We start from the raw sequence: 55,852 nt of genomic DNA on the forward strand, positions 1-55,852 counted from the left end.
AGCGCCACCGCGGTCGAGCCGCTCCACACGCCGACCGTGCCCGCGGCGAAGGCGGCGAAGAGCATCTTGCCTTCGAGCCCGATGTCGATCACCCCGGCCCGCTCGGACAACAGGCCCGCGAGCGCACACAGGATCAGCGGCGCCGCAACCCGCAGCGTGGAGGCGATCACCGCCCAGACCAGTGACTCATCCATGGGCCGCTCCCTGCTTCATCCGGCCAAACAACAGCCGCGCCACCCGCGGCGCGATCACATACGCCATCGCGCCCGAGAACAGCACGATGAAGCCCTGCAGCGTCACCACCATGTCGCGGCTGAAGCCCGAGACCTCGAACGCCACCTCGGCGCCGCCCTGGAACAGCGCGCCGAACAGCAGGCTCGCCAGCAGGATGCCGGCCGGGTGGTTGCGGCCCATCAGCGCGACGGCAATGCCGGTGAAGCCCGCACCGCCGACGAAGTCGAGCTGCAGCCGCCCGGCGACGCCGGCGATCTCGTTCATGCCGACCAGCCCAGCCAGCGCGCCCGACAGGCCCATCGCGATCAGCACCTGGTGCTTGGGCTCGATGCCGGCATACGCGGCGGCCCCTTCGCTGGAGCCGACCGCCCGCAGCCGGTACCCGGCCCGGCTGCGCCACAGGAACAGGTACACCGCCCCGGCCGCCAGTAGCGCCAGCACGACGCTCAGGTTCAGCGGCGACGACGGCCACGCGATGCCCATCGCGGCCAGCATGTCATGCACCGCGGGCAGCTTGGCCGCGGCTGCGAACGAGGCACTTTCCACCGCCATCGACCCCGGCGGCTTGAGCGTGTTCACCAGCAGGTAGACCAGCAGGCTACTGGCGAGGAAGTTGAACATGATGGTGGTGATGACGACGTGGCTGCCCCGGTAGGCCTGCAGATACGCCGGCACCGCCGCCCACACCATCCCGCACAGCGCCCCGCCGAGCAGCATCAGCGGCAGCAGCACCACCGCCGGCAGGTGCGGCCCGAGCCACAGCGCCACCAGCCCGGTGCCAAGGCCGCCGAGGATGGCCTGCCCCTCGCCGCCGATGTTGAACAGCCCGCCGTGGAAGGCGACCGCCACCGCCAGCCCGGTGAAGGTGAAGGTCGTCGCGTAGTAGAGCGTGTAGCTCAGCCCGCGTGGCGTGCCGAACGCGCCGTGGATCAGCACCGACAGCACCTCCCACGGGCTTTGCCCGACCAGCGCTACCACCACGCCCGCCGCGACCAGCGCCACCAGCAGGTTGATGGTCGGCATCAGCGCCACATCCACCCAGCGTGGCAGCGGGGCCGGTGCACCTTGACTTGCGCTCATGCGGCGGCTCCTTCGATCATCAGCATGCCCAGTCGGGCCTCCGTGCAGTCGGCGATCGGCAACTCGCCGGTGATGCGCCCCTGGTTCATCACGACCACCCGGTCGGCCAGCGCCAGGATCTCGTCCAGCTCGCTCGACACCACCAGCACCGCGCAGCCCGCATCCCGCATCGCCCGCAGCCGGCCGTGGATGAACTCGATCGCGCCGATGTCCACGCCGCGGGTCGGCTGGCCGACGAGCAGGATCTTCGGGGCTTGTCCGAGTTCACGGGCCAGCACCAGCTTCTGCTGGTTGCCGCCCGAGAACTTGCCGCTGACCAGTTGCGGGTCACGCGGGCGCACGTCGAATTTCTCCATCATCTGCGCGGTGGCCAGCTTCATCGCGGCGCGGCGCATCCAGCCGCCCTGGCTGTAGGCCGGCAGGCCCTCGTAGCCGAGCACGGCGGATTCCCACGCCTCGAAGCCCATCACCATCGCGCGGGCGTAGCGGTCCTCGGGCACATGCGCGATGCCGAGCGTGCGGGCGGTGCGCGGGTCGAGCCAGCGCGACGGCTCGAAACGTGCCGTGCCCACCGCCATCGTGCCGCTGTCCGGTCGGCCCAGGCCGGACAGCATGTCGAGCACCTCGCTCTGCCCGTTGCCCGACACGCCGGCCACGCCGACGATCTCGCCTGCGTGCAGGTCGAGCGAAAACTCCCGCAGCCGCACCACGCCCAGCTTGTCGCGCAGGCCCAGCCCGCGCGCCTGCACCAGCACCGCGCCGCGCTGCACGGCCGTGTCCGCCTGCCGCCCCATCGCCACCTTGCGCCCGACCATCGCCTCGGCCAGCGACTCGACGCTCGCGTCGGCGATCTCGCAGTCGTGCACCACCTGCCCGGCGCGCATCACGGTGACGCGGTCGCACAGCCGCATCACCTCCTTGAGCTTGTGCGTGATCAGGATGATCGTCGTGCCCGCGGCGCGCAGCCGGCCGAGCACCTCGAACAGTTGCAGCGTCTCCTGCGGCGTCAGCACCGCCGTCGGCTCGTCCAGGATCAGCACGCGCGCGCCCCGGTACAGCGCCTTCAGGATCTCCAGCCGCTGCTGGTCGCCCACCGGCAGGTCGCCGACCAGGGTGTCGAGGTCCACGCGCAGTCCGGTGCTCTCCATCAGCGTGCGCAGCCGCTCGCGCACCTGGCCTTCCGCCTTGTGCAGCAGCGCGTGCGGCTCGGCGCCGAGCATGACGTTGTCCAGCGCGCTGAGCGTGTCCACGAGCATGAAGTGCTGGTGGACCATGCCGATGCCGCGGGCGATGGCGTCCTGGGCGTTGCGGATGGTGGCGGGCTGGCCGAAGACCTCGATCGCGCCGGCGTCGGCGGTGTAGAAGCCGTAGAGGATCGACATCAGCGTGCTCTTGCCGGCGCCGTTCTCGCCGACGAGGCCGTGGACCGAGCCGGTCTGCACCGTGAGGTGCACGTTCTGGTTGGCGGCGACGGCGCCGAAGCGCTTGCCGATGCCGGTCATGCGCACGGCGATGGCGTGGGCGGGGGCAGGAACGGGGGTCATGCGGGCACGGCTCCGGTCGATTCGCGCAGGATCAGTTCGGGGGTCACCACCAGCTCGTGCAACGGACCGGGGTGGCGGGCGGCGCTGCGGCGGATGCGCTCGATCAGCACGGTGGCGGCGCGTTCGCCGATGTGGCGGATGTCCTGGCCGACGGTGGTCAGGCCGGGGTGGACGTAGCCGCCCAGCTCGATGCCGTCGAAGCCGATCACCGAGAGCCGCTGCGGCACGGCGACGCCGCGTTCGGCCGCCGCGCGCAGCGCACCGATGCCGAGCAGGTCGTTGCCGGCGCAGATGGCGGTGACCTCGGGGTGGTCGTCGAGCAGGCCGAGGGTGGCGGCGTGGCCCTGCGCCGGGTGGTAGGGGCCTTCGACCAGCCAGCCGGGCGCCGGGGTGATGCCGGCGGCGGCCAGCGCGTCGCGCCAGCCGGCCACGCGGGCGCGGCTCACCTCGAAGGCCAGCGGCCCGGCCAGGCAGGCGATGTGGCGGTGGCCGAGGCCGAGCAGGTGCTCGGTCGCCAGCCGGGCGCCGCCGGTGTTGTCCAGGCGGACCAGATCGGCGTGCAGCCCGGCCACGGCGCGGTCCACCACGACGGTCGGCACCGGCGTCTGCCGCAGCGCACCGGACACCGTGGACGCCTCGGCCGCCGAGTTCGCCAGCAGCAGGCCGTCCACGCGCCGCGCCAGCAGGCTCTGCACATAGCCGAGCTGCCGCGCGGGCTCGTCGTCACAGTTGCACAGGAACACCGAGTAGCCCTGGCCACGCGCCGCGTCCTCGACGCCACGCATCAGCTCGGCGAAGAAGGGATTGGTGATGTTGGGCACCAGCACGCCCAGCACATGCGTCTCGCTGGTCTTGAGCGAGCGTGCCAGCGCGCTGGGCACGTAGCCCAGTTCGGCCACCGCCCGCTCGACCCGCTGGCGAGAGGGCTCGCTGACCCGCCGGGTGCCGTTGAGCACGTGCGAGACAGTCGTGAACGACACGCCCGCCCGTGCGGCGACATCCTTGATGGTGCGGGTCACGGACAGCCGATCCGGTGGCGCGGTCGCTCACTTGCAGGCGTTGGCCGCCATGTAGTCGACCACCTTGAGCTTGCCGCTGACGATGTCAGCCTTGGCCGCGTCGACCTTGGCCTTCATCGCGGCGGTGACCAGCTTGGCGTTGTGCTCGTCCATCGCGTAGTCCACGCCACCTTCGGCCAGCCCGAGCGCCGTGATGCCCGGCTTGTGGTCCTTGGCGACGTTGTAGACGGCCACGTCCACGCGCTTGAGCATCGAGGTCAGCATCGTGCCGGGCTGCAGGTGGTTCTGGTTGCTGTCGACACCGATGGCCAGCTTGCCGGCGTCCTTGGCGGCCTGGTAGACGCCGATGCCGGTGCCGCCCGCTGCGGCGAACACGACGTCCGCACCCTTGGCGAACTGCGCCTTGGTCAGTTCGCCGCCGCGTGCCGGGTCGTTCCAGGCCGCGCCGGTCGTGCCGGTCATGTTGGCGAAGGTCTCGACCTTCGGATTGGCGAACTTCGCGCCCTGCTCGTAGCCGCACTGGAACTTGCGGATCAGCGGGATGTCCATGCCGCCGACGAAGCCGACCTTGCCGGTCTTGCTCGCCTGCGCGGCCAGCATGCCGACGAGGAAGCTGCCTTCATGCTCCTTGAAGACGACCGACTGCACGTTGGGCGCGTCCACCACCATGTCGATGATGGCGAACTTGAGCTTCGGGAACTCCTTGGCGACCTTCTCGATGCTCGACGCCTGGCCGAAGCCGATGCCGATGATGGGGCTGGCGCCGCGCTCGGCCATGCGGCGGATGGCCTGCTCGCGCTGGGTCTCGTTGGCGATCTCGAATTCGAGGTAGGACTTGCCGGTCTCCTTCTTCCAGCGCTCGATGCCGCGGTAGGCCGCTTCGTTGAACGACTTGTCGAACTTGCCGCCCATGTCGAAGATGACGGCCGGGTCGGCGTGGGCGGACAGGGCGGCGGTCATGGCGATGGACAGCGTGGCGAGGCGCAGGAGGGTCGTCGAGGTCTTCATCGGGGGTCTCGCTGAAGTGGTGCCGCAAGCGGCGTGGTGCAGGATGGGGGAGGGGACCATGTTGACGCCGATTGTCAGGATGGGGTGAAATGCCATGTCCGGACGGGGCGCAAACGTTTGCTTCTCATTCGATCGGCACCATCCTAACGTTCGTCGAATCCGGCGGGCGATTCATGTTTTCCCTAGCCGGGGCGGTTCATGTCAGCCAGCCACAAGCAGAACCCATGCCCGCCAGATGGCGCAGCATCTGAGCCAGCCCTCGATGCCGCGGCCTGGGTGCAGCGTCCCAAGGTGCTGCTCCACGAACACCTGGACGGCGGCCTGCGCCCGCAGACGCTGCTCGACCTCTGCCGCGCCCGGGGGCTGAAACCGCCCGCCGACACTGCCGAGGCACTGGGCGACTGGTTCGCCACCAACGCCCATGCGGGCAGTCTGGAGCGCTATCTGGCCGGCTTCGCGCTGACCGTGGGCGCGATGGCAAGTGCGGCGGCCTGCGAGCGCGTGGCCTTCGAGGCCGCCGAAGACGCGCTGGCCGATGGCTGCGTGCTGGCCGAGTTCCGCATGGCGCCGAGCCTGTTCGCGCCGCTGGGCCTGCGCCCGGAAGCGGCGCTGGAGGCCTTGCTGGCCGGACTGGCGCGCAGTGCGCTGCCCTGCGGGCTTATCGTCTGCGCGATGCGCATGGACGACCCGGAGCGCACGGCGGCCGTGGCCCGCATGGCCGCATGCTACGCGGACCGCGGTGTCGTCGGCTTTGACCTGGCGGGCGCCGAGCGCGGCTTCCCGGCGACCCGGCACCGCGAAGCCCTGCACCTGGCCAGCGATGCCGGCCTCGGCCTGACCTGCCACGCCGGCGAGGCCGATGACGGACACCGGGTCATCGAGACCATCCGCCTCGGTGTCACCCGCATCGGCCATGGTGTGCGGGTGATGGACAACCCGGTCTGGGTCGAGCAGGCCCGCGCGGCCGGGGTGCATTTCGAGGTCTGTCCCAGCAGCAATGTGCACACTGGCGCGGCGCGCAGCCTCGCCACGCACCCTTTTGGCGCGATGACCACGGCCGGGCTGCAGCTGTCCTGCTCGACCGACAACCGGCTCATTTCGCGGGTGACGCTCAGCGGCGAGCTGGCGGCGCTGCAGAAGCACCTGGGCTTGTCGACCGCCACGCTGATGGCGCAGCAGGCCGACGCGGTGCGGGCTTCCTTTCTGGACCCCGACAGCAAGGCCGTCGCGCTGGCACGGATCGCGGCCGCATGACGCCGACCCCGCGCCCCGTCGTCTGCCTGGGCGGCGCCAATGTGGACCGCAAGCTGCGCGTGGCAGCGCCCGTGCGGCCGGGCAGCTCCAACCCGGTGTCGGCACGGGAAACCTTTGGCGGCGTGGCCCGCAATGTCGCGGAAAACCTCGCCCGCTGTGGTGTCCCCGTGCAGTTGCTGACCGCCGTGGGACAGGACGCCGCTGGCCGCACGCTGCTGGACGATGCAGTCCGCTGTGGCATCGACACCAGCGCAGTCGAGGCCCTCGCGGGTGTCCTCACGGGCAGCTACACCGCGGTGCTGAACCCCGACGGCAGTCTGCATCTGGCCCTGGCCCACATGGACCTGTGCGAGCAACTGACGCCGGAGTGGCTCCATGCGCGTTCCGGGCAGTGCCGAGCGGCGGGGCTGGTGGTCGCTGATCTGAACCTGCCTGCCGCGACGCTGGCGGCGCTGGTGACGGCGGCTACCGACGTGCAGGCGCCGCCGCTGGTGCTGGTGGCCGTGTCCGAGGCGAAGATGGAGCGGCTGCCGGCACGCTTGCACGGGGTGGCCCTGCTGGTGCTCAACCAGGGCGAACTGGCCGCCTGGGCGGGCACCGACCGGCTGGCCGATGGTGTGGCGCGCCTGCAGGCGGCGGGTGTGCGCGATGTGGTGGTCACGCTGGGCGCGGCCGGGCTGTGCCACACGACGGCCGCAGGCGGGCTGGCGTTCCTGGCCGCGCCGGCCGTGCCGCCCGAGGCGGTGGTCGATGTGACCGGGGCCGGTGATGCGCTGGCCGCCGGCCTGTGCCACGGGCTCTGGACCGGTGCGGTGGCCGCACACGGCTGGTCGCCCAGCTGCGCACAGGCCCTGGCGCGTGCGGCGCTGACCGTGCAGAGTGCCGAGACGGTCGTGCCCGACGCCGGGTTCGGCCGGATTTCCTCTCCATTCCCCTGAAACAGTCCCAAGGAGCCCCGATGTCCGATCCCCTGATGCGCTTGTCCGACGAGGTGCAGGCTGCCCGCGACGCTGGCGGCCCGATCGTCGCCCTCGAATCGACCATCATCGCCCACGGCATGCCCTGGCCGCAGAACGTCGAGACCGCCCGCGAGGTCGAGGCGATCATCCGCGCCCGCGGTGCGACGCCCGCGACCATCGCCGTGATGGGCGGACAGCTCTGCATCGGGCTGTCCGACGCGCAGCTCGACCAGCTCGGCCGCGACCCGGATGTGCTGAAGCTCAGCCGGCGTGACCTGCCGTATGCGGTGGCGATGGGCCGCGTGGGCGCCACGACCGTGGCGGCGACGATGATCTGCGCGGCGCGGGCGGGCATCGAGGTGTTTGTCACCGGCGGCATCGGCGGTGTGCACCGCGGCGCGGCCGAGAGCTTCGACATCTCGGCCGATCTGCAGGAGCTGGCGCGCACGCCGGTGGCGGTGGTCTGCGCCGGGGCGAAGTCGGTGCTGGACCTGCCGCTGACGCTGGAGTATCTGGAGACCCACGGCGTGCCGGTGGTCGGGGTGGGGCAGGAACGCTTTGCGGCGTTCTACAGCCGGGACAGCGGGCTGGACTGCGATTTCCGCCTCGATGCGCCGGCCGATCAGGCGCGGTTCGTGCGCACGAAATGGGCGCTGGGGCTGGGCGGGGGCGTGGTGTTCAGCAACCCGGTGCCTGCCGCCGACGAGATTGCCCCGGCCGAGATCGAGGCGATCACGCGCCAGGCCTTGGACGAGGCGGCGGCACGCGGGGTCGGCGGCAAGCGGGTCACGCCCTTCCTGCTCGGCCGCATCAAGGAGCTGACCGAGGGCCGCAGCCTGGCCACCAACATCGCGCTGGTGAAGCACAACGCCCGGGTGGGCGCCGATCTGGCGCTGGCGTTGCACGCGCTCGGGCCGCGGCCATGCTGAACGCGGCGCAGCAGGCGCAGTTCCAGGCGCAGGGCTATCTGGTGCTGCCGGACTTCAAGGCGCCGGCCGAGACCGCTGCGGTGCGGGCACGCGCCCTGGCGATCGTCGACGCCTTCGATGCCGAGGCCCACCGCACCATCTTCACCACGCAGGACCAGGCGCGTACCACCGACCGGGTCTTTCTCGACTCGGCCGATGGCATCGCCTGTTTCTTCGAGGAGGACGCCTTCGACGCGGCCGGTCACCTGCGCCAGGCCAAGGCGCTGTCGATCAACAAGATTGGCCACGCGCTGCACGACCGCGACCCGGTGTTCGACCAGTTCTCGCGCGGGCCGGCGTTGGCTGCGGTGGCTGCCGGGCTCGGACTGGTCGAGCCGCAGATCCGGCAGTCGATGTACATCTTCAAGCAGCCCGGCATCGGCGGCGAGGTGCGCTGGCACCAGGATGCCACCTTCTTCGTCACCGAGCCGGTGACGGTGACGACGTTCTGGTTTGCGCTGGAGGACGCCACGGTGGACAACGGCTGTCTGTGGGTGCAGCCAGGCGGACACCGCACGCCGCTGCGCGAGCGCTTCATCCGTGAAGGGGACGCGACGCGCATGGAGACGCTCGACACCACGCCGTGGCCGACGCAGGCCGAGGCGGTGCCGCTGCCGTGCACGGCCGGCACGCTGGTGTGTTTCCACGGACTGCTGCCGCACTACAGCGCGCCCAACCGCTCGGCGGTGTCGCGCCATGCGTACACGCTGCACGCCACCGACGCCCGCAGCATCTACGCGCCGACGAACTGGCTGCAGCGTCAGGATGCGACGCGGCCGGTGCGGGGTTTCTGAACGGGGGAGAAAAAAGAAGGGAGGCGGGACGCGACTCCGGGGGCTCGCTCTCAAAAGCCCGGAACGCCCGCCTCCCTGGGACTGCAGACTGGAACCAGGTCTCAGCCCTCAGTCCCGAAGGCTTCTCTGAGGAGGAGTCACACGAGAAGATTCAATGATGAACCGTGGCGGCGAGATTGTCATCTCCGGCATCGCTGCACGGTGCATGTCGGCATTCGACGGTGGATGTTGCCGTCAGTTGGCGGAGGTTTCGACCGCCACCTGATTTGTGGCTTCCGCGCCAGCAAAGGCGCTGAAGGCCAGGACGAGCGCTGCGGCAGTGAGCCATTCGGACCAGCGAAATTTCATGGCAGTCTCCGGTGAGGCGAGTGGTTCGGATCGGGGCAGGGCGAGTCTCCAGCGTAATCGGAGTCGCGACAGGCTTTTCCATCTTGTTGCAAGTCCGGCCAGCACTGCGCGCACTCGGTCACGGTCTTCCGTTCGGTCCAGCGCCTGGCCTGCAGCCGCACTCAGCGTCCTTGTGCGACGCGGGGCAATTCGTCCACCGCAGTGGCCGCCGCTCCTGCGCTCAGGGTGAAGGCGATGGCGGCGGCGGCGAGCCAGTCGATCCAGCGAGGTTTCATGGCAGTGCTCGGCAACGTGGGAGTGGTTTCGGTTGCAGAGATCTTCGCAAGATCGGCGCTTTGCATATCCCCTGAACAGGGGGTCTATGGAGTCGCTATTGCGTGGCCGTGCAGTGCGTGGCCGTGTAGCCGCGGGGAATGGCGCCCAGCAGCCTGCGTGTGTAGTCCTCGCGCGGCGCGGCGAGCAGGGTCTGTGCATCGGCGCGTTCGACCACGCTGCCGTCCTTCATCACCAGCACTTCGTCGGCCATGAAGCGCACGACAGCCAGATCGTGGCTGATGAAGACATACGCCAGCCCGAGCGTGTCCTGCAGGTCTTTCAGCAGGTTCAGCACCTGCGCCTGCACCGACACGTCCAGCGCCGACACCGCCTCGTCGAGCACCAGCACCTCAGGCGACAGCGTCAGTGCCCGCGCGATGGCGATGCGCTGGCGCTGACCGCCGGAGAACTCGTGCGGGTACTTGCCAAACGCCGTGGCGTCCAGCCCGACCCGCTCCAGCAGCGCCAGCGCCCGGGCTTCACGGTCGCGGTCGTCGGTGCCGATGGCGTGGAGTTGCATCGGCTCCAGCAGCGTCTGGCCGATGGTGAACCGTGGGTTGAGCGAGGCGTAGGGGTTCTGGAAGACGATCTGGATGCGCCGCCGCAGCGCCTGCCGCGCGGCGCCCCGCAGGGCGAAGAGGTCCTGGCCATCGAACAGCACCTGGCCGGCGGTGGCCTCGTGCAGTCGCAGCAGTGTCAGGCCCATCGTCGTCTTGCCCGAGCCGGACTCGCCGACGACGCCCAGCGTATGGCCCCGCCGCAGCGTGAAACTCACATCCCGCACCGCCTTGAATTCGCGCTGGCGGAACAGCCCTTCGCGGACGGGGAAGGACTTGCACAGCCCGCGCGCCTCGATCAGCACCGGCGCGCTGGCGTCGCGTGGCACGGCCGGTGACGCGGGGGCTGCGACGGTCTGTCCGGCCTCGCCGGCGATGTGTTCGTCGATCACCACCAGCCGCCGCGCGGTGTTGTCCAGCCGCGGACGGCAGGCGAGAAGTGCGCGCGTGTAGGCATCCTGCGGTGCGGTGAAGATCGCGGCGACCGGCCCGCGCTCGCGGATCTGGCCGTGGCGCATCACCACCACCTCGTCGGCGATCTCGCCCACGACACCGAGGTCATGGCTGATGAACAGCATGCTCATGCGCCGCTCGGCCTTGAGGCGGGCGAGCAGCTCCAGGATCTGGCGCTGCACCGTCACATCCAGCGCCGTGGTCGGCTCGTCGGCGATCAGCAGCCGCGGCTCGCAGGCCAGCGCCATCGCGATCATCACGCGCTGCTGCTGCCCGCCCGACAGCTCGTGCGGATAGGCCGACAGGCGCCGCTTCGGCTCGGGCAGACCGACTTCGGCGAGCAATTCCTCTGCCCTGGCGAGTGCCGCGCGGCGGCTGAGGCCCAGGTGCAGCCGCAGTGGCTCGGCGATCTGCGCGCCGACGGTGAAGACCGGGTTGAGCGAGCCCATCGGGTCCTGGAAGACGCAGGCGATGGCGCGGCCCCGCAGCGCGCGCAACTCGGCTGGCGTGGACTGCAGCAGATCCCGGCCGTCGAAGACGATGCGCCCCGAGCGCTCGGCGTTGTCGGGCAGCAGGTTGACGATCGACATCGCCGTGACGCTCTTGCCCGAGCCGGATTCACCGACCAGCGCGACCGTGGTGTTCTCGGGGATGTCGAAGGTGATGCCGCCCGCTTCGTCGCCGACGGCGCGGCCCCAGCGGCGCTGCCCGTGTTCGCGGCCCAGGCGGAAACGGACGGTCAGGTCTTCGATGCGCAGCAGGGTGGTCATGGGATCAGTCCTCCAGCCCGCGCAGCTTCGGGTCGAGCGCGTCGCGCAGTGCGTCCGTCATCAGCGAGAAGGCGGTGACGAACACCGCCATGAACAGCGTGGCCGTTGCGAGCTGCCACCAGTAGCCCAGGATCAGCTCGCTCTGCGCCTCGGCCAGCATCGTGCCCCAGCTCACCTGGTCGACGCTCACGCCCAGGCCGAGGTAGGACAGGATCACCTCGTACTTGATGAAGCCGACGACGTGGATCGAGAGCTGCACCAGCACGATGTGGCTGACGTTGGGCAGGATGTGGCGGAACATCCGCTGCAGCGGGCTGGCGCCGATCGCCTCGGCGGCGCGCACATAGTCGCGGCCGGCGTGTTTCATGAACTCGGCGCGCACCAGCCGGTAGATGCCAGTCCAGCCCGTCAGGCCGAGGATCAGCACCACGCTGGTGACGCCGCGCCCGAACACCGCCGCGAAGGCGAGGATGAGCAGGATGCCGGGGATGGACGTGAAGACGTTGTAGACCCACTCCAGCAGGTCGCCGATGCGCCCGCCGAAGAAGCCGCCGAAGGCGCCCAGCACCGTGCCGATCACCGCTGCGACCACGGCGGCCAGCACGCCGACCAGGATCGAGATCTGCGCGCCCTTGATCGCCTTGTCGAGCACGCTGCGGCCGAGCCGGTCGCCGCCGAAGGGCAGGGTGGGCGACTGGGTGACGGTCTCGATGGACTGCTTCTGCGTGGCGGCGTCCCACTCCGCGTAGCGCGGCGCGAGTGGATCGACCGCCGTCAGGTCGAGCAGCGGCTGCGCTGGGCCGGCCGCGTCCGAGGCAGGCATCCCGGGCATCGCGGCGAATTCGGGCGCGGGGCCGAGCAGCGTGGGCGGCGCGTAGGACACGCCGCGCTCGGCCTGCCAGTTCGACGCCACCAGCCCGCTGGCAGCGGCCAGCAGCAGCACGGCGAACAGCGCGACCACCGCCATCGACACCAGGCCGACCCGGTCGCTCTTCAGGCGCTTCCAGGCCAGGGACCAGACACCTTCGGAGTGCGTCGACGTCACCAGCGTTGCAGCAGGCATGGCCGTCATTTCAGCGTCACCCGGGGATCGACCGCCTTGTAGAGCAGGTCCGTGAGCAGGTTGATGACCATGGTGATCACCGCCAGGTAGATGGTCACCGCCTGGATGACCGGGTAGTCGCTGCGGTTCACCGCCATCCAGACTTCGCGCCCCAGGCCCGGGATCGAGAAGAACACCTCGATCAGGAAGGAGCCGATGAAGATGCCGGGCAACTGCATCGAGATGTTGGTCAGGATCGGGATCATCGCGTTGCGCAGCACGTGTTTCAGCAGCACGGTGCGCTCGCTCAGGCCCTTGGCGCGGGCGGTGCGCACATAGTCGTGGCCGATCTCGTCGAGGAAGAAGCTGCGGTACAGGCGCATCTGCGGCGAGATGCCCACCATCACCGCCAGCAGCACCGGCAGCGGCGCGTAGGTGGTGAGGTTGGTCCAGACGCTCCCGGTCCAGCCCTGCACCGGGAACCAGCCGAGCTGGAAGGCGAACAGCCACTGCCCGACGATGATGTAGACGAGGAAGCTGATCGACAGCGCCACCGTCGTCACCACCATGATCGCCCGGTCCGTCAGCGAGCCGCGCACCGCCGCCACCGCCAGCGCGAACGGGATCGCCAGCAGCGCGTCGAGCACCAGGATCGGCACCATCACCGTCAGCGTGGCCGGCAGCCGCGAGGCGAACAGGCTGGCCACCGATTCGTTGGTCGCCCAGCTCTTGCCCCAGTCGAAGTGCAGGATCTGCTGCACGAAGATCCAGAGCTGCTCCCAGACCGGCTTGTTCAGGCCGAGCTGCTCGCGGATCTGGTCGACCTGGGCGGCCGAGGCGTTCAGGCCGGCGAGGATCTCGGCCGGGTCGCCCCCGAAGGACTTGAACAGGAAGAACACCAGCAGCACGACACCGAGCAGCGTCGGCACCATCTGCCAGAGGCGGCGTAGCAGGTAGGCACCCATCAGAGTCGGTCTCCTTCGACGAACACGGCCAGCTCGCCAGCCTTCAGCGCCGTCCAGTCCTCGTTGCTGGTCAGCGGCTCGGTGACGACGATGGCGACGCGGTCCTGCGGCGTCGTCAGGTCGGCGAAGTCCACGGTCATGTCGGCGTCCTGCAACTGCGCGCAGGGGAAGGGGTGGCGGCGCTGGACGTAGTGCAGCTTGGTCGAGCAGTGCGCCCACAGCGCCTCGCCCTGGCTGAGCAGGAAGTTGAAGGTGCCGTGGCGGGCGATGACCGGCACCAGCTCAGCCAGCGTCTGCGTCAGGTCCGGGATGCTGGGCATGCGGGCGTGGTTCTTGGCCAGCTCCTGCATCAGCCAGCAGAAGGCGCGCTCGCTGTCGGTGTCGCCCACCGGGTGGAAGCCGGCGTGCAGCTTGGGCTGGAAATCGATCAGGTTGCCGTTGTGCGCGAAGACCCAGTAGCGGCCCCAGAGTTCACGCATGAAGGGATGCGTGTTCTCCAGCGCGACGCGGCCCTGGGTGGCCTTGCGGATGTGGGTGACGATGTGGCGGCTGCGGATCGGGTAGCGGCGCAGCATCTCGGCCACGGGGGATTCGGTCGCGCTCTGGTGGTCCACGAACAGCCTGGCGCCCGGTCCCTCGAAGAAGGCGATGCCGAAGCCGTCCTTGTGCTCGGCGGCGCGGTGGGCGAAGCCGGTGAAGCTGAAGACCAGATCGGTCGGGGTGTTGGCGTTGAGTCCGAGGAGCTGGCACATGGCCCGAGACACTACCATGCCGCCCGAGCCTTTTCCGTCTTGCATTCCCGGGAGTCGATCGATGGACGCTTTCCTGACCCAGCTCGGCCGCCACCTGGCCGACCGCTGGCGCGCGCAACGCCAGCCGCGCACGCTGCGGGCGTTCCGCTGCCTGTGCGGCGCGCCGGTGTTCTTCCGCAACAGCGGCTGCCTGTCGTGTGGCCGTGCGCTGGGCTACGAACCGGCACAGCGGCGGCTGCTGGCGCTGGACGTGCGCGGCGAGATGCTGACCGAGGCCCGGCCGGGGTCGTCGCTGCACCTGCGCAGCCCGCGGCGCTTCCACCGCTGCGCCAACGCGGTGTCCGCGGCCAACTGCAACTGGCTCGTGCCGGACGAGGAGCGCAACGGGGCGGGTGCGCGGCCGTCGTTCTGTGTCGCCTGCCGCCTGAACCGCGTCATTCCGGACCAGACCCTGGCCGACAACCGGCGCGACTGGGCGCTGATCGAGCAGGCCAAGCGGCGGCTGGTGTCGCAGCTGCTGGCGCTCGGCCTGCCGGTGCAGTCGCGGCTGGCCGGCGCGGGTGGCGAGGACACGCAGCGTGGCCTGGCCTTCGATTTCCTGCGCCCGGTGGAGGGCCAGCCCGTGCTCACCGGCCATGCCGGCGGCATCATCACGCTCAATGTCGACGAGGCCGATGACGCCACCCGCGAGTACATCCGCGCCAGCCTGCGCGAGCCCTACCGCACATTGCTGGGCCATTTCCGCCACGAGGTTGGCCACTATTACTGGGACCGCCTGGTGGCGGGCACCGACTGGCTGCCCGCCTTCCGCCAGATGTTCGGCGATGAGCGCGCCGACTACCGCGCCGCCCTGGAGCGCAACTACCGGCTCGGCCCGCCGCCGGACTGGGCCGACTGGCACGTCAGCGCCTACGCGAGCTGCCACCCGTGGGAGGACTGGGCCGAGACCTGGGCGCACTACCTGCACATGGTCGATGCGCTCGACACGGGCCTGAGCTTCGGGCTGGACGCGGACGATGTCGAGGTCGATGTGCAACCCTTCGACGAGGCGGTGCTGATGCAGCCGGATGCCGAGTTCCTGCGCCTGGTGAACGCCTGGGTCGAGCTGACCGCCTTGCTCAACGAACTCTCGCGCAGCATGGGCCAGCCGGACTTCTACCCCTTCGTGCTGAACCAGGCCGCGGTGCGCAAGCTGCACCTGGTGCACCGGGTGGTCACGCGGTCGGCCTGAGCGCCACCGCCGCCCGTGCCAGCAGCAGGGCCGTGAAGTCCTTGCGTGGCATCGGGCGGCCGAACAGCCAGCCCTGGGCCAGCTCGCAGCCATGTTCGTGCAGGAAGCGGGCCTGCTCCGGCGTCTCCACCCCTTCGGCGACCAGCCCGAGCTGCAGGCTGTGGCCCATCGAGATCATGGCCCGCACGATGCCGGCCTGGTCGCTGCGCGTGGTGATGTCGCGCATGAAGGACTTGTCGATCTTCAGCGTGCTGATCGGGTACTTGGTCAGGTAGCTGAGTGCGGAGTGGCCGGTGCCGAAGTCGTCGATGGCCAGCGTCAGGCCCATGGCGCGCAGGCCGTCGAGTGTCTCCCCCGCCTGGCCGCGTTCGTCCAGCAGCAGCCGCTCGGTGATCTCCAGCTCGATCCACTCGGGGCGGCAGCCGGTGCGCGACAGGGCGCTGGTGACGGTGCCGATCAGGTCGTGGTTGAGGAACTGGCGCGGGGACAGGTTGACCGCGATGCACAGCGGCGGCTCGTCTGGTGCGCGGGCGCGGTTCCAGTCGGCCGCCGCGGCGCAGGCGTCGCGCAGCACCCAGGTGCCGATGGCCACGATCAGTCCGCTGTCCTCGGCCACCGGGATGAACTCCTCCGGCGAGATCGGACCCCGTTCCGGGTGGTGCCAGCGCAGCAGGGCCTCGGCGCCGACGATGCGGCCATCGGCCAGCGAGACCTTGGGCTGGAAATGGACGCTGAACTGCCGCTCGGCCAGGCCGCGGCGCAGGTCGGCTTCCATCGTGACCCGGTCTCGGGTGCGTTGGCTGAGGTCTTCGGAGTGGAACTGGTGGCGCGAGCGTCCGCTGGCCTTGGCGGCGAACAGCGCGGTGTCGGCCTGCTGCATCAGCGTGTCGGGGTCGGTGGCGGCGTGCGGGCCAGCGTCGGGGCTGCGCACCGCGATGCCGACGCTGGCCGAGACGAAGATGTCGTGGTCGTCGATGCGGCAGGGGGCGGACAGCGCCTCGACCAGCCGCCGGGCGATGCGGTCGAGCTGGGCATGGTCCACCGCGTCGTGGATCAGCACGGCGAACTCGTCGCCCCCGAGCCGCGCCACCGTGTCCTGGCTGCGCAGGCAGGTGCCCAGGCGCTGCGCCATCATCACCAGCAGCCGGTCGCCGGTGGCGTGTCCGAGGGTGTCGTTGACGTACTTGAAGTGGTCCAGGTCCAGCATCAGCACGGCCTGCACGGGCCGCTCGCGCAGCCGCTGCGTGAAGCCGGCCCGGTTGACCAGCCCGGTCAGCACATCCTCGAAGGCCAGCGTGTGCAGCTCGCGCTGGGTGGTCTTCAGCTCGGTGATGTCCTGGGTGGTGGTCAGCGTCTGGACATGCCGGCCCTGGGCGTCGTAGTCGAAGCGTTGGACCACCCGCAGATCGCGTGTGCCAAAGGGGCCGTGGACCGTGGTGTCGAAGCGCAGTTCCCGGTCACCGCGCGCCACGGCTGCGCTGGAGAGCTGGATGACCCGCGGCCGGTCGACCGCGATGACACGGCTCCACACTTCGCGTGCGCTCTGGACGGTTGCGCTGTCGAACCCCAGCTGGCGCTGCGCTTCGGCGGACAGGGTGGAGGTCCGGCTGGCTTCGTTCCAGACCAGGTGGCCCATCTGGCCGACCCGCTCGGCGTCCTCTAGCCGCGCCACCAGCCGGTCGCGGTCGCAGCGGTCGGCGTGCTGGGCGGCCATCGCGTGGCTGATGCGGGCCGGGCCCTTGATCATCACCAGGTAGACGTAATAGACCAGCGCGGCGCCCATGTAGGACTGCGTCAGATCGCCGCGTGTCAGCAGCACGCAGATCAGCGGCCCCATGGCCAGCGCGCCAAAGGTGCTCAGCGTGCCGCGGATCGCACCGATCAGCGCGGCGCTGCCGGCACAGGCGCCCATCAGCGTCATCACCACGGCGGTGCGCGACAGCGGATCCTCGATCACGGCGTAGAACAGGCCCAGCGCGCCCCAGCTCAGCCCGCTCAGCATGGTCTGGAGCTGCGTGATCCGGTACCAGTGTTGCAGCGACCAGCGCTCGCGGCCCCCGCCCCGCAGGAAACAGCGGGTCACCAGCAGGCGCAGCACCATCATGGTCTGCACGCCGGCCAGCCACAGGGACAGGGCCGGATGCGGCGCGACATCCCACAGCACGAACGCGATCAGCGCTGACAGCACCATGCCGGACAGCACCGCCTGCGGCGTGTGCCGGTAGTGGGTCAGCAGCAGCAGCGTGTCCCAGTCTGTCGTGGGGTTTGCGCCGAGATCCGCAGCGGCATCCGCGCCTGCGCCTGCGCCCGACCGGAGGGCGGTCGGGGCAGACAAGGCTTTGGCAGGGGCTTCGGGCAAGCGTGTCATCGTGTCCGGTGCCTGCAGGGGTGGCACCTGCGAACGCTATCGGCACGGCAGCCACCGACTGAAATGCGCAGTCCGGGATGTGTGTGCCGACAGGGCCGCCGGTCAGCCGGTCAGCAGGCGCATGGCGCCCCGCAGCGAGAGCAGATGGCCCGGATTCGAGGTCTCGTCCAGCACGCCGCTCATGCGCCGCCGCAGCGAGGCGCTGCGTTGTGCACGCCAGATCACCAGGTCGGCCAGCCAGGGGTGGCGGTTGACGGTATTGGCCTTTTCGTAGAGCGCGAACTTGGGACGCAGCGTGGCCAGTTGCCGGGCGTAGTGCTGGCGCACGGCCACTTCGTCCAGGCCATTGCGGCGGCCTTCCAGGAGCGCATCGGCGGCCATCAGCCCGGTTTCCAGCGCCTTGCCGATGCCTTCCCCGGTGAAATCGTAGGTCGAGCCAAGCGTCTCCCCGGTGGCGAGCAGGCCGGGCCGGCCGCTCTCGGCGCCTTCGAGCGTGCAGCGCAGCGGTGCGCCCTTGAGGTCACCCTGCAGCGTGCCGCCGTCCATCAGCGCCCGGGCCGGGGCGTAGACGCGGGTGAAGTCGTCGAACATCTGGCGCAGGTTGGCGTCGGCCGCCTGGCCTTGGCGGAAAAAGGCCCCGACACCGATGTTGTAGGTGTCGTGGCCACACGGAAAGATCCAGCCATATCCCGGCCGCAGTGCGCGGTCCCAGACCACGTCCATCGTCGTCTGCCGGCCCGCCAGCGAGGGGTTGTGCACATACCCGCGCAGGGCGATGCCGCTGGGCGTGCGCCGTGTACACAGCCCCGTGGCCACCAGCGGCTGCACGCCCGCGCCGGTGGCCAGCACCACCCAGCGGGCCCGGACCTCATGCCGCGCCTCGCCCTGGCGCAGCCGGGCACCGACGACGCGGCCGTCTTCCTCGATCACCGCCTCGAACTTCACCGGCGTCACCAGCCGCGCGCCCTGGCGCTGCGCATGGCGCACCAGCAGCCAGTCGAGCGTGCGCCGCGGCAGCACGGCCAGCGTCCCCGGCACATCGACCTGTCCGCCCCGCGGCGCCACGCAGCGCACATGGCCGACGTGTTCGGCGTGAGCCATCACCTCGTCGAGCATGCCCAGGCGCCGCAGCGCGGCATGCGCGTCCGGGATCAGGCCGTCGCCGCAGATCTTCTCGCGTGGAAAGTCGTGCTGATCGACCAGGCACACCGACCAGCCCGCCGCGGCCAGCGTGGCCGCGCAGGCGCTGCCGGAGGGGCCTGCGCCGATGACCAGGGCGTCGCAGGTGGCGGGCAAGGTTGATGAAGTGAGTGTGGCAAGGGCAGGAGCGGTGGTGGCAGGCTGGGACATCGAGGACTCCGGAGGGCCTGCGGATTCTAGAAGTCGTCCGGACCGGCTGCCCGGTCGTATGCTTACCCGCCCAGTGGCAACAGCAGCGTGAAGGCGGTGCCGACCCCGGGGGTGCTGGCGACTTCGAGTTGCCCGCCATGGTGGCGGACGATGCCGTGGGCGGCGGACAGCCCTAGCCCAGAGCCGTCGCCGGTGGGCTTGGTGGTGAAGAACGGATCGAAGATGTGCGGCAGATCGTCGGGCGAGATGCCTTCACCCTGGTCGATGACCTGGATCCGGGCGGCCTCGGGATGCTCCTGCGTGCAGACCCGGTCCACCACCAGCCGCACCTCGCCAGGGCGTTCACGCATCGCGTAGCCGGCGTTCTTGACCAGGTTGAGCAGCACCTGCTCGATCCGCGCCGCGTCGATCATGGCCACGGCGTCCTGCCGCAGTTCGATCCGCAGCGGCACGTGGCGCGGCAGGCTGACCGCCAGCAGTGGCTCGCAGTGGTGCAGCCATTCACCCAGCGCGACGGGCTGGCGCTGCAGCGGCGTTTCGCGCGCGAAGTTCAGCAGCTCCTTCACCAGCCCGGCGGCGCGGTGGCTGGCCTGGAGGATGCCGCCCAGGTTGCGGGCCTGTAGCGATCCGGCCTCGGCCTGCAGGGCGCACAGTTCGGCCAGTCCGATGATCGAGCCCAGCAGGTTGTTGAAGTCGTGGGCGACCCCGGCAGCCAGGGTCGTGACGGCGCGCAGCTTGTCGTTCTGCCGCACGCGCTCTTCGAGGCGCCGCAGCGGCGTGATGTCGCGCCCGATGCAGACGTGGCTGAGCAACTGGCCGTCCTGGTCCCGGATCGGCGAGATCGACCAGGTGGCAGGGAAGCGGGTGCCGTCGGCGCAGGCCTGTTCGGTGGTCCAGTGGCCGGTGTGCTGTGCGGGCAGCGCCGTGGGCCACAGGTCGGCCTGTCGGGCTCGCGCCTGGTGCAGTCGCCAGTGGGTCGCGCGCCGGAAGGCGGGGTTGAGGTAGTCGAGCTGTCCCTGTGCGTCGAACACCAGCACGAAGTCGTCGGTCTGTTCGAACATGACCAGCACCTTGCCGTGCTCTTCCTGCCAGCGTCTGCGCGCCTCGCGGGCTTCCTGCAGTTGCCGGGGCAGCATCGCGGCCAGCATCAGCGGCGTCGCGTCGCCTGCGGCCAGTCGCCCGTGGGCCTGTGCGTGCGGACTGCCGGCGGGGGCCGTGCGCCAGTCCTCGGCCAGCCGCGCCTGGGTGCGCTGGTGCAGGCCGAGCATGTCGTCGAGCGAGATCACATGCGGCAGCAGTGACTTGGCCAGCTCGCTGGCGGCCAGCAGCACATCCTCGCGCTGCAGGTCATCGCCTGCGCAGAGGTAGCGCTCGAACAGCCCGCGGTAGGTCGGCGCCAGTGATTCCAGCATCACATCGATCCGTTCAGGTCCGGTTGAACGTGGGCGACCAGCACGGCGGCGTCGTCGCGCGCCGGGTGTCCGCGTGTCATCAGGTGCTCGCACAGCCGTTCGGGTTCGCGGACCCATTCGGGCAGCATCACGCCCACGGTCAGCGACTCGTCCAGTCCGTCGGTGAACAGCAGGATCCAGTCGCCGGGCTGCAGATCGATGTCCAGCACCGTCACCCGGTGGCTGCCGTGGCCCGCGCCGAGCCGACCCTCACCGACGATGCCGTAGGACGAGGGCAACCGCAGTGTCTGGCCCGCGCGCCAGCGCAAGGCCCGAGTGTTCCCGACACCGGCATGGCGCAGCCGGCCCTGTGCGATCCAGGTCAGCCCGATGGCTGCGCCCCGGGTGGCCCCCAGGGCCATGTCCAGGTGCAGCAGCATCTGGTCCGGGTGGCCCGCCAGTCCGGGGTGGTGCGCGGACTGTTCGAGGCGGTGCCGGGCGGTCTGGGCGGCCAGCGCCGCGTCGGGGCCGTGGCCGAGCCCGTCGATGACCGCCAGCCAGTGCCCGCCGGGCGCAGGCGGTGCGGTCATCACCATGGCCACCACATCGCCGCACGTTGTCTCGCCTGCGATCGGCCGGCTCAGGCTGGCCCACCGCAGCGCGGTCATGTGCCGAGCTTCGCCCACTTGCAGGCCCTCACCCAGGTGCCGAGGCCGGGCGTCGACCGGATCTCGAAGTCGTCCATCAGACGCTGCACACCCGGCAGGCCACAGCCCAGGCCCCCGCCCGTGCTGTAGCCCTCCTGCTGCGCCAGGGCCAGATCCACGATGCCCGGCCCCTCGTCACCGGACAGCAGCTCGACCCCGCGGCGGGTCGGCTGGGTCAGCAGGCGCAGCGTGATCGTGCCGCCGCGGGTGGTGTGCATCCACAGGTTGTTGGCCAGCTCCGACGCGGCGGTCGCGACATGGGCGGCCAGCAGCGGAGACAGGCCGTGGGCGAGGCAGAACTGGCGGGAGGCGGCCACGACGTGCGGAACGTCGGTCTCGCGTTCCACCGAACAGACAGTGGTGTCCTGGAGGTGACCGTGTGGGCGCGTCATTTCAGTGCCGGCGCCGGCGCACGATCTGGATGCTCACCACGGTGCCGCCTGTGCCCGACTGGATGTCGAAGTGGTCCACCAGCCGCTGGGTGCCGGGCAGTCCGGCGCCCAGGCTGCCGCTGGTGGAAAACCCGTCGCTCATGGCCTGCTGCAGGTCTTCGATGCCGGGTCCGCTGTCGCGCACCTCGGCCTGCAGCCGGATCTGGGCGTGGTCGGAGAGGTCGCGCAGCTCGCACCGGCCGCCCGAGGCGTACACCAGCGCGTTGCGGCTCAGCTCGGACACCGCCGTGGCGAAGCGCGTCTGGTCCATCACGCCGAGCCCGATCTCCTTGGCCATGGCGCGCGCGGCCAGCCGGGCGCGCAGCAGATCGGCGCTGTTCGCTAGCTCAATCGTTTGCGAACTCATCAGGCGCTCCTGTGCGGTGTCCCGTGAGTCGGCTGCCGGCATCGGTGGCGGCAATCAAGCGCTCCAGCCTGACCAGCGCACGTTCGAGGTTGAAGGCGGTCGGGACATCGACCAGGTTGCGGCCCATCTCCACCAGCGTCAGTGCCACCGCCGGCTGCACACCGCAGACCACGACACAGGCGCCCAGGATCCGCAGCATGCGGGCCGTGTCGTTGAGCACCCGCGCCATGTACGAATCGACCACGTCCAGCGCACTGACGTCGATCACGACGCCGCGGACCTGGTCCTGTGCCACCCGTTCGGTGAGGTCGCTCTGGAAACTGAGCACTCCCTCGTCATCCACATCTGCGTGCAGCGGCACGATCAGCGTGTGCGCGTTCAGTCGGAGCAGAGGCACGCGCATCGGTCAGCCCCCCTGCTGCTGATGGCCGCTCAACTGGCGTCCGGTCATGCGCAGGGCCAGGATGACGCCGGCCTTGAGCGAACCGCGGGTCGGCACGGCGGACAGGTCGATGCCGAGCTTGACCATGGTCAGCGCCGTGCTCGGGCTGATGCCGGTCAGGATCACCTGGGTGCCGAGCATCTCGGCCGCAGCCACCGTGCGCAGCAGGTGCCGCGCGACGCTGGTGTCCATCACGGGCACGCCGGTGACATCGATCAGCGTGACCTCCGCCTCGGTGCGGCCGATGGCTTCGAGCAGTCGCTCGGCCACCTGCACCGCCCGCACCGAATCGACGATGCCCACCAGCGGCAGCAGCAGGATCGAGTCCCACAGCGTGATCACCGGCGTGGACATGTCGAGCAGCGACTGTGCCTGGCTGCGGATCACCGATTCGCGCGTGGCGACGAACTGCGACACCAGCGTCATCACGCAGCGGTCGAGCATGGTCTGCAGGCGCCACAGCGCTTCGGTTTGCCGCGCTGGGTCGCCGGCGTCCGTCGCCATCAACCGCGCCAGCAGGGCGTCCTTGCACGACTGGACGAACCGGACGGAGGCTTCGGGCGCCTGGCCACGCGCGGCGCGCACCTGGCTGGCCGAGCGCAGCACGCCGTCGAGCTGCTGCTGGGCGGCGGCCGTTTCCAGCGGGTCGGTCTGTCCGAGGGCATGGCGCAGGGCGTCCAGCAACTCGTTCATCTCGACGTGCAGGGTGTCTGTTTCCGAGCGGGTCAGCGTGGCGATGCCCAGTCTCGCCTTCCAGTCCGTCAGCAGTGCGTCGTGGTGATCCGAGATCAGTTGCTGCAGCGCTTGCGCTGCGGAAGGCGAGGGCATGGAGGATCCATTCCGGAATTCAGGGCGGGAGCACCGAACGGACGGCGGCCTGCAAGGCCTCGCGACCGAAAGGTTTGGGAAGCGATTTTGCCACTCCGAGCAGATTGGCCGTGTCGAGATTGAACTGGGGCGACAGCGTGCGGCGCCCGCCGGAGATGGCAATCACCGGCAGACGCGGGTGGGTCTGCTTCAGATGCACGATGAATTGCGCCCCATCCATCACCGGCATCAGCATGTCGGTGATCACGAGGTTCACGCTGGAGGCATGCCGGGCCAGGTACTGCTGACCGGCGGCGCCGTCGGCCACATCGATGACCTGGTGGCCATCGAGTTCAAGCAACTGGCGCACGGTGTCGCGCAGCAGGACATCGTCATCGACAAGCAGGATCGTGGACATGGTGGTGTGGCCAGGGGTGTGTAGGCTAGACGAGGGCGAGGGGCCGGGAGGTCAGAACAGTTCGATGTGCCGGGACACTGTCCCGCCTGAAGCATCGCCTGTGTGGGGGACAGGAGGGCTGTGCGCCGCCTCGGTGTGCAGGTACTGGTCCAGCAGTGCCCGTGCGTCGGCGTCGAGTGCCGCCAGATCGGGCTGTCCACTGCCAGCCTGGGTGAGCCGGTGCGCCAGCAGCGCATGCCGCTGCTCGAAGACAGGGGCCTGCCGACCGATGATCTGCTTGAACACATCGTGGTACTGCCCTGCATCCAGCAGGGACAGGATGCCCCGGCTGAGCTCGGTGTTGTGCTCGGTGATGGCGGTCAGCAACATCGCGTAGAACTGGCGCATGTCGAGGTAGCCCTCGTCGAACTTGCCGGTCAGCGTCAGCAACCGGGAGACTTCCTGCTCGTTGTGCTGCATGCGCTGGGCGAACTCGCCGGCCAGACGCGCCTGCACGGTATCCACCAGATGGCGGATGTTCTGTTCGATGTGCTTGGCGGAGTTGCTCGACTCCAACGCGAGCCGCCGCACTTCGCTGGCCAGCACCGAGAACGCACGGCCCGCCTCGCCGGCATGGGCGGCGGCGATGGCGGCATTGATCGACAGGATCTCGGTCTGGCGCGCCATGTCGCGGATGGTTTCGGAAATCGACGACAGTTGCCCCACCTCGGCGACCAGGTGCTCCAGATAGGCGCGTTCCTGCGCGATCTGCTCCGGCAGGGCCTGAACGAAGTTGGAAAACTCTGTCGCGATCGAACCATTGAGTTCGATCATCGACTGCATCTCGACGCTCTGTCGTTTGGCAGTCTGCAGGTAGTCGATCAGCCGACCGGACAGCCTGTGCAGGTCGGTCACCTGGTTCACGGTGTTCAGCGAAGAGGTCTCCGACAGGCTGACCGCGCGGTCGAGCTGCCGCAGCATTTCCTGGTCCAGTGCTGCCAGGCTCTGGAGCGGCATGGGCGTCGTCTCCAGAGGGTCCGTGGCCGGGTGCCGGGGCCGGTGGTGAAGAGCCCTCCACCAGAACAGCGCCCCAGAGCCGGCCAACAGCAGCCCGCCCAAGGGAGATGCCGAGACCAGGCTGTTGTGCAGCAGATCGCTGATGACCAGCCCCGTGCCGCCCAGTCCGATGAGCACCAGCACCTGCTCCAGGGGCGGAAATCGTTTGAGGATGAGTGCAGCCTCCGTGAAACGGTGGTGTGTCATGGCGGACTACCTTGGGCTAGAACAGCTCGATGGGTGGTGCCATCAAGCTGCTCTGGATGGGGGCGACGGGCTTGCCATTCGATTCCGCCTGCTGGTGGGTGCTCCTCTGGCTTTGCATCACATAGCTTTCGGTCCAGAGAGTCACCAATTCTTTCAGTTGGACCGGTGGGGGTGGGGCCTGTCCGTCGATCAGTTGGTAGAGCTGCGCAAAATGATCGGACAGACTGCCCAGGGCGCTGTTCACCTGCTCCAGCATCTGGCGGTTGATGTCCTGGAACTGCATGTCGCCCAGCGTGTCGATGACGTCCCGGGTCATGTGCTGGATACCGGAGTCCATGGTGTCTGACAGTTCGCTCAGGTAAGGCACGGCGTCGGACAGCGTACGGCTCATCAGCTCGATCTGGTGGGCGATCTCGCCGAGTTGCTGGTGGGTGTCGCCCGCGCGCATGGACTCGGCCGCGACCATTTCCCGGTCGATCTGCTCGGCGGCGGCCATGATGCCCTTGGTGATCTGCGAGGCGGCTTCCTCTGTCTGGGCCGAGAGGTTGCGGACTTCGGCAGCGACCACCTTGAAGCCGGCGCCCTCCTGACCGGCACGGGCGGCTTCGATCGAGGCATTGAGCGACAGCAGGTGGGTCTGGCGCGAGATGTTCGAGATCAGCTCCGCCAGCGGCATCAGTTGGCGAACCTGCCGGGCCACGGTCCGCACCCGGTGGTGGTTCTCGAGCTGGGCCGACTCGGACGCTTTCTGGTGCGCGGCCAGGGTGTTGACGGCCTGCGTGTGGCGGTCCACGCCCGACAGCGAACTGGCGGACAGGGACTGGGAATGTCCCACCGCCTGCAGGATGCGCTCGTGCAGTTGCAGCACGTTGCCGTGAACCCGCTGCATGCGCTCCATCATCGACAGCACGGCCTGCTCTGATGTCTGGATCGTCGTCGAGACCTGCGACTCCAGGATGCGGAGCGCCTGGTGGAGGGTGCCGATGTCCTGCGCCACGACATGATGGGCTTCGCTTTTGCCCATGCCCGCCAGCGGCTTGTGAAGTCGGCCCAGCACGATGCCGGCCAGCAAACCGCTGACCATGGCCATCACGCCGTCCCACCCCAGCAACTCGGGCCACAGGCGGTGGATCAGCAAGCTCAGCACACTGACGAACAGCACCCCCAGGTCACGCCAGGTGAGGCGACGCCAGAATGCTGCGACCGTAGGCGTGTCCGGGATCTTCATGCCGCACTCATGCGCCCGGAAGGACCTGCTTGATGACCTTCACCAGATCGGCGCCGCCCACCGGCTTGACCAGCCAGCCGGTGGCGCCGTTTTTCTTGGCCTCGTCGCGCTTGCCCTGCTGGCTTTCGGTGGTCAGCGCCAGGATGGGCGTGAAGCGCAGCAGCTTGCGGGCTTCGCGGATCAGCTCGATGCCATCCATCCTGGGCATGTTGATGTCCGTGATGATGAGGTCGGGCTTGAGGCCGGCCTTGAGCTTGCCCAGTGCCGCCTGGCCATCGCCTGCGGTGTCCACCTTGAAGCCGCTGATTTCCAGCGTGCCCTTCAGGCTCATCAGCATGGTGGCGGAATCATCGACCAGAAAGACGTGTTTCATCGGAACTCTCGGTTGGTGCGGGGGTGCAAGTCAGGTGGGTTGAGGGGTGGCCAGCACGGCCTGCAGCCACGGGTCCGCCGGCTGGCCGGTGATCCGTGGTCGCAGCGCCAGCAAGACCTGCAGAACGGCCGTGTGCATCTGCTGGCACCGCGTCACGTTTACGGCCGATCCAGGGTGGGACTTGAGCCATTCCAGAAGCGGTTCCGCGTCTTCCGCACTCACCTGGCCTTGCAGGGTGGCCGACTTCTTCAGATACCGGATGCCCATCAGACAAGCTCCTTGGGGTTGAGGATCATCAGCACGCTGCCGTCGCCCATCAGGGCCGTGCCGGCAAACCCGGTGATGCCGGCCAGCACGCCTTCGAGCGGCTTGAGGATGATGTCGGAGGTGCCGTGGAAGTTGTCCACCAGCAAGCCGACGTTCTCGCTGCCGAGCCGCACCACCAGCACGGCCAGTTCGCCGTCCTCGTTCAGTCGGGGCGCGCAGTCGAAGCCCAGCAGGTCGCTCAGCGCCCGCAGCGGCACGATGCGCCCGCGCAGCACGGTGGTCTGCGTGCGCTTGAAGTGGTGGATGTCCTCGGCTGGCACCCGCACCGTCTCGACGATCAGGTCCATCGGCACGCCGAACCGGCGCTCGCCGGCCTCGATCATCATCACGTTGGTGACCGCCATCGACAGCGGCAATGTCAGCCGCACCGTGGTGCCCTGGCCGCGCATGCTGTCGAGTTCGACCTGGCCGTTGATGCGCTCGACCGCGTTGCGCACCACGTCCATGCCGACGCCGCGCCCGGACAGGTCCGAGATCGCGTCGGACGTGGAGAAACCCGGCAGGAAGACCAGTTGCACCGCCTCGGCATCGGTCAGGCTGGAGGCCCGGTCGGCGGGGATCAGGCCACGCTCGACCGCCTTGAGGCGCACGCGGTCGGTGTCGATCCCCGTGCCGTCGTCGCTGATGGTCAGCATGACACGGTCGCCCTCCTGGCGCGCCACGACACGCAGCGTGCCTTGGGCCGGCTTGCCCGCAGCCAGCCGCACCTCCGGGGTCTCGAGGCCATGGTCCAGGCTGTTGCGCAGGATGTGGATCAGCGGGTCGGCCAGCGATTCGATGACGTTCTTGTCCGCTTCGGTGTCCTCGCCCTCGATGACCAGGCTGACGTCCTTGCCGAGCTTCTTGCTCAGGTCGCGCACCAGCCGGCCGAAGCGCTGGAAGATGATGCCGACCGGCAGCATGCGCACCTGCATGATGGCGTGCTGCATGTCCTCGGCAATGCGGTTGATCACCGAGTACTGGGTCTTGATCTCGCGCGCCAGTTCGCGCTGTCCGAACAGCGACTCGGCTCGCGTGGCCAGGTAGGGCAGGGCGTTCTTGGCCACCACCATCTCGCCGATCAACTCCATGAGCCGGTCGATCTTGTCCTGCGAGACCTTGAGGACTTTCTGGCCGCGTTCGGCCGAGCCGTCTTCGGCGGCTGGATGGTTCGGGTTGCGGCGGGGGGGCTGCGGCGTGGTCTGCGCGTGGCCTGAAGGCGAGGTCTGGCTGTGCCCGTGGGGGTGGTACTGCTGTGCCCACTGGGCCAGCGGCACCGGGCCGGGGGCGAGCTTGTGCAGCGCCGCGCGGGCCTGGCCGACGACCGCGTGGTCATCGCGGCAGGCCAGCAGGTTCGCCAGCGTCTGCCGCGTGGCGGCTACCGTGCCCGCCGACACCCCGGCACGGCTCAGCAACCGGTGCTGGTCATCCCACATCTGCTGGATCCGCGTGTTCAGCAGGTCCGCGTGGAGTGCCGGGACATGGGCGACGGCAGCCGCCTGGGCCTGCGCTGTCGGCAGGGCAGGTGCCGGTGGGGCCGGCACCTGCCAGCAGTCCGTCTGCTCCGGCACATAGCGAAAGTGGGCCTCGATCTCCGCCAGGGGTGCTTCGCTGACCAGACAGAGGTCCAGGTTGCAGGCGTAGCAGTCGAGCTGCTCGGGCGCTGGCTAAGGCGTGTTCGGCTGCACGCTCAGGTGCAGCAGCCCCGGCGTCGCGCGCGCCAGGTGCCAGGGGTCTTCGCCCTTGAAGAAACACGTCACCTCGGGCACGTAGCGCACGAGCACCCGCCCGGGCTGTTGCCACTGGGCGTGTAGCCGGGTGGACCAGTGCGGTGCCGCCAGCGTCGCCGAGGTGCGGCTGGCTGGGAGCTGTTCAGGCGAAGGGGCGGTGACCGGCTCGCTGATGTTGTCCCGCAGTGCAGCGGCCAGCAGGCGCGCACGGTCCTGCGTGCCGTCGGGCAGGGCCCCCTCGGTCTCGATCACGTCGATCAGCGAGGCGGTGTAGTCCATCGCCTCCAGCAGTGCGTCGGCAATCGAGGCGCTGTACGACAGACGGCCGTTGCGGATGCGGTCCAGCACGTCTTCACCGGCATGGACCACCAGTTCCAGCGCCTTGAATTCGAACAGCCCGCAGTTGCCCTTCAGGGTGTGGACCTGCCGGAACAGGTCGTTGAGCAGGTCCGTGTCCTGCGGCGCCTTCTCCACATCCAGCAGCCGCTGGCCCACACGTTCCAGGCATTCGCGTGATTCCAGAATGAACTGATCGAGCAGTTCGGTCGAATTCAGGCTCATGCCCGCACTCCTTGAAACGATTGGGCCTCGGCCGTTCGCCGTGCCACCTGGACATCTCCGAGCATCAGGGCGGCGGTCAGCACCAGTCCCTGTGGCCGGGCGGGCTTGATGAGGTAGCCGTTGGCACCAGCTTCCTCGGCGGCCAGGGCGTCCTGGGGCTGCGCTTCGGTGGACACCATCAGCACGGGGGCGAGAGCCCCGTGGGGCAGGCGCCGCAGCTCCCGCACGAAGGTGTAGCCGTCCATCTTGGGCATGTTGATGTCCACCACGTACAGATCGAATGGCTGGTCCGGCGGCTGATTCATCACCCGCTCCAGCGCTTCGAGGCCGTTGACGGCCTCCTCGACATGCCAGCCGGCGTCGCCGAGCATCTTGCGGTGGTACATGCGCACGGTGGCGGCATCATCGACCACGAGGATGTTCTTCATGAGCGGTTCCCCGACATGGGTTTCTGGTAGACCATCGCGTCCGGGAAGCGGCGCACGGTGTAGAGCGAAGAGATGCGGCTCATCGATTCCGAGTGGCCCAGGCAGACGAAGCCGCCCGGCGACAGGGCGTCGTACATGGCTTCGGCCGCCAGGCGGCGCGACAGGTCGTCGAAATAGATCAGCAGGTTTCGGCAGAAGATGACGTCGATGTCGCGGAACCGGCGCGTGTCATTGGCGTCGCTGAGGTTGACGCGGCTGAAGTCCACCGCCGCCACCAGGTCGCGCGAGATCTCGAACTCGTTGTCCGAGCGGCGACGGAAGTATTTTTCAAGGTAGGGCTTGGGCAGCTGGCCGACCGAGCGCGCCGAGTACACCCCGCGCTGCGCCGCACTCAGCACGGTCGTGTCGATGTCCGACGACAGGATCTCCACCTCGTACTGGTCGATCAGCGGCCAGCGCTCCAGCAGGTAGATCGCGATCGAGTACGGCTCCTCGCCCGTGGACGACGGGATCGACCAGATCCGGATGCGGCTGCCCGGGCGCTTGTGGCGCACCACCTCGGCAAGCATGTCCTTGACCAGACAGTCGAACTGGTAGAACTCGCGGAAGAAGTAGGTCTCGTTGACCGTCATCGAGTTGACCAGCTGCTGCAGCTCGGCGCCGTCCGCCTCGAAGCGCAGGGCGATGAAGTAGGCGCGGAAGTTGTCAGCCCCGGTGGCCTCCATGCGATCGACCAGCCGCTTGTCAACGAAGTAGCGCTTGTTGTCCTCGAAGTGGATGCCGGTTTTTCGGTAGAAGAATTCCCTGAACTTGAGGAAATCCGAATCCGAGATGACGGGTTGGGTGACGGCGGTTTTCATGGCGTCAGGGAGATTCGATGCGGGCGATGGCCACGTCCGCGGCAAAGCCGATGAACGGGTCCTGGGCGAATCGCTGACGGGCGGCACGCAGGGCGGCCACATGCTCGGGCTCGCCCACCTCGGCCAGTACATCGATGGCCGCGGCCACCACGTTCACATCCCGGTCGTGCGCCAGCACGCCCAGCAGCCACTGCGTGACCTGCTCATGACGAAGTTCGCCGAGCAGGTTGACCGTGAAGATCCGGACATCCACGTCGGCATCGCCCAGCAGTGCGGCGATGCGGGGCGCGACGGCGCGCGGCATGCTGGCCAGCGTCTCGATCGCCCGGTTGCGCAACTGCGCGTCATCGCGGCGCAGCAGCGGCAGCAGCGCGCTCACGCTGTCCTGCGTGGCGATGGTGCCCATCGAGGTGAACAGGGCCTCGCGCACGCTGCTGTCCTGCTCCTGCTGCAGGTGTGTCCCGAGTGCGCGGACGGATTCGGGGTGGGCGGCCAGGTCGCGTGCCGCCCAGCGCCGCAGTTCGACGTCGGGGCTGCGCAACTGGGTGATCAGGCCCTGAGCGTCACGGGGCAGTGCCCGGTCGACGACCGGGCGCAGCGGTTCGAGTTCGGAGTTCTTGCGCAGTCCCATCAAGTGGCCCTCATGCAGTTTTCTGGATCCAGTGACGCAGCTGGCGGGTCACGTCACCACAGGGCAGCACCACGCTGGCCCCCCCTCGCTCGATCAGCTCCGACGGCATGCCAAAGACGACCGCGGTCTCTTCTGACTCTGCAATCGTCCGTCCGCCGGCAGACTTGAGTTCGGCCATCGCGCGCGCGCCGTCGTAGCCCATGCCGGTCAGCAGCACACCGACCAGTTTCTGGGCCGGCATCACCCGCATCGCGCTCTCCATGAGCACGTCCACCGAGGGGTGCCAGAGGTGCCCGGGTGTTTCCGGGCGCGGCTGGACCACCAGCCGCCCGAGGCGCTCGACCACGACCATGTCGGTGTCGCCGCGGCCGATGTAGACGTGGCCGGGTTCGATGGGCATCTGCGTCGAGGCTTCGTGGACCTGCAGGGCGCACAGCCGGTCCATGCGCTGCGCGAACGCCTGGGTGAAGTTGCCGGGCATGTGCTGGGCCAGCAGCACCGGCCAGGGAAAGTTCGCCGGCAACTGCGGCAGGATGTCTTCCAGCGTGCGCGGACCGCCCGTGGAGACGCCGATCACGACCAGGCCCGGCAAGGCGGACGCACTGGTGCCGAGCCGAGCGCCGGTGGGTGTGGTTGTTCGCGCGGGCGGTGGTTTCGGTGCGCTGGCCGGACGCGGCGCCAGGGCGGGGCGCACCGACGGCCTGCGCATGTGCGAGCGCGCGGCGGTGCGCACTTTCTGCAGCAACTGGTGCGCGATCTCGTCGATGCTCAGCGAGATGGTGCCGCCGGGCTTGGCGATGAAGTCCACCGCGCCCAGCGCGAGGGCTTCCATGGTGGCCTGGGCGCCCTGCTCGGTCAGCGACGACACCATCACGACCGGCGTCGGCCGCGCCTGCATCATCAGCGACAGCGCGGTCAGCCCGTCCATCTCGGGCATGTTGATGTCGAGCGTGACCACGTCCGGTTGCCACTCGACCAGCCGCTCGACGCCTTCCCTGCCATTGCGGGCCGTGGTGACCTCGTGGCCTTCCTGGGTCAGCACCGTGCTCAGCAGGCGCCGCATCAGCGCCGAATCGTCTACGACGAGAACCTTGGACATGTCGTGGTGCTCCTGCAGGTCTCCATGGGCGGCTCAGGCGGCCCGCGCCAGTCGGTGCGGCGCGTCCTGGTGTGACGGCGAATGCTCTGCCGTCACATCGGCGAGGGTGTTCATGGCATGGATTTCCCGTGCCGCCAGCAACTGGTTCGGGTCGATCAGCATCACCAGGCGCCGTTCGCCATCCAGCTTGGCCACCCGGCCGATGAGGCTCATCTGCTCGTCGGAGAGCTGTGGTGCCGGGGCGATGTGCTGGCGCGGGATCCGCAGCACCTCGGCCACCGAATCGACGATGAAGCCGGTGCGCAGGCCGTTGAGGGTGTAGACCATGATGCGCTGGCGGTCGTTGCGCTCGATCGCGGGCATGCCCAGGCGCGTGCGCTGGTCGATCACTGGCAACACCGTGCCGCGCAGGTTGATGACGCCTTCGACGAAACGCGGTGTCTTGGGCACCCGTGTCAGCGTGTCCGGCAGCCGGACGATTTCCTGCACGCTCATGATCGGCACACCGAATTCCTCGGCGCCGAGCCGGAAGATCACCACCTGGGCATCGTCATCGTCGGACTGCTTGCTGGCGTTGGCGAAGGCGTTCATGTCGGTGTCGGGCGTGAGGTCGTGAGGGACCGGATCGGTCCTGGAGATCTGCAGGGCCTCGCTGATGGCGGGCATGCCCAGCAGCTTGTCGGTGGCGATGATCGACACCAGGCGCCGGCCGTTGTCGAGCCGGCAGATCGACGAGAACTCCTGCAGCCGCTCGTCGCGTGCCAGCAGGCCGGGCATCGCGTCGGCCTGGCTGCGCGGCACGCTCAGCACCTCCTTGGCCGAGTCCGTCACCAGCCCGATCTGGCCGCCACCGGGCAGCGCCACCACCACGATGCGGTGGTGTTCGGTCAGTTCGGCCGGCGCCAGGTCGAACAGCGTGCGCAGGCTCACCAGCGGCAGCAGCCGCTGGCGCAGCGAGATCAGCCCGAGCACGTGCGCGGGCGTGTTGGGCACGGCGGTGATCGTGCCGGGCACCTGGACGATTTCCTGCACATCGGCGATGTCGATGGCGTATTCCTGGTCGCAGACCGTGAAGCTCACCAGGCGCAGGTCGTCCGAGGCGTGTTCGCTGTCCGTGTCGGCCGGTCCGCCCTGATCGACCGGGTGGCGTGCGCCACTGGTCTGGCGGGTGGCGATCTGCGTGAAGTGCTGCTGCACCAGCCGCGCGAAGTCCAGCACCAGCAGCAACTGGCGCTGGCCGTCCGGTCCGGTCCGGTTGATCACGCCCGTGAGGTAGTCGGCCTGCACGACCGACTGGATCGCCCGCACGGGCTCGATGTCGCCCGCATCGATGCTGATCACGCTGGAGACCCGGTCCACGACAAAGCCCAGCGACTGGCCGAGGTTGATCACCAGGGCGCGGCTGGAGTCGTCGTTGACCCGCTCGGCGGTGTTGAACAGCCGGCGCAGGTTGATGATGGGCAGCACCCGGCCGCGCAGGTTCGACAGCCCGTCCAGCGCGGCAGGAGTCAGTGGCATCCGGGCCACTTCGGGTACCCGGATGATTTCCTGCACAGGCGCCATCGGCACGGCGAACATCTCGTCCGCCACGGAGAACGTGACGAACTGGTGACCCTGCACGGTGGCGGTCACCTCATCGGGTCGGTGGTCGGAGCCGGCCTCGTGAGCCGTCTCAAAGTCGGTGACAGGCACGGGAGCGCCTCCTTCATCGGACGTTTCGGTGGGAAGGCGGGGCTCAGTTGCTCTGGAGTTCGTCGGCCAGCGAGGCGATTTCCTCGATGGCCGCCGACAGCTCTTCGGCGCCCTGGGACTGCTGCTTGGCGGCGGTGGCGGCCTGCTCGGCGGCGCGCTCGGCCTCCTGGGCGGCCGAGGCCACCTGGTCGACGGCCACCTTCACCTGTGCCAGCGCGGTGACGATCTCCTGCGCGGCGAGGGCGGCTTCCGCGTTGCTCTTCTCGACTTCGATCACGTCCGCGTCCATGAGCACCAGGTTGTTGGTGATCGAGCGGGCCTTGTCCACTTCGCTGAGGGCGGAGGCCGTGATCTCGGTCAGGTCGCGGCCGACCATGCCGATCTGGTCCTGGATGCTCTTGACCAGGTCCTTGATCCGGTCGGCGTTCTCGGCCGAGTCGTGGGCGAGGTTGCGGATGTCGGTGGCCACGACGACGAAACCCTTGCCGTACTCGCCGGCGCGGGCGGCTTCGATCGAGCCGTTGACGGCGAGCATGTTGGTCTGGATCGAGACCTGGGTGATCGCGTCCACGATCTTGTCGATCTTGCGGCTGACCAGCTCCAGCTCCTTGATCTGCTGCAGGCTGGTGCGGGTCGAGCTGACGCTGGAGGTGATGCTGCCGACCAGGCTGTCGATCAGGGTGCGGTTTTCACCCATCAAGCCCTTGATGGCGCCTGCGCGTTCGCGGGCGGTGCGGGCCCGCTCCTCGGCGATCTGGGCCCCTTTTTCGATCTGCACGACGGCTGCGGCGGATTCCGTCGTGGCCGATGCCTGCGCCTGGGCGCCTTTGCGGATCTGCTCCAGGGCCACCATGATCTGGGCGGCCGAGCGGTTGATCTCCTGGACCGCGTTGGAGAGTTCCTCGGCGGCGCTGGCCACTTCCTCGGCGCTCTTGCCGATGTCCGACGAGTTCTTCAGGTCGTCGGCGATCTCGGACAGGTTCTGCGCGGTCTGCTCGCATTCGGCCAGGGCGGCACTCTGCTCCTCGGCGGTCTTGGCAGTTTCCTCGCACGCCGACGACTGCTCCGTGGACGCCGCGGCGATCTGCTCCGCTCCCTTGAGGGCCTGCTGGGCGGCGACGCTGGACTGCTGGGCGGCGGACGCGATCTCGGCCGAACCGGTGACGATCTCGGTCGCATCGACGCGGATCTGCTCCAGTTGTTTCAGGATCGTGCCGCTTTTCTCGACCTCGGTCTGGATGGCGTCGGCCGACTGGTTGATGCCGCTGGCGATGGTCTTGACCTCGCCCTGGATCTGGCCCACGAGGTCCTGGATCTGCTTGGCGCTCTTCTCGCTGGTTTCGGCCAGCGTGCGGACCTCGTCGGCGACGACGGCGAAGCCCTTGCCGTGCTGGCCGGCGCGAGCCGCTTCGATGGCGGCGTTCAGGGCGAGCAGGTTGGTCTGGTCGGCGATGCGGGCCACGGCCTTGACGATATCGCCGATGTTGGCCGCCTGGCGCTCCAATTCGGCCACCATCTTCACGGACTCGGCCTGGCGCCGGGCGGCCAGGGTGACGTTGGTGACCGTGCTACGCACCTCGCCGTCGATGCGGCCGGTCATGGCCTGCATGCTCTGCGCCTTGGACTGCGCCACGTTGACCGAGCTGAGCTGGCGCACGATCGAACTGGAGACCTGCGTGATGGCAGCCAGCGATTCCTGGGCCGCGCCCGAGGCTTCCTCGGCACCGCTGGCGATCAGGTCGGAGGCGCGCTTGAGTTCTTCCGAGGCGGAGGCCGCCTCGTTGATGCCGGCCGACAGTTGGCTGGTCGCGCTGGCCACCCGCTCGGCGGCCTGCTGTTGTTTGGCCATCGTGCGGGCACGCTTGCGGTTGGCTTCCGCATCGCGCGTCATGCTGCGGGTCAACCCCTTGGCGACCACGGGGGTGGCCACGGCGGGTTGTGCGGATTCTCGATGTTTGATGACCAGCGCCATGAGGGCTCCGAGTGAAGTGACGAGGTGACGAGGTGACCCACTCCAGGGTCAATCAGTCGGACGATTGCAGCACCGTGGCAAAAAGCTGATCTTGTGATGTGGACGGTGTTTGTCCTTCATGGCACCGAACGGACTGGGGCTGTCGGCACAATTCGCCCATGAATAGATGTTGGTCATGTCCGGTGGTACTGGTACTTGCCTGGCTCGGGCTGGTCGGGAGCGCAGCGGCCGAATCCGCCGACGTCGGCCCCACGCTGGGTCGCCCGCGCATCGGCCTGGTGCTGTCGGGTGGCGGCGCGCGCGGCTTGGCCCATGTGGGCGTGCTCAAGGTGCTGGAGCGCGAGCAGATCCCCGTCGACGCCATCGCCGGCACCTCGATGGGCGCGATCATCGGCGGCCTCTACGCCAGCGGCCTGGGCGCTGCCGAGCTGGAGCGCGAGCTGCTGGCGCTGGACTGGGCCGCGCTGTTCGCCAACCGCCTGCCGCGCGAGACACTCGGCCAGCGCCGCAAGGAGGAGGATTTCGAGATCTCGCCCGCGCTGGAGGTCGGCATCGGCCGGGCCTCGGGCGAGCTGATGCTGCCGATCGGCTCGGTGTCGAGCCGCGGGCTGGAACTGCTGCTGCGGCGCTACACGCTGCCGGTGCGACGCTTGCCGAGTTTCGACGCGCTGCCGATCCCGTTCCGCGCGGTGGCCACCGACATGGAATCCGGCGAGGCCGTGATCTTCCGGCAGGGCGATCTGGCGCAGGCGCTGCGGGCGAGCATGTCGGTGCCCGGCATCTTCCCGCCGACCGAGGTCGACCACCGCATCCTCGGCGACGGCGGGCTGGTCAACAACCTGCCGGTGGACGTCGTGCGGGCGATGGGCGTGGACCTGGTGATCGCCGTCAACATCGGCACGCCGCTGGCCGGGCGCGACAGCCTGGGCACGGTGCTCGGGCTGACCTCGCAGATGGTCAACATCCTCACCGAGCAGAACGTGCAGCGCTCGCTCGCCACGCTCGACCCGGCGCGTGACGTGCTGATCGCACCGCCGCTGGGTCGGCTGACATCGGGCGACTTCGACCGCGCCGCCGACCTGATCGCCGCCGGCGAGCAGCACGCCGCCGCGCTGATGCCGTCACTGGCCGCGCTGCGGCTGGGTGATCTGGACTGGCAGGCGGTGCGCCGCGCCCAGGCACGCCCGGCCGATCCGCCGCAGTCGATCGCCTCGGTGCGCTTCGAGGGCCAGGACATCACCGAGCCCGAGCGCCTGCGCGGCCTGCTGACGGCCCTGCCCGGTCAGCCGTTCTCCGTCGAACGTGCCGAGCGCGACAGTCGCACGCTCGCGGCCAGCGGCGACTACCTGCACGTCGACTACCGCCTCGAAGACCTGCCTGCCGGCACGGGGCTGGTCTTCCGTGTCGAGGAGAAGCCCTGGGGGCCGCACTATTTCCGGCTCGGGCTGGATGTGCAGAGCGACTTCGCCGGCCGCGGCGAGTTCAACGTCAAGCTCAGCCACAACCGCCACTGGCTCGACGACAGCGGCAGCGAGTGGCGCAACCAGGCCCAGATCGGCTCGGTGCCGCGCTGGTTCAGCGAGCTGTACGTGCCGCTCGGGGCGGGCAGCGGGCCGGCCAGCGACTGGTTCCTCGCGGGCTGGACGGAGGTCGAGCGCCGCCGCATGACCACCTACGAGCCGCTGCAGCCGGACCAGAACGCGCGCGCGCTGGCGGTGCTGGGCCGGCAGGTGCGCGGGCAGTTCCGGGTCGGGTTGGACCTCGGCCAGCCGCTGAGCGACCTGGGCGAGTGGCGGATCGGGGTGGTGCGCGAGGTGATGCGCCTGGACCCCGAGGCCCTGGCCGGCAGCCCCAGCCTCGTGGCCGGACGCAGCCGAGAGTGGGCGCTGCGCAGCGGGCTGGTGATCGACCAGCTGGACCATGCGAGCTTTCCGCGGCAGGGCTGGCGTCTGGACCTGGGCGCGCAGCTGGGCCGTCGCTGGCTGTCGGACACGGGTGACGGCGCGCGCAGCGACCGCTTTCACCGCATCGAGGCCGATGTGACGCAGGTCGCCAGCCGTGGGCGCCAGACGGTCGAGACCACGCTGCGCCTGCGCCACGCCCGCCAGCGCGAGGCCCCTGGACAGGTCGGCCAGTACACGCTGGGCGGTTTCCACAACCTCTCGGGGTACGAGATCGACCAGCTCGCGGGCAATGACGCGCTGCTCGGCCGGCTGACCTGGCTGGTGCGGCTGAACCGGCAGCCGGTGCTGACGCGCGGGGTGTTCGCCGGCGCGACGCTGGAGGCGGGCAATGCGTGGATCTCGTCGCGCGGGGTCAGCCTGCGTGACTTGCGCTGGGGCAGCAGCGTCTTTCTGGGGGCCGACACCGGGCTGGGGCCGCTCTACCTCGGGATGACCTGGGCGCCGGGTGGGCGTGCGGGGGTGTCGCTGGTGCTGGGGCGGCCTTAGCGCAGCGAGCTGCGCCGGATCACCAGCTCCACGGCCAGCGTGCGCGGCGGCACGTCTTCGCCGCTGACGATGTCGAGCAGTGCGTTGACGATCTCGATGCCCGCCACCGACACCGGCTGGCGGATGGTGGTCAGCGGGGGGTAGGCGTGGCTGGCCCACTCGATGTCGTCGTAGCCGACCACGGCCACGTCGCGTGGCACGTCCTTGCCATGCGCGCGCAGCACCTGCACCACCGCCATCGCCAGCACGTCCGAGCAGGCGAAGACCGCGTCGAAGGCCACGCCGGACTCGATCAGCCGGGACAGGTCGGCCCGCGCCTGGCTGGCATCGAATGGCGTGTGCAGCTCCAGCTCCGGTATGGGCGCCAGGCCGGCGTCTGCCAGCGCCTGCCGATGACCGCGCCGGCGCTGCTCGACCTCGGGCAGTTCCGGGTCGCCCATGAAGACGATGCGCTGGCAACCGCGCTCCAGCAGGTGCTGCGTGGCCAGCGAGCCGCCGGTGGCGTTGTCGCCACCGACCGAGCAGTAGCGCTGCACGGGAATCTGCGCGCCCCACACCACCAGCGGCACGCCGCGTCCGGCCATCTGGTTGATCTGCTCGTGGCTGTGCCACTGGCCGATCAGGACCACGCCCATCGCGGCGCCGGTGTCCCACGCCTGCGAGGCCTGCTCCAGCCGGTCGGCGTCCACCCGTGACACCAGCATGTCGAAACCGCGGTCGGTCAGCGCGTCCGCCAGGCTGCCGAGCATGGCCAGGAAGAACGGGTCCGACACATGCTGGCGCGAGCGCCGGTCATAGGGAATCACCACCGCCACCGTCTTGTTGTGGCGCAGCCGCAGGTTCTTGGCGCTGACGTTGATGGTGTAGTTCAGCGAGCGGGCCAGGTCCGAGATGCGCTGGCGGGTCGCGGCACTGATTTCCGGACTGCCGTTGAGTGCCCGCGAGACAGTGGCGACCGACACCCCGGCAATCCGGGCGATGTCGGCCATCTGCAGCCGCTGGCGTTCGGGGCGTTCGACGGGGAGGGGCTCAGGCGGTAGGGTCATGGAGAGGGGCTCCTTCAGGCGCGGGCTGCGGGGTCACCACCCAGTCGTGCAGGATCTCCGCCACTTCACCCACGCCCTGGCGCTTGAGCGACGAGAACAGCGTGGTGCGGATGACGGACTCGTCGGTGGACAGCTCGGCCAGCACGGCCTTGGCCTTGCGCAGCGCGTCGGCGCCTTCCTTGCGGTTGAGCTTGTCGGCCTTGGTCAGCAGCACCAGCAGCCGCACCTCGCCATTGGCCAGCCGCGGCGCGACGAAATTCAGCAACTGCCGGTCGAGGTCGGTGAAGCCATGGCGTGAATCCACCATCTGCACCACGCACGACAGGTTGCGCCGCACGCGCAGGTAGTCGGCCATCACCTCCTGCCAGCGCACCTTGGCCGCCTTGGCCACCGCCGCATAGCCGTAGCCGGGCAGGTCGGCCCAGTAGGCCTGCGGGGCGTCCTTCGGGCCGACCTCGAACAGGTTGATGTGCTGCGTGCGGCCGGGGGTCTTGGAGGCGTAGGCCAGCTGGCGCTGCTGGGCCAGCGTGTTGATGGCGGTGGACTTGCCTGCGTTGGACCGGCCGACGAAGGCGATCTCGGGCAATTCGTGCGCCGGCAGCTGGTCCAGACGGCTCGCGGTGGTCAGAAAGCGGGCCGTGTGGGTCCAGGCGAGGGCTGTTCGCGTGGCATCGGCGCCACCGACGAGAGGGGCAAGTGGAGGGGTCATCATTCGGCATTGTAAAATCTTCAGGTTTCACGTCTGCCTTTGCGCCGCTCAACCATGAAATCGCACGTCAAGTCGCTTCTTGCCCTGCTCGCGGCGGCCGCCATGGCCACCCCGCTCGCTGCCAACGAATCCCAGCCCGCTGCTGCCAAGGTCGATCTGGCCAAGGGCCAAGCCATCGCGACCCAGGTCTGCGCAGCCTGCCACACCGCCGACGGGTCGCGCGGATCGCCCGCCAACCCGATCCTGCAGGGTCAGCATCCCGAATACCTGGTCAAGCAACTCAGCGAGTTCAAGGCCGGCAAGCGCGACAACGCGATCATGAAGGGATTCGCTTCCGCCCTGAGCGAAGAGGACATGAAGAATGTCGCCGCCTTCTACGCCAGCAAGCAGGCCAAGGCCGGTGCTGCCAAGAACAAGGATCTGGTCGTCCTGGGCGAGAAGATCTACCGCGGTGGCATCGCCGACCGCAAGGTGCCGGCCTGCGCTGCCTGCCACAGCCCGTCGGGCGCCGGCATCCCTGCCCAGTACCCGCGCCTGTCGGGTCAGCACACCGACTACACCACGGCGCAGCTGATCGGCTTCCGTGACGGCATCCGCAAGAACAACACCGTGATGACCGGCGTGGCCGCGAAGATGAACGACCGCGAGATCAAGGCGGTCTCGGACTACATTGCCGGGCTGCACTGAGCGTGAGCCCCCGTGCGGCGAGGGCCTGATGGTCAACGCCGTCGTTGACGCAGATCAATAAGGCCGGTCGCTGACCGGCCTTTCTGCATCTTTACGCTGCATTCAGCTTCTCCTCCGCATAATCCCGTCCGCCATGTCTGCAACCCTCTCCGGCCCAGAAATATCGGGTGGTTCACGCTGGAAGCAGGAGACCGTGGAACTGCTGTCGTCGATGCGCTTCGCCATCGCGCTGTTCACGGTCATCTGCATTGCCTCGGTGATCGGCACCGTGGTCCAGCAGCACCAGCCGCCCGTCAATTACGTCAACCAGTTCGGTCCGTTCTGGTCGGACGTGTTCGGCCGTCTGGGGCTGTATGCGGTCTACAGCACGGTCTGGTTCCTGCTGATTCTGCTGTTCCTGGTGGTCTCGACCAGCCTGTGCGTGGCGCGCCACACCCCCAAGATCCTCTGGGATCTGCGCAACTACAAGGAAAACATCCGCGAGTCCGCGCTGCTGGCCTTCCACCACAAGGGCAAGGGCGCGCTGCCGCTGTCGCGCGAGCAGGCACTGGTCCGCGTCAACGAGGTGCTTGCCAACGATGGCTGGAAGGGCAAGGCGCAGGTCCGTGAAGGTGGCGTGATGGTGGCTGCCCGCCAGGGCGCGGCCAACAAGCTTGGCTACATCGCCGCCCACAGCGCCATCGTGCTGATCTGCATCGGTGGTCTGCTCGACGGGGATCTGATCGTCAAGGCGCAGATGCTGCTGCTGGGCAAGTCCACCTACGCCGGCGGGGGTCTCATCAAGGACGTGGCCCCCGAACACCGGCTCTCGGTGTCGAACCCGACCTTCCGCGCCAATCTCTATGTGCCCGAAAAGGCCGTGGCAGGCACCGCGGTCATCAACCTCACCAGCGGCATCGTGCTGCAGGATCTGCCGTTCCAGATCGAGCTGAAGAAGTTCGTCGTCGAGTACTACGACACCGGCATGCCCAAGCTGTTCGCCAGCGACATCATCGTCCACGACCCGGACGGCACGAAGACCGAGGCCAAGGTCAAGGTCAACGAGCCCTTCATCCACAAGGGCATCGCCATCTACCAGTCCAGTTTCGAGGACGGTGGCTCGAAGCTCACCCTGACCGCCCGTCCGATGGGCCGCCCTGGTGCGCCCTTCGAGGTCACGGGTGAAGTCGGCGGCGTCACTACGCTGACCAACGCCGCCTCGCAGACCGACAAGCTCCAGCTCGAATTCACCGGCCTGCGCACCATCAACGTCGAGAACCTCGCGGCGGAGAATGCTGGGGCGGCCGGTTCGGGTGCCGATGTGCGCAAGGTCGATCTGGTCGGCTCGCTGGGCGAGCACCTCGGCTCAGGCGCCCGCGTCAAGGCCGACAAGCGGCTGCACAACGTCGGCCCTTCGGTCACCTACAAGCTGCGCGATGCGTCCGGGCAGGCGCGCGAATACAGCAACTACATGCTGCCGGTGGAACTGGATGGTCAAAAGGTCTTCCTGGCCGGGGTGCGTGATACGCCGGATCTGCCGTTCCGTTACCTGCGCATTCCCGCCGACGAGCGCAGCACGCTGGACGACTGGATGGGCATGAAAGCGGCGCTGGCCGACCCGGCCAGCCGGCTGGAAGCGGCCAAGCGCTATGTGCTGAAGTCGGCACCCGCTGACAAGCCCGAACTGGCGCAGCAGCTCGAAGCCTCGGTGCTGCGTGGCCTGACGCTGTTCTCGGGCGCCGAGGTGGTGCGCAAGGACGCGCCCAGCGCCGGCCTGCAGGCGCTGCAGGACTTCATCGAGGCCAATGTGCCCGAGTCCGACCGCGCCCGCACCTCCGAAGTCCTGATCCGCATCCTCAATGGTGGCCTGTTCGAGCTGCTCAACCTCGTGCGCGAACGCGCCGGGCTGGCCGCCTTGCCCCCGGGCGAAGAGGCCCAGCGCTTCATGGGCCAGGCGGTGCTGTCGCTGTCGGATTCGTTTGCCTATCCGGCGCCGCTGTTGCTGTCGCTGTCCGGCTTCGACCAGATCCAGGCCAGCGTCTTCCAGGTCACCCGTGCGCCGGGCCAGAAGCTGGTCTATCTGGGCTGTGCGTTCCTGATCCTCGGCGTGTTCGCGATGCTCTACATTCGTGAACGCCGCCTGTGGATCTGGATCGAAGGGCCTGCCGACGCGCCTTCCACCACGGTGACGCTGGCCCTGTCCACGACCCGGGCGACGCTGGACACGGACAAGGATTTCGATGCCTTGAAAACCAGGATGCTGCAGACACCATGAACCAGACCACCACCCTGACCCTTGGCCGGGCGTCGCCGCTCAGTCGGCGCAGCGCCTTCGACTGGCTGTTCGCGCTCATCCTGCTGGGCGGCGCGGCCTTTGTCTGGCAGCGCTACGGTGCGGCGATGGACGGCTACGAGCGCGGCATCCTGGTCGGCGCGGTGCCGAGCCTGATCGCGCTGGGCTGGTTCTGGGGGCCGCTGCGCGCGCTGAGCCTCGGCGTTGGCGCAGCGTCGCTGCTGGCCATCTCGCTCTACCTGCGCCAGACCGATGCGTTCGGGGCTGATCTGGCGGCGGCCGAACAGGTCTTCTGGTTGAAGTACATGCTGTCCAGCCAGAGCGCGATCCTGTGGATGGGCGTGCTGGTGTTCATGGCCACGCTGGCCTACTGGATCGGCCTGCTGTCGGGCAGCGAGGCGGCCAACCGCATCGGTTCCTGGCTGGCCTGGGGGTCGGTCGTCATGGCACTGATCGGCACCTTCGTGCGCTGGTTCGAGAGCCACCAGATCGGCCCGGACATCGGCCACATCCCGGTCAGCAACCTGTATGAAGTGTTCGTGATGTTCGTCTGGATGACGACGCTGATCTACCTGTACTACGAACGCCATTACGCGACCCGCTCCCTCGGCGGCTTCGTGATGCTGATCGTCAGCGCGGCGGTCGGCTTCCTGCTCTGGTACACCGTCACGCGTGGCGCACACGAGATCCAGCCGCTGGTGCCGGCGCTGCAGAGCTGGTGGATGAAGATCCACGTGCCGGCCAACTTCGTCGGCTACGGCACCTTTGCGCTGGCGGCGATGGTGGCGCTGGCCTACCTCGTCAAGACGGCACCGGCCCGCTCGCTCTGGGTCGGGCTGGTCGGTGTGCCCGGCGCGCTGATGGTGGTGCTGGCCGGTTTCTGGCTGCTCGGTGGCGTCAGCCCCGAGGTGTCGCAGGCGCTGCGCAAGACCATGCAGATGGTGGGAGGCTGCATGGCCCTGTTCGTGTTCACGATCCTGGCGCGCGGGGTGATCGGCGCCCGCACGCCGGCACCGGAAGTGCTGGACGACGTGATGTACCGCGCCATCGCGCTCGGGTTCGCCTTCTTCACCATTGCCACCATCCTCGGCGCCTTCTGGGCTGCGGAAGCCTGGGGCGGCTACTGGAGCTGGGATCCCAAGGAAACCTGGGCGCTGATCGTCTGGCTGAACTACGCCGCCTGGCTGCACATGCGGCTGATGAAGGGGCTGCGCGGGGCGATGTCGGCCTGGTGGGCGCTGGTCGGACTGGTGGTGACGACGTTCGCGTTCCTGGGGGTCAACATGTTCCTGTCGGGCTTGCACTCGTATGGCGAACTCTGACCGGTTCTGACCGGCATTGACCGGGCGGAGGGGCGCTCAAGCGGGGGCTGCGCGCGCCGATAGGCAGAGCAGAGAGGTTCTGCCATGCCCTACGTTCACCGAGATGCCCGCGGCCAGATCGACCGCATCCACCGCGAGGCGGTGCCAGACACCGAGTTCCTGCCGCCCGAGCACCCGGAGCTGCTTGCGGCGGTGGGCAGCTCCGCGAAAAGCGCCAACTTCGCCCATCTGGACACCGGGCTCATCCGGGTGCTGGAAGACCTCGTGGATGTGCTGGTGGCGCACAACGTGCTGCGCATCACCGACCTGCCCGCCGAGGCGCAGCAGAAGCTGTTCGCGCGCAAGCATTTCCGGGACCGCTTCCAGAGGAATGCCCTGCAGCTCGGTGCACCGGAAGTGCCCTTGGGCCATGATTCGCTGATTCCCACGGTCGCCATGCCGGTCGCCCCCTCGCGGGCGAAGCGAAGGGCCTGATCCGGTGTAAGAAACCGGGTCGCTGCGGCGACTGAGGGAGAGTCCCAGCCCAGGAGTTCCCCATGTCTGCACGACCGCACGGCCACCCCGATCACGGTTTTTTCCACCCCGTTCCCAGCGACATCACGCCGCGTGAGGTCTACGAAGGCCGCCGCCGCTGGTTGCGCCAGGTCACGGCTGGCGCAGGCGGCGCGGTGATGGCCAGCTGGGCGGCCCGCGATGCGCTGGCCCAGGCCGCCGCCACCAGTCCAGCCCGGCCCGGCAAGCTCGCGCCGCTGCCGGGCGCCCGCAGCGCGGTGTCGGGCGCTGCGGTGATGGACAAGCCCACCGCCTACGCCGACGCCTCCACCTACAACAACTTCTACGAGTTCGGCACCGACAAGGCTGACCCCGCCCGCAATGCCGGCAAGCTGCAGACCCGCCCGTGGACCGTGGCGATCGAAGGCGAGGTGAAGAAACCGGGCGTGCTCGACCTGGAGTCGCTGCTGAAACTGGCCCCGATGGAAGAGCGCATCTACCGGCTGCGCTGTGTCGAGGGCTGGTCGATGGTGATCCCCTGGGTCGGTTTCTCGCTGGCCGACCTGATCCGCAAGGTCGAGCCGACCGGCAACGCGAAGTACGTCGAGTTCGTGACGCTAGCCGATCCGAAGCAGATGCCGATGGTCGGCTCGCGTGTGCTGGAGTGGCCCTACGTCGAAGGCCTGCGCATGGACGAGGCGATGCACCCGCTGACATTGCTGGCCTTCGGCATGTACGGCGAGGTGCTGCCGAACCAGAACGGCGCGCCGGTGCGGCTGGTGGTGCCGTGGAAGTACGGCTTCAAGAGTGGCAAGTCGATCGTCAAGATCCGCTTCACCGACAAGCAGCCCGGCACGGCGTGGAACAAGGCCGCCCCCCAGGAATACGGCTTCTTCTCCAACGTCAACCCTGAGGTCGACCATCCGCGCTGGAGCCAGGCCACCGAGCGCCGCATCGGCGAGGACGGCCTGTTCGCCAAGAAGCGCCCGACGCTGATGTTCAACGGCTATGGCCCGCAGGTCGCGTCGCTCTACGCCGGCATGGACCTGCGCAAGTTCTTTTGAAGCGCCCGACCATGGACCGTGCTGCGCTGAACCGGGTGCTGCTGCATCCGGCGGCCAAACCCTTGCTGTGGCTGCTGTGCCTGTTGCCGCTGGCGGGCTGGATCTGGGGTGGGTTCAGCAACGGACTGGGCGCCAACCCGGCCGAAACCATCCTGCGCGGCACCGGCGAGTGGACCTTGCGTTTCCTGTGCGTCGTGCTCGCCGTGACGCCCTTGCGCCAGTGGAGCGGCCTGCACGCGCTGGCCCGCTGGCGGCGCCTGCTGGGGCTGTACGTGTTCTTCTACAGCGTGCTGCACTTCCTGGCCTACGCCTGGCTGGACATGGGCTTCGACCCGGCGGCGATCGTGAAGGATCTGGCCAAGCGCCCGTTTGCCCTGGTCGGGTTCCTGGGCTTCATGCTGCTGATCCCCTTGGCGGCGACCTCGTTCAACCGCGCCATCAAGGCGCTGGGGGCTGTGCGCTGGCAGCGTCTGCACCGGCTGGTCTACGCGGTCGCGGGTCTGGGTCTGCTGCACTTCTTCTGGATGCGTGCCGCCAAGCACCGGTATGACGAGGTACTGGCCTATGCGCTGGTGCTGGCCATCCTGCTGGGCTGGCGCCTCTGGCATCGCCTTCGGGCCGCGCGTGCTGCGCGTTGACGAACACCCGGCACGCTCTGCAGATCCTCCCCATGTAACAGGGTGATGAAATCGCCGGAAACCCCCTGAGTGAGGGGGTTTTGACCGCACAAAAGCGCCTTTGACCGTGACAAAGTTGGCAAAATCATTGACATGTGATTTTTGCCCACTTACGATGAATTAAATCGTAACAATGTGTTAAGGGGTTGACGTGGCGAGCGTTGCAGACGTGAACAGCATGGCGGGACAGGGCGACAGCGTTTCCCTCGGAGAGGATGCTGCGCTCGAAGGGCAACCGCCCTGGGATCTGATTGCCCTGCTGACCCTGGCGTTCATCGTGTTCGGCTGGATGGCGCTGGCGGTGTCCTACAACCCCAGCCACGGCGCGCAGTACGCCTTCGAGCAGTTCCACCGGGTGGCGCTCCACCAGTTCCAGACGCTGCCCTGGGACCGTTTTCTGCACGAGATGCACACCACCTACGGCCCCGTGTTCTACGCGCTCGTGGGCAGCCTCCATCTGCCGACCGAGGGCGTGCGGGCGGTCGGGCTGGTGATGCACCTGACGTCCACGCTGCTGCTGCTGCAGGTGGCCTTGCGCATCGGCGCACCCTGGCAGCGTGCGGCCTTGCTGTCGGCAGCGTTTTTTGCCTCGCCGTTCCAGTTCGGCCCGGCGCTGTGGGGGCATCCGGACGCCCTCGCGACGCTGCTGATGATGCTGGGCCTGGGGGCGACGATGCTGGCGACACGGGGCGCCCACCATTCCGTCTCGATCGGGCTGCTGTCGGTGACGGTGCTGGTGCACCAGGCCGGGGTGGCCGTGGTGGCCGCATCCTGTCTGGACGATCTGCGTCTGAAGCGCTACGCCGACATGGCGCTCAAGCTGCTGGTCACCTCGGCCATGCTCTATCTGCTGTACCGCGTCTGGGACGGGTTCACGCCGCCCTCGCTGCAGCGGGCCGCGCAGATCAACACCCGTGCCTTCCTCGTGGCCTTCACGCTGCTGGCCCTCGGTCTGCACGCCTGGGACCGGCTCAACACCCGCACCCGCGCGGTCGTGCTGCTGGCGCGGTTCACCTTGCTCTGGCCGCTGTTCACGCTGCTCTATGCGCTCTCGCCGCCCTTTGCGGGAGGCGGCTTCATCTTCTCGCGGCTGGACATGCTGGAGGGCGGGATGCTGCCGGTGAACCTGGCCAGCCCGGCGCTGATGGCGGCGGTGGTGGCCTGGAGCTGGACCTCGCTGGTCGGCTACCGGCTCTCCACCGCGCAGATCACGCTTTGCGCCGCGGTGCTGGCCACTGGTCAGGTGCTGTACCTGAAGGACATCGACTTCTTCTTCTGGCCCCTGCTGCTGATGCGGCTGGTGCGCTGGGGAACACAGCGCCCCAACATGCGCGATGCGCTGATGCGCAGCGCGGTGGTCTGGACGCTGGTCAGCCTGACACTGGCGACGCTGTCCTACAGCCAGCTTTGAGCGTGCGGATGACACGCTGCGCTGTTTTGAACGATGTTCCATCCCTGGGCCGAGGGATTACACGGTTTTTCTCCCCTTCCTAACATGGTTCCACGATGGCCTGTCATGCAAAGGCCACGCAACCAAGGTGCGGGGGCATCCATGATTTCCAGGGAAGAGAACCAGAACGATCGACCGGACGCGGCGACCGAGAACCGCAGCGAGGGCTGGCCACAACGGCTGGAGCGCGCCCGGCAGGAACGCAACCACCGCGAGCTGGCCAGGCTGCTGCTCGATGGTGCAGACGCCGCGATGGCGGAAGCCGAAGACGATGAAGCGCTGGAGCGGGCGCAGTGGCTGCTGGCGCGCACGCAGCGATCGCTCGATGCCTGCAGCGCCCATCTGGAGTGTCTTGCGCTGCTGTGTGACCTGATGGAGCGGCAATGCTGGCTGTCGCGGTGCTGGAGCCGGCTGGGGCATCCGGGCCAGTGCCATGTCGCCAGAGAACGTGTCCGCGACCTGGCCTTCGATGTGGCGGCCCGCGCCACCCGCACGGAAGATCTCGGCCTGCGCGTGTCCGTGACCCTGCGGGCGGCCGAAGTGCTGGAGGCGATGGGCGATCTGGCGGATGCCCATGTGCTGCGGGCACGGGCGTTCTACAAGCTGGGCGCGTCGAGTCTGCGCGAGACCTCGTCGCGCTTGACCGAGGCCGCCTCGTCGCCCTGCTGTGCGGCCAGGTCATACCAGTAGCGCGCCAGCCGCAGGTCGGGCGCAGTGCCCAGGCCGGTCTCGTACATCGAGCCGAGCAGGTACTGGGCCCCCACATCGCCGGCCTGGGCCGCGAGGCGGTACCAGTGCAAGGCCTGCGCCTCGTTGCGCGGCACGCCCCGACCGAGGTAGTGCCCGGTGGCGATGGCCACCTGGGCATCGACGCTGCCGTTCTCGGCGGCCAGCTGGTACCAGGCCATCGCCCGTGGCAGGTCGATCGGCGCATGGCGCCCGGATTCATGGAACTCGGCCAGTGCCACCTGCGAGGTCACGAAGCCCATGGCGGCCGCGGCCTCCAGGTGTCGGCGGGCCGTGTCGACACGGGCGCCGGGCAGCTCGCGGTTCAAGTGCATGACGGCCAGATTGTGGTGCGCTGCGGGCATGCCGGCCCGCGCCAGGCGCTCGAATGCGGCCCGTGCCTGCAGGAAGCGACCCTGTTCGTGGTCCTCGGTGGCCTGTTCGAGCTGCTGCTGTTGCTGTTGGGCGGGCACGTGCCCCTGTGCCAGCGCGGAGCCGGACAGCGCCAGCAGCAGCCAGGCCAGTCCCGAGATCCTGCGCAGGGCCGGGCGGATGATCGGTGAGGTCGGGGGCATGGGTGCGACTCGCTGGAAGTTGCCACGACGGTAGCGCAGCCCGCGCGGGCTGTCTGCCGCACCGTACAAGACCCCAGCAGTGACGTCGCCAGCATCGGCTGCAGCTTGTCGACCGCGGTGAAGACCACGTGTAGGGTGATCGGATGCAAGCCGGAGGCAGTTTTTTTGGTGCTGCGGAGTGGGAAAATTCCGCCATGACTTCCGACGCCCCCGAATCGCCGCTGCTGCGTGTCCTCGGCCGTGTGCCCTATGAGCCGACCTACGCCGCGATGCGCGCCTTCACCGACGCCCGCACGCCCGACACGCCCGACGAACTCTGGCTGTGCGAACACGACCCGGTCTACACCCAGGGCATCGCCGGCAAGCCGGAACATGTCTTCGCGCCCGAGGGTGTGCCCATCGTGCAGACCAACCGCGGCGGGCAGGTCACCTACCACGGCCCCGGCCAGGTCGTGGCCTATCCGCTGATCGACCTCAAGCGCCTCGGGCCGCAGGGCATCTACGTCAAGGAATACGTCTACCGCATCGAGGAGGCCGTGATCCGCACGCTGGCCGAGTTCGGGGTCACCGGCCACCGCGTGCTCAGCGCACCGGGCATCTATGTGCGGCTGGACGATCCCTTCGCGCATGGCGCGCTGCGCGGGCCGGCTGATCCGCGCGACCCCTTCCGCGGGCTGGGCAAGGTCTCGGCTCTGGGCATCAAGATCGCCAACCACCGCACCTACCACGGCGTGGCCCTCAATGTGGCGATGGACCTGTCGCCCTACCAGCGCATCAATCCCTGCGGCTACGCCGGCCTGCAGACAGTCGACTTGGCTACACTCGGCGTTCACGCCGACCTCGGCGACGTGGCTGCGCGCCTGGGCACCCACCTCACCCGGCTGCTGAGCCCCTGACCCGCCCGATCCCCACGGGTCGCGCCGTCCTCCTTCCCCGTCGATCACGCCCCGCCGCGAGGCCCCGCATGTCCCAAGATCCGCAGAACACCCCCGTCGCCCCGACCGCCGCGTCCGCCTACGACGCCACGGCCAAGCAGAAGTCGCAGGCCAAGACCTCGCGCATCCCGATCAAGATCGTGCCGGCCGAGACGCTGAAGAAGCCGGACTGGATCCGTGTCAAGGCCGGCTCGCCGACCACGCGCTTCTACGAGATCAAGGAGATCCTGCGCGAGCACAAGCTCCACACGGTCTGCGAGGAGGCGAGCTGCCCGAACATCGGCGAATGCTTCGGCAAGGGCACGGCCACCTTCATGATCATGGGCGACAAGTGCACCCGGCGCTGCCCGTTCTGCGACGTGGGCCATGGCCGCCCCGATCCGCTCGACCCCAACGAGCCGGCCAATCTGGCCAAGACGATCGCGGCGCTGAAGCTGAAGTACGTGGTCATCACCAGCGTCGACCGCGACGACCTGCGCGACGGCGGCGCGGGCCATTTCGTCGAGTGCATCCGCCAGATCCGCGCGCAGTCGCCGCAGACGCAGATCGAGATCCTCGTGCCCGATTTCCGGGGCCGGGACGACCGGGCGCTGGAGATCCTGAAGGCCGCGCCGCCGGACGTGATGAACCACAACCTGGAAACCACGCAGCGCCTGTACAAGGAAGCGCGCCCCGGCTCGGACTACGCCTTCAGCCTGAACCTGCTGAAGAAGTTCAAGGCGCTGCACCCGGACGTGCCGACCAAGAGCGGCGTGATGGTCGGCCTGGGCGAGACGGACGAGGAGATCCTGGAGATCATGCGCGACATGCGCGCGCACGACATCGACATGCTCACCATCGGCCAGTACCTCGCCCCGTCAGGCCACCACCTGCCGGTGCGCCGCTATGTGCACCCGGACACCTTCAAGATGTTCGAGGCCGAGGCCTACAAGATGGGCTTCTCGCACGCGGCGGTCGGGGCGATGGTGCGCAGTTCGTACCACGCGGATCAGCAGGCGGCGCACGCCGGGGTCTGAGCTGTGAGTGACTCGGAGTAGATAAGAAAATCTCGAAGTCATCGAGAAAAAGACTAATTTTCTCGAAGTTAGTGAGAAAACAATCGAACACTGCCCTCCACAGAAGAGGGCGTGGGGGAGACAAAGATGGAACAGCCTCAGGCACCAGCGGGGAGCGTTGAGCCTCCGCCGCCTCAGATCCGTAATTTTCCGACAGGCCCTGGGCTTTGGCGGATCGATTGGTTCGGGCTGGTCATGTTCCCCGATCGGGTGATGCGGGCGCGTCAACCGTCGGTGCTCGTGTACCTGTCGCTGGTCGTGGCACCGAATGCACTGACTGACCCATCCGTGTTGCTGAAACCGGACGCCACGATGGCCCGCCGACAGACCAAGCGATGGGTTTCGGTCGGCACCCTGATGCTGCTGCGCATCGGTGATATCTGGTCCGACCAGAAGCCTGTGGCTTCGCCGGACTACGAGTCCGCTGTCTTCGAAAAGCTCCAGATCAGCCGCGAAACCACCGACCTGATCAAGGCCGGCGTGAGCCTGGACAAGGGCTTGTTCCTGCTACCGCTCGGCGAGCACCCCTGGCATGGCGAGAACACCCACTCGTATTGTCTGCGTGTGCAACTACCCGATGGCCGGTCGATCGTCGTACCCTGCATGGAACTGATCCGTTTCTACTTCGGTTCATCCAGTGCGCTTCTGTCTCGGCTTTTTGATTCGCCTTTGCTGAAAGCGAACCTGTTCAGCAATGTCATTTTCAATCCGAAGAGCCAGTGGATGAGCCTTGATTTGGCTGAGGGCCTTCCTCGGGCCAGTGCCAGCGATGTTGCGCGGATCGCTGGCAGCCACACGGCATGGTTGGCGGCGCTGAGGATCGTGACCTCCTGCTTGAAGGCTTCTACAGCAGGGCAGGACATCTACCCGCAAGCCGTGTTTCCGTTCGAGGGCCTGACGGACCTGGCAGCGACAGGAAAATGGTTGTCGCTTGGCGGCCAGGCCAACCAGACGTTTCTTGTCTATCACCTCGACGTTTGCACACACGAGTTCCCGTTCAACTCCGTTCGGTACCGGACCTTCAATGAGCGCAAGCGGCGATCGTCGGTGACGCCAGGGACAGGCGCTGAAGCCAAGCCGAAGGTGGTCACGAAGACCGGCAAAGCAACCGAGCCTGGTCTGGTCGAACAGGATGCTTCCACCACGCTGAGCGAAACCCAGGTTCCGGTCTGGCGAAAGCGACACTTCCCTGATCTTGATCGCAAGAAACTGGTGGGGCGTCGGAATCTGACCAAACCGCCCCCGATAGTTTCCTCAGGGCCTGCTGCGCCTCCTGTCACTGAAGTGGCGGTCGGCGACCCTGGATCATCGAAGCGAGTGCGCAGCGTCATGCTGGCGGAATCCGCACCGCTGCAAGAACTTGGCATGCCGGACTTCCTGAAGTCGGTGGTGAAAGCGATGGAAGGCTTGGATCGCTTCGAGGTCAGCTTGCTGACTGCGAGTGACGACGATGGCTGGACTGTTCCCGTCGAACTGCTCAACGATGGTGATGGTGTGATCGCGAATGAACTGTTCATCGAGCGTGACGGACATTCGCAGCAACGGCGTGCTGCGGCGTTCGGACTGTCTCATCAGTCCGAACATGCAGTTCTCGTGGTGCTCGAAGGTGAGCAGTTGATCCCGCTCGTCTACCCAGTCGATCAGGCAGGTCTTCAAGATCCATGGCCGGCGCTGCGTTGCGCAGCCCAGGACTTCGTGTCCAAGGTGACCCATCCGAATCGGATCGATGTGGCTTTCTACAACGGGGACACGCCGAGCCAACGTGAGGCAATCAGGGGCTGGATCAGGGATCTGTGGGACTGACAAGTTATGCCACCGCGGGTGGAATTAGGTGCTGATCACCATGCACTGTTCGATACCAATTTCCCTCGATAGTCCCAGCCACAATTCCCCGCTCCACCCAATAATTAAAAACATCATGGGTGTTTGTCTCTGGCTGCAAATCTTGCGCCACTCGCTGATATCGGTAGCCGACGGGCTGGGGTAGTGCTGCGGATGCGTGTGCCATTCACCTAAATAGTCCATCGTCCTTTCACTAGCGTTCCACTGGTGGAATGCGATCTCCTGATGGTAGCGGGCAGAACGCTTAAACAAGTAGCGCCAACCACGATCAGCAGCCTGAGGTTTCGTAGCCATGGTCACATGCAGGTGGGCGCCCCGCCGGTACCCCAGCAGAATACCTCCAGATTCGGTTTTATCTATTTTGTCCTGCCAATGTCTGTCCATCAACGCCAAGGGCTCTGCCTCAACGAGGATACGCCCTTGGGTAATGTGTGGGTTCTGCCAAACTATGGCTGAGCGCATGCCGGACACCCCTGCATTCGGTTCAGATTTTGGTTCTTTAACTTGAACACATCTGCGTTTTCCTGATTACGTGTACGAAAACGCGGAGATGGGTCTCCTTGCAGCCAATCGCAAACCATGTCGGTAGCCAAAGCTGCTGCGTGCATCGGGGCAGACACTGCATAGGGCGTATATGAACGACATCCATCTGTGCGTCGCATGGGATCCGTTTTAAGTAGGGCGAACCGTTCCTTGCGATGAAAGCGTGCGTCAGGTACGAGCAAGCATCGGTAGCACGCGCCACCTTGCGCATCAGCCCAAAGTGCCTGTACAGCCTCTCCATTACCACGGATCCACACATGCAGTATTGGTGTACGCATCCTACGTTGCAAACGCAAGCCATTGAGATATTCGCTCACCGCCTCTTCGCCTGTGGCATCCACAATGAGTTCCGCTGCAAATAGATGGGTGTGATCGAAAGCACTGCAGGTATGGGCTTCAACTGTGCTGTGGGGAAACTGGCGACGCAGTTCATTCCGCAGTGCCTCGGCTTTAGGCTGCATCAATGCCGGATAACCTAGCACATGGCGCCCCAAATTTTCTGGCCCCAAATCCTCGGGGTCGATTAGTTTGAGTTGCCCCAGTGTGCCAGTGCCTGCGCCTAATCGCACTAACGCTGCTGCAACAAATGAACCAATTGCGCCACACCCAATCACAGTCACCCGCTTGTCGTAGAGATCTTTGTAACTGAGGTTTCTGCTATGCACGAAGCCGCTGCCAACCTCGCGAAGTGCCATACGGAATATTTTCTGAGAACCTCCTGATTTGTGCAGATGATCCCGGTAAAGCCTTGGTTTCTTGAAATATCCGAGCCTTACGAACTGGTTTAAGTTGAAGCCAAAGCCGATCCATCCTACAGGTGTTTTTGCTGCAAAGGCGACATAGGTTTGCTGTAGATAGAACTTCTCGGCGAGGGCGATCTGCAATCCAGTGTACAGGTTTGAATCCCAACTCTTAAGCCAAGCGAAAAGCTCCTTCACTGTTTGAGGCATCTGCGCTGGTACGCAAGGGCGGACAGTAGTTTGCAGCAGCCAACAGCGATATCGTGAGGTCGTCACGGTAGCGCCCAGTGCTGAAGCCAAACGATGCGCTTCGTCCGGATCGGATGTCACGAGAGCATGATTAAATTCCCCCTGTCGCAGGATGAAATATCCAGCAGTCTTTGCCTTCGGGTGGATGTCGCCTAGGAGAACTGTCCAGGGTTGTGACTGCTGTCCATACTCCCAGTGAGCCGGAAATTCACTCTGAATGTCATCAATCCGGTAGTCCGGATCGGTTGCGATCCGATCCAACATAGCCGTAGCCTGATTCAAGCATTGGACCAATGAGGTTGCTGGGTCGTAGCGATCCAATGTCACCGCACCCGGCGCAAAGTAGCACAAATGACCTAGGACATCGACATGAGGCATCAGGGCAGGGAGAAAGGTGGGCCGCTCAACCAGCGAAATCTGAGGGTATTCCAGAAAATCCCAGTCTTCAATAGTCAGTTTGATGAGAACTGGCCCTTTGGCACACGACAGCGATCCGACGAAAGTGCGACGAGGCATCTGTGCTGCCACGGGGTGAAACCCTCGGCTTCTCAGCAACCTCAGTGATTCTCCCAGAATTGTCATATGTTGTGCTGTTAGCCTGCTTTGGTGGAGGGAATCACCGGCACGGCCACGCGCGATGCTGGCGTCTTGCGGATGGCGTCCGGATCACTGTCGATCTCCACACGCATGCAGTCTTTTGGCAGACGCTCGCCGAACTGCCGGTGCAGTCGGTCGACGACCAATTCCCGCTCATGCAGTGCCGATTCGCGCGCTTGGAGTATCTGCGCAGCCAATTCACCGAATCGCAGGGCCGTTGCCCTGCGATCGGCATCCTGAAGCCGGTTGAAGTCCTCTTTCCCGTCATCAATACCCGGCTCGCGGATTTCTCCCAAGAAAGTGCGGCTCATGCGCTTGGCAGAATCCTCGATCGCGCGGTCATCGCGTCCATCACGTGGCTCGAACGCCTGCGCTACGGCGATCATGATCGACACCGAAGTAGGGCCGCCCTGTCCCCAATGATGATCACGCCACGCTTTCAAATAGCGGCATACCCGGCGCAGTTGAGGTCCATGCTCCTCAACGCGGTCCCTGAACCAGTTGGCAACGACCTGGGGGTCCGAGGGCTTCCATTCGCCCTTGCGCGTCGCCATGACCACACTTTTCAGATCGGCCCATTGCTGTCTAGTCTGCATGCCTTCGGCGAAATCGATGCTCTCCATACCCAAGGAATCGTATGTATGCGCTTTGAGCACCGCTACCGATTCGGTAATTTTCTCGAACTCGTCTTCGGGTGCCGCATACAGCGGAACGTCAACGTGAGC

General features: G+C 67.7%; 53 protein-coding genes (2 of these 53 running past the window's edge). 17 read left to right on the plus strand and 36 right to left on the minus strand.

Annotated elements, in window-relative coordinates:
* The 5 genes in view from U5O44_RS00755 to U5O44_RS00775 are tightly spaced (at most 27 nt apart) and all read right to left on the minus strand, a layout consistent with a single transcriptional unit that may run on beyond the window.
* Positions 1–194, minus strand: partial view of an ABC transporter permease gene (locus tag U5O44_RS00755; protein ID WP_322586554.1) — the start only. Its footprint begins 736 nt before the window's first position; only the first 194 of its 930 coding nucleotides appear in the window; the start codon lies at positions 192–194; its stop codon lies beyond the left edge, outside the window.
* Positions 187–1,314, minus strand: a complete 1,128-nt coding sequence (locus tag U5O44_RS00760; RefSeq protein WP_322586555.1) for an ABC transporter permease — start codon at positions 1,312–1,314, stop codon at positions 187–189. The genes U5O44_RS00755 and U5O44_RS00760 overlap by 8 nt, the downstream gene beginning before the upstream one ends.
* Positions 1,311–2,858, minus strand: a complete 1,548-nt coding sequence (locus tag U5O44_RS00765) for an ABC transporter ATP-binding protein (RefSeq protein ID WP_322586556.1) — start codon at positions 2,856–2,858, stop codon at positions 1,311–1,313. The genes U5O44_RS00760 and U5O44_RS00765 overlap by 4 nt, the downstream gene beginning before the upstream one ends.
* A complete protein-coding gene (locus U5O44_RS00770) occupies positions 2,855–3,877 on the minus strand; it encodes a LacI family DNA-binding transcriptional regulator (protein ID WP_322586557.1) in 1,023 nt (340 codons plus the stop codon). The genes U5O44_RS00765 and U5O44_RS00770 overlap by 4 nt, the downstream gene beginning before the upstream one ends.
* A gap of 27 nt (positions 3,878–3,904) precedes the next feature.
* On the minus strand, positions 3,905–4,885 hold the full coding sequence (locus tag U5O44_RS00775; protein ID WP_322586558.1) for a BMP family lipoprotein: 981 nt from the start codon (positions 4,883–4,885) through the stop codon (positions 3,905–3,907).
* Between the two features lie 198 nt (positions 4,886–5,083).
* Here U5O44_RS00775 and add point away from each other — a divergent pair, with 198 nt between their 5' ends.
* The 4 genes from add to U5O44_RS00795 are packed head-to-tail and all read left to right on the plus strand — an operon-like array spanning position 5,084 to position 8,860.
* A complete protein-coding gene (gene add, locus U5O44_RS00780; protein WP_322586559.1) occupies positions 5,084–6,139 on the plus strand; it encodes an adenosine deaminase in 1,056 nt (351 codons plus the stop codon).
* Complete coding sequence (locus U5O44_RS00785) at positions 6,136–7,077, plus strand: carbohydrate kinase family protein (protein ID WP_322586560.1); 942 nt, start codon at positions 6,136–6,138, stop codon at positions 7,075–7,077. The genes add and U5O44_RS00785 overlap by 4 nt, the downstream gene beginning before the upstream one ends.
* A gap of 20 nt (positions 7,078–7,097) precedes the next feature.
* Positions 7,098–8,027 (plus strand): pseudouridine-5'-phosphate glycosidase, encoded by a 930-nt coding sequence (locus tag U5O44_RS00790; RefSeq protein ID WP_322586561.1) that lies wholly within the window; start codon positions 7,098–7,100, stop codon positions 8,025–8,027.
* Positions 8,021–8,860 (plus strand): phytanoyl-CoA dioxygenase family protein, encoded by an 840-nt coding sequence (locus U5O44_RS00795; protein WP_322586562.1) that lies wholly within the window; start codon positions 8,021–8,023, stop codon positions 8,858–8,860. Before U5O44_RS00790 ends, U5O44_RS00795 begins: the two co-directional genes overlap by 7 nt.
* Before the next feature lie 718 nt (positions 8,861–9,578).
* Here U5O44_RS00795 and U5O44_RS00800 read toward each other — a convergent pair.
* Genes U5O44_RS00800 through U5O44_RS00815 form a run of 4 tightly spaced genes read right to left on the minus strand, consistent with a single transcriptional unit; the run spans position 9,579 to position 14,062 of the window.
* Positions 9,579–11,303, minus strand: coding sequence for an ABC transporter ATP-binding protein (locus tag U5O44_RS00800; RefSeq protein WP_322586563.1), 1,725 nt, complete (start codon positions 11,301–11,303; stop codon positions 9,579–9,581).
* A 4-nt stretch (positions 11,304–11,307) separates the two neighbouring features.
* The gene (locus U5O44_RS00805; RefSeq protein WP_322586564.1) at positions 11,308–12,375 is read right to left on the minus strand and encodes an ABC transporter permease; all 1,068 of its coding nucleotides are present in this window, start codon (positions 12,373–12,375) and stop codon (positions 11,308–11,310) included.
* On the minus strand, positions 12,372–13,310 hold the full coding sequence (locus tag U5O44_RS00810) for an ABC transporter permease (protein ID WP_322586565.1): 939 nt from the start codon (positions 13,308–13,310) through the stop codon (positions 12,372–12,374). Before U5O44_RS00810 ends, U5O44_RS00805 begins: the two co-directional genes overlap by 4 nt.
* Positions 13,310–14,062 (minus strand): class II glutamine amidotransferase, encoded by a 753-nt coding sequence (locus U5O44_RS00815; protein ID WP_322586566.1) that lies wholly within the window; start codon positions 14,060–14,062, stop codon positions 13,310–13,312. Before U5O44_RS00815 ends, U5O44_RS00810 begins: the two co-directional genes overlap by 1 nt.
* 61 nt (positions 14,063–14,123) lie before the next feature.
* Here U5O44_RS00815 and U5O44_RS00820 point away from each other — a divergent pair, with 61 nt between their 5' ends.
* Positions 14,124–15,293, plus strand: coding sequence for a zinc-binding metallopeptidase family protein (locus U5O44_RS00820; protein ID WP_322586567.1), 1,170 nt, complete (start codon positions 14,124–14,126; stop codon positions 15,291–15,293).
* On the opposite strand, the gene U5O44_RS00825 is transcribed toward U5O44_RS00820, so the two are convergent.
* From U5O44_RS00825 to U5O44_RS00925, 21 genes are all read right to left on the minus strand, one after another.
* Complete coding sequence (locus tag U5O44_RS00825; protein WP_322586568.1) at positions 15,277–17,661, minus strand: putative bifunctional diguanylate cyclase/phosphodiesterase; 2,385 nt, start codon at positions 17,659–17,661, stop codon at positions 15,277–15,279. The two genes, U5O44_RS00820 and U5O44_RS00825, sit on opposite strands and share 17 nt — an antisense overlap.
* 102 nt (positions 17,662–17,763) lie before the next feature.
* Positions 17,764–19,011 (minus strand): NAD(P)/FAD-dependent oxidoreductase, encoded by a 1,248-nt coding sequence (locus U5O44_RS00830; RefSeq protein WP_322586569.1) that lies wholly within the window; start codon positions 19,009–19,011, stop codon positions 17,764–17,766.
* A 62-nt stretch (positions 19,012–19,073) separates the two neighbouring features.
* A complete protein-coding gene (locus U5O44_RS00835) occupies positions 19,074–20,423 on the minus strand; it encodes a two-component system sensor histidine kinase NtrB (RefSeq protein ID WP_322586570.1) in 1,350 nt (449 codons plus the stop codon).
* Positions 20,423–21,070, minus strand: coding sequence for a SpoIIE family protein phosphatase (locus tag U5O44_RS00840; protein ID WP_322586571.1), 648 nt, complete (start codon positions 21,068–21,070; stop codon positions 20,423–20,425). Before U5O44_RS00840 ends, U5O44_RS00835 begins: the two co-directional genes overlap by 1 nt.
* The gene (locus U5O44_RS00845) at positions 21,067–21,501 is read right to left on the minus strand and encodes an ATP-binding protein (RefSeq protein WP_322586572.1); all 435 of its coding nucleotides are present in this window, start codon (positions 21,499–21,501) and stop codon (positions 21,067–21,069) included. The genes U5O44_RS00840 and U5O44_RS00845 overlap by 4 nt, the downstream gene beginning before the upstream one ends.
* A gap of 1 nt (position 21,502) precedes the next feature.
* Positions 21,503–21,907: an anti-sigma regulatory factor gene (locus tag U5O44_RS00850; RefSeq protein ID WP_322586573.1), complete on the minus strand. Its 405-nt coding sequence runs from the start codon at positions 21,905–21,907 to the stop codon at positions 21,503–21,505.
* Positions 21,888–22,310 (minus strand): STAS domain-containing protein, encoded by a 423-nt coding sequence (locus U5O44_RS00855; protein ID WP_322586574.1) that lies wholly within the window; start codon positions 22,308–22,310, stop codon positions 21,888–21,890. Before U5O44_RS00855 ends, U5O44_RS00850 begins: the two co-directional genes overlap by 20 nt.
* Before the next feature lie 3 nt (positions 22,311–22,313).
* Complete coding sequence (locus U5O44_RS00860) at positions 22,314–23,177, minus strand: STAS domain-containing protein (protein WP_322586575.1); 864 nt, start codon at positions 23,175–23,177, stop codon at positions 22,314–22,316.
* Between the two features lie 19 nt (positions 23,178–23,196).
* Positions 23,197–23,574, minus strand: coding sequence for a response regulator (locus tag U5O44_RS00865; RefSeq protein ID WP_322586576.1), 378 nt, complete (start codon positions 23,572–23,574; stop codon positions 23,197–23,199).
* Between the two features lie 51 nt (positions 23,575–23,625).
* A complete protein-coding gene (locus U5O44_RS00870) occupies positions 23,626–24,816 on the minus strand; it encodes a methyl-accepting chemotaxis protein (protein ID WP_322586577.1) in 1,191 nt (396 codons plus the stop codon).
* Positions 24,817–24,832: 16 nt separating this feature from the next.
* A complete protein-coding gene (locus U5O44_RS00875) occupies positions 24,833–26,044 on the minus strand; it encodes a methyl-accepting chemotaxis protein (protein WP_322586578.1) in 1,212 nt (403 codons plus the stop codon).
* A gap of 7 nt (positions 26,045–26,051) precedes the next feature.
* Positions 26,052–26,417 (minus strand): response regulator, encoded by a 366-nt coding sequence (locus U5O44_RS00880; RefSeq protein WP_322586579.1) that lies wholly within the window; start codon positions 26,415–26,417, stop codon positions 26,052–26,054.
* 30 nt (positions 26,418–26,447) lie between these two features.
* Positions 26,448–26,684, minus strand: a complete 237-nt coding sequence (locus tag U5O44_RS00885) for a hypothetical protein (protein WP_322586580.1) — start codon at positions 26,682–26,684, stop codon at positions 26,448–26,450.
* Positions 26,684–28,267, minus strand: coding sequence for a chemotaxis protein CheA (locus tag U5O44_RS00890; RefSeq protein WP_322586581.1), 1,584 nt, complete (start codon positions 28,265–28,267; stop codon positions 26,684–26,686). The genes U5O44_RS00885 and U5O44_RS00890 overlap by 1 nt, the downstream gene beginning before the upstream one ends.
* 123 nt (positions 28,268–28,390) lie before the next feature.
* A complete protein-coding gene (locus U5O44_RS00895; protein ID WP_322586582.1) occupies positions 28,391–29,014 on the minus strand; it encodes an Hpt domain-containing protein in 624 nt (207 codons plus the stop codon).
* Positions 29,011–29,442, minus strand: coding sequence for a response regulator (locus U5O44_RS00900; RefSeq protein ID WP_322586583.1), 432 nt, complete (start codon positions 29,440–29,442; stop codon positions 29,011–29,013). The genes U5O44_RS00895 and U5O44_RS00900 overlap by 4 nt, the downstream gene beginning before the upstream one ends.
* Positions 29,439–30,302: a CheR family methyltransferase gene (locus U5O44_RS00905; protein ID WP_322586584.1), complete on the minus strand. Its 864-nt coding sequence runs from the start codon at positions 30,300–30,302 to the stop codon at positions 29,439–29,441. Before U5O44_RS00905 ends, U5O44_RS00900 begins: the two co-directional genes overlap by 4 nt.
* A gap of 4 nt (positions 30,303–30,306) precedes the next feature.
* A complete protein-coding gene (locus tag U5O44_RS00910; RefSeq protein ID WP_322586585.1) occupies positions 30,307–30,933 on the minus strand; it encodes a HEAT repeat domain-containing protein in 627 nt (208 codons plus the stop codon).
* A gap of 10 nt (positions 30,934–30,943) precedes the next feature.
* Complete coding sequence (locus U5O44_RS00915) at positions 30,944–32,032, minus strand: protein-glutamate methylesterase/protein-glutamine glutaminase (RefSeq protein ID WP_322586586.1); 1,089 nt, start codon at positions 32,030–32,032, stop codon at positions 30,944–30,946.
* A gap of 33 nt (positions 32,033–32,065) precedes the next feature.
* On the minus strand, positions 32,066–33,610 hold the full coding sequence (locus U5O44_RS00920; protein WP_416222114.1) for a chemotaxis protein CheW: 1,545 nt from the start codon (positions 33,608–33,610) through the stop codon (positions 32,066–32,068).
* 157 nt (positions 33,611–33,767) lie between these two features.
* Positions 33,768–35,696 carry a methyl-accepting chemotaxis protein gene (locus U5O44_RS00925; protein ID WP_322586588.1) on the minus strand — a complete coding sequence of 643 codons (1,929 nt, stop codon included), beginning with the start codon at positions 35,694–35,696 and terminating at the stop codon, positions 33,768–33,770.
* Positions 35,697–35,878: 182 nt separating this feature from the next.
* Here U5O44_RS00925 and U5O44_RS00930 point away from each other — a divergent pair, with 182 nt between their 5' ends.
* Positions 35,879–38,146: a patatin-like phospholipase family protein gene (locus U5O44_RS00930; RefSeq protein WP_322586589.1), complete on the plus strand. Its 2,268-nt coding sequence runs from the start codon at positions 35,879–35,881 to the stop codon at positions 38,144–38,146.
* On the opposite strand, the gene U5O44_RS00935 is transcribed toward U5O44_RS00930, so the two are convergent.
* Together U5O44_RS00935 and yihA are read right to left on the minus strand one after the other, a co-directional pair.
* Positions 38,143–39,192 carry a LacI family DNA-binding transcriptional regulator gene (locus U5O44_RS00935; protein WP_322586590.1) on the minus strand — a complete coding sequence of 350 codons (1,050 nt, stop codon included), beginning with the start codon at positions 39,190–39,192 and terminating at the stop codon, positions 38,143–38,145. The two genes, U5O44_RS00930 and U5O44_RS00935, sit on opposite strands and share 4 nt — an antisense overlap.
* Positions 39,176–39,904, minus strand: coding sequence for a ribosome biogenesis GTP-binding protein YihA/YsxC (gene yihA / locus U5O44_RS00940; protein ID WP_322586591.1), 729 nt, complete (start codon positions 39,902–39,904; stop codon positions 39,176–39,178). The genes U5O44_RS00935 and yihA overlap by 17 nt, the downstream gene beginning before the upstream one ends.
* Before the next feature lie 51 nt (positions 39,905–39,955).
* On the opposite strand from yihA, the gene U5O44_RS00945 reads away from it, so the two are divergent.
* From U5O44_RS00945 to U5O44_RS00980, 8 genes are all read left to right on the plus strand, one after another.
* The gene (locus U5O44_RS00945) at positions 39,956–40,588 is read left to right on the plus strand and encodes a c-type cytochrome (RefSeq protein ID WP_322586592.1); all 633 of its coding nucleotides are present in this window, start codon (positions 39,956–39,958) and stop codon (positions 40,586–40,588) included.
* Between the two features lie 133 nt (positions 40,589–40,721).
* Entirely contained in the window at positions 40,722–42,842 is a 2,121-nt protein-coding gene (locus U5O44_RS00950) for a cytochrome c biogenesis protein ResB (RefSeq protein ID WP_322586593.1), read from the plus strand.
* Positions 42,839–44,182, plus strand: a complete 1,344-nt coding sequence (ccsB, locus tag U5O44_RS00955; protein WP_322586594.1) for a c-type cytochrome biogenesis protein CcsB — start codon at positions 42,839–42,841, stop codon at positions 44,180–44,182. Before U5O44_RS00950 ends, ccsB begins: the two co-directional genes overlap by 4 nt.
* An 84-nt stretch (positions 44,183–44,266) precedes the next feature.
* On the plus strand, positions 44,267–44,656 hold the full coding sequence (locus U5O44_RS00960; protein ID WP_322586595.1) for a hypothetical protein: 390 nt from the start codon (positions 44,267–44,269) through the stop codon (positions 44,654–44,656).
* Positions 44,657–44,718: 62 nt separating this feature from the next.
* Positions 44,719–45,738, plus strand: a complete 1,020-nt coding sequence (gene msrP, locus U5O44_RS00965) for a protein-methionine-sulfoxide reductase catalytic subunit MsrP (RefSeq protein ID WP_322586596.1) — start codon at positions 44,719–44,721, stop codon at positions 45,736–45,738.
* A gap of 11 nt (positions 45,739–45,749) precedes the next feature.
* Positions 45,750–46,376 carry a protein-methionine-sulfoxide reductase heme-binding subunit MsrQ gene (locus U5O44_RS00970; protein WP_322586597.1) on the plus strand — a complete coding sequence of 209 codons (627 nt, stop codon included), beginning with the start codon at positions 45,750–45,752 and terminating at the stop codon, positions 46,374–46,376.
* A 190-nt stretch (positions 46,377–46,566) separates the two neighbouring features.
* A complete protein-coding gene (locus U5O44_RS00975; protein WP_322586598.1) occupies positions 46,567–47,826 on the plus strand; it encodes a hypothetical protein in 1,260 nt (419 codons plus the stop codon).
* 141 nt (positions 47,827–47,967) lie between these two features.
* The gene (locus U5O44_RS00980; protein WP_322586599.1) at positions 47,968–48,555 is read left to right on the plus strand and encodes a hypothetical protein; all 588 of its coding nucleotides are present in this window, start codon (positions 47,968–47,970) and stop codon (positions 48,553–48,555) included.
* Here U5O44_RS00980 and U5O44_RS00985 read toward each other — a convergent pair.
* Positions 48,462–49,166: a tetratricopeptide repeat protein gene (locus U5O44_RS00985; RefSeq protein ID WP_322586600.1), complete on the minus strand. Its 705-nt coding sequence runs from the start codon at positions 49,164–49,166 to the stop codon at positions 48,462–48,464. The two genes, U5O44_RS00980 and U5O44_RS00985, sit on opposite strands and share 94 nt — an antisense overlap.
* A 194-nt stretch (positions 49,167–49,360) precedes the next feature.
* On the opposite strand from U5O44_RS00985, the gene lipB reads away from it, so the two are divergent.
* The 3 genes from lipB (at position 49,361) to U5O44_RS01000 (ending at position 52,959) form a co-directional block, all read left to right on the plus strand.
* The gene (gene lipB, locus U5O44_RS00990; protein WP_322586601.1) at positions 49,361–50,062 is read left to right on the plus strand and encodes a lipoyl(octanoyl) transferase LipB; all 702 of its coding nucleotides are present in this window, start codon (positions 49,361–49,363) and stop codon (positions 50,060–50,062) included.
* Between the two features lie 68 nt (positions 50,063–50,130).
* Positions 50,131–51,117 (plus strand): lipoyl synthase, encoded by a 987-nt coding sequence (gene lipA, locus U5O44_RS00995; protein ID WP_322586602.1) that lies wholly within the window; start codon positions 50,131–50,133, stop codon positions 51,115–51,117.
* Positions 51,118–51,243: 126 nt separating this feature from the next.
* Positions 51,244–52,959: a hypothetical protein gene (locus U5O44_RS01000; protein ID WP_322586603.1), complete on the plus strand. Its 1,716-nt coding sequence runs from the start codon at positions 51,244–51,246 to the stop codon at positions 52,957–52,959.
* Between the two features lie 24 nt (positions 52,960–52,983).
* Here the strand turns inward: U5O44_RS01000 and U5O44_RS01005 are convergent, their stop codons facing one another.
* From U5O44_RS01005 to U5O44_RS01015, 3 genes are all read right to left on the minus strand, one after another.
* A complete protein-coding gene (locus tag U5O44_RS01005; RefSeq protein WP_322587093.1) occupies positions 52,984–53,460 on the minus strand; it encodes a Mov34/MPN/PAD-1 family protein in 477 nt (158 codons plus the stop codon).
* The gene (locus U5O44_RS01010) at positions 53,445–55,058 is read right to left on the minus strand and encodes a ThiF family adenylyltransferase (RefSeq protein ID WP_322586604.1); all 1,614 of its coding nucleotides are present in this window, start codon (positions 55,056–55,058) and stop codon (positions 53,445–53,447) included. The genes U5O44_RS01005 and U5O44_RS01010 overlap by 16 nt, the downstream gene beginning before the upstream one ends.
* Before the next feature lie 65 nt (positions 55,059–55,123).
* On the minus strand, positions 55,124–55,852 hold the 3' portion of the coding sequence (locus tag U5O44_RS01015; RefSeq protein WP_322586605.1) for a CBASS cGAMP synthase. The gene runs 441 nt beyond the window's last position; the window shows 729 of its 1,170 coding nt (coding positions 442–1,170); its start codon lies off the right edge, out of view — the gene reads right to left on this strand; its stop codon occupies positions 55,124–55,126.

Source organism: Sphaerotilus sp. (assembly GCF_034519685.1).
In the GTDB taxonomy this organism is placed as follows: Bacteria; Pseudomonadota; Gammaproteobacteria; order Burkholderiales; family Burkholderiaceae_C; genus Sphaerotilus.

Excerpts from the sequence above, each read along its gene's own strand:
- U5O44_RS00935 (WP_322586590.1), bottom strand. The coding sequence starts at position 39,192 with ATGACCCTACCGCCTGAGCCCCTCCCCGTCGAACGCCCCGAACGCCAG.
- msrP (WP_322586596.1), top strand. The coding sequence starts at position 44,719 with ATGTCTGCACGACCGCACGGCCACCCCGATCACGGTTTTTTCCACCCC.
- U5O44_RS00875 (WP_322586578.1), bottom strand. The coding sequence starts at position 26,044 with ATGAAGATCCCGGACACGCCTACGGTCGCAGCATTCTGGCGTCGCCTC.
- ccsB (WP_322586594.1), top strand. The coding sequence starts at position 42,839 with ATGAACCAGACCACCACCCTGACCCTTGGCCGGGCGTCGCCGCTCAGT.
- U5O44_RS00900 (WP_322586583.1), bottom strand. The coding sequence starts at position 29,442 with ATGAAGAACATCCTCGTGGTCGATGATGCCGCCACCGTGCGCATGTAC.
- U5O44_RS00760 (WP_322586555.1), bottom strand. The coding sequence starts at position 1,314 with ATGAGCGCAAGTCAAGGTGCACCGGCCCCGCTGCCACGCTGGGTGGAT.
- U5O44_RS00790 (WP_322586561.1), top strand. The coding sequence starts at position 7,098 with ATGTCCGATCCCCTGATGCGCTTGTCCGACGAGGTGCAGGCTGCCCGC.
- U5O44_RS00840 (WP_322586571.1), bottom strand. The coding sequence starts at position 21,070 with ATGACCGCGCTGCGGTGGGCCAGCCTGAGCCGGCCGATCGCAGGCGAG.
- U5O44_RS00785 (WP_322586560.1), top strand. The coding sequence starts at position 6,136 with ATGACGCCGACCCCGCGCCCCGTCGTCTGCCTGGGCGGCGCCAATGTG.
- U5O44_RS00945 (WP_322586592.1), top strand. The coding sequence starts at position 39,956 with ATGAAATCGCACGTCAAGTCGCTTCTTGCCCTGCTCGCGGCGGCCGCC.
- U5O44_RS00865 (WP_322586576.1), bottom strand. The coding sequence starts at position 23,574 with ATGTCCACGATCCTGCTTGTCGATGACGATGTCCTGCTGCGCGACACC.
- lipA (WP_322586602.1), top strand. The coding sequence starts at position 50,131 with ATGTCCCAAGATCCGCAGAACACCCCCGTCGCCCCGACCGCCGCGTCC.
- U5O44_RS00775 (WP_322586558.1), bottom strand. The coding sequence starts at position 4,885 with ATGAAGACCTCGACGACCCTCCTGCGCCTCGCCACGCTGTCCATCGCC.
- U5O44_RS00920 (WP_416222114.1), bottom strand. The coding sequence starts at position 33,610 with ATGTTCGCCGTGCCGATGGCGCCTGTGCAGGAAATCATCCGGGTACCC.
- lipB (WP_322586601.1), top strand. The coding sequence starts at position 49,361 with ATGACTTCCGACGCCCCCGAATCGCCGCTGCTGCGTGTCCTCGGCCGT.
- U5O44_RS00905 (WP_322586584.1), bottom strand. The coding sequence starts at position 30,302 with ATGAAAACCGCCGTCACCCAACCCGTCATCTCGGATTCGGATTTCCTC.
- U5O44_RS00800 (WP_322586563.1), bottom strand. The coding sequence starts at position 11,303 with ATGACCACCCTGCTGCGCATCGAAGACCTGACCGTCCGTTTCCGCCTG.
- U5O44_RS00970 (WP_322586597.1), top strand. The coding sequence starts at position 45,750 with ATGGACCGTGCTGCGCTGAACCGGGTGCTGCTGCATCCGGCGGCCAAA.
- U5O44_RS00845 (WP_322586572.1), bottom strand. The coding sequence starts at position 21,501 with ATGACGCGCCCACACGGTCACCTCCAGGACACCACTGTCTGTTCGGTG.
- U5O44_RS00860 (WP_322586575.1), bottom strand. The coding sequence starts at position 23,177 with ATGCCCTCGCCTTCCGCAGCGCAAGCGCTGCAGCAACTGATCTCGGAT.
- U5O44_RS00960 (WP_322586595.1), top strand. The coding sequence starts at position 44,267 with ATGCCCTACGTTCACCGAGATGCCCGCGGCCAGATCGACCGCATCCAC.
- U5O44_RS00830 (WP_322586569.1), bottom strand. The coding sequence starts at position 19,011 with ATGTCCCAGCCTGCCACCACCGCTCCTGCCCTTGCCACACTCACTTCA.
- U5O44_RS00980 (WP_322586599.1), top strand. The coding sequence starts at position 47,968 with ATGATTTCCAGGGAAGAGAACCAGAACGATCGACCGGACGCGGCGACC.
- U5O44_RS00795 (WP_322586562.1), top strand. The coding sequence starts at position 8,021 with ATGCTGAACGCGGCGCAGCAGGCGCAGTTCCAGGCGCAGGGCTATCTG.
- U5O44_RS01000 (WP_322586603.1), top strand. The coding sequence starts at position 51,244 with ATGGAACAGCCTCAGGCACCAGCGGGGAGCGTTGAGCCTCCGCCGCCT.
- U5O44_RS00825 (WP_322586568.1), bottom strand. The coding sequence starts at position 17,661 with ATGACACGCTTGCCCGAAGCCCCTGCCAAAGCCTTGTCTGCCCCGACC.
- U5O44_RS00815 (WP_322586566.1), bottom strand. The coding sequence starts at position 14,062 with ATGTGCCAGCTCCTCGGACTCAACGCCAACACCCCGACCGATCTGGTC.
- U5O44_RS00915 (WP_322586586.1), bottom strand. The coding sequence starts at position 32,032 with ATGTCCAAGGTTCTCGTCGTAGACGATTCGGCGCTGATGCGGCGCCTG.
- U5O44_RS00870 (WP_322586577.1), bottom strand. The coding sequence starts at position 24,816 with ATGACACACCACCGTTTCACGGAGGCTGCACTCATCCTCAAACGATTT.
- U5O44_RS00950 (WP_322586593.1), top strand. The coding sequence starts at position 40,722 with ATGTCTGCAACCCTCTCCGGCCCAGAAATATCGGGTGGTTCACGCTGG.
- U5O44_RS00850 (WP_322586573.1), bottom strand. The coding sequence starts at position 21,907 with ATGAGTTCGCAAACGATTGAGCTAGCGAACAGCGCCGATCTGCTGCGC.
- U5O44_RS00810 (WP_322586565.1), bottom strand. The coding sequence starts at position 13,310 with ATGGGTGCCTACCTGCTACGCCGCCTCTGGCAGATGGTGCCGACGCTG.
- U5O44_RS00855 (WP_322586574.1), bottom strand. The coding sequence starts at position 22,310 with ATGCGCGTGCCTCTGCTCCGACTGAACGCGCACACGCTGATCGTGCCG.
- U5O44_RS00805 (WP_322586564.1), bottom strand. The coding sequence starts at position 12,375 with ATGACGGCCATGCCTGCTGCAACGCTGGTGACGTCGACGCACTCCGAA.
- add (WP_322586559.1), top strand. The coding sequence starts at position 5,084 with ATGTCAGCCAGCCACAAGCAGAACCCATGCCCGCCAGATGGCGCAGCA.
- U5O44_RS00885 (WP_322586580.1), bottom strand. The coding sequence starts at position 26,684 with ATGGGCATCCGGTATCTGAAGAAGTCGGCCACCCTGCAAGGCCAGGTG.
- U5O44_RS00835 (WP_322586570.1), bottom strand. The coding sequence starts at position 20,423 with ATGCTGGAATCACTGGCGCCGACCTACCGCGGGCTGTTCGAGCGCTAC.
- U5O44_RS00820 (WP_322586567.1), top strand. The coding sequence starts at position 14,124 with ATGGACGCTTTCCTGACCCAGCTCGGCCGCCACCTGGCCGACCGCTGG.
- U5O44_RS00985 (WP_322586600.1), bottom strand. The coding sequence starts at position 49,166 with ATGCCCCCGACCTCACCGATCATCCGCCCGGCCCTGCGCAGGATCTCG.
- U5O44_RS01005 (WP_322587093.1), bottom strand. The coding sequence starts at position 53,460 with ATGCGCTCAGCCATAGTTTGGCAGAACCCACACATTACCCAAGGGCGT.
- U5O44_RS00925 (WP_322586588.1), bottom strand. The coding sequence starts at position 35,696 with ATGGCGCTGGTCATCAAACATCGAGAATCCGCACAACCCGCCGTGGCC.
- U5O44_RS00765 (WP_322586556.1), bottom strand. The coding sequence starts at position 2,858 with ATGACCCCCGTTCCTGCCCCCGCCCACGCCATCGCCGTGCGCATGACC.
- U5O44_RS00895 (WP_322586582.1), bottom strand. The coding sequence starts at position 29,014 with ATGAGCCTGAATTCGACCGAACTGCTCGATCAGTTCATTCTGGAATCA.
- U5O44_RS00880 (WP_322586579.1), bottom strand. The coding sequence starts at position 26,417 with ATGAAACACGTCTTTCTGGTCGATGATTCCGCCACCATGCTGATGAGC.
- U5O44_RS00910 (WP_322586585.1), bottom strand. The coding sequence starts at position 30,933 with ATGGGACTGCGCAAGAACTCCGAACTCGAACCGCTGCGCCCGGTCGTC.
- yihA (WP_322586591.1), bottom strand. The coding sequence starts at position 39,904 with ATGATGACCCCTCCACTTGCCCCTCTCGTCGGTGGCGCCGATGCCACG.